The sequence below is a fragment of the Stenotrophomonas sp. TWI377 genome (genome assembly GCF_039674525.1).
Classification (GTDB): domain Bacteria; phylum Pseudomonadota; class Gammaproteobacteria; order Xanthomonadales; family Xanthomonadaceae; genus Stenotrophomonas.
The window spans coordinates 746,525-787,742 of the sequence record NZ_JBDJNT010000001.1; the positions used below are offsets into that span (position 1 = coordinate 746,525).

The following is a 41,218-nucleotide window of genomic DNA, read 5'->3' on the forward strand; positions in this document are numbered from 1 at the left end:
AGCGGGTAGCGGGTGAAGGTGCCTTCCACATAGGCCTGCGAGAACGGCACGCCGGTCTGCAGCAGGTACTTGCAGTAGCCACGCAGCATCGCCACCTGGCGCCAGTGCAGGCCGGCCGCGAGCACGAGGCGGTTGAAGCCGTCGTTCTCGGCATCGCCGTGCCACACGCGGGCGAAGGTTTCACCGAAGGCGGCATCGACGCTCGGCGCATCGATCGCACCAGCCACCGATTCCACTTCGAAGTCCTGCACATACACCGGGGCGTTATCGACCGTCAGACGGTACGGACGCTCGGCGATGACACGCAGGCCCATGTTTTCCATCATCGGCAACGCATCGGACAGCGGAATGTCGTCCAGCTGGCGGTACAGCTTCAGGCGCAGGCCATCGCCGCCTTCGCGCTGCACGGCCTGCAGGCTCAGGCGCAGGTCGTCCGGACCGGTCAGCGCGTCGAGCTGGCTGACGTCGTTGGCGGCGATCTCGGTGCTGGAGTCTTCGATGTAACCGGCCGGCAACGCCTTGCCGATACGCGCCGCGATGCGCAGGCCTTCGCCCTCACCGTGACGGGCCACCAGCGCTTCGCGCAGATCGTCCTGCCAGTTGCGCAGCACCTGGGCCAGTTTCTGCTCCAGTGCGCTGGTATCCACTTCCAGGGTCTGGCCAGCCTTCGGGCGCACGATCAGGTGCACCTGGGCCAGCGGCGACTCACCGAGCACGACCGAGCTGTCCACGTACTCGCCCTGCAGGGCATCCTTGAGCATGGCTTCGATGCGCAGGCGCACATCGGTGTTGAAGCGTTCGCGCGGCAGGTACACCAGCGCGGAGATGAAACGGCTGTACTTGTCACGGCGCAGGAACAGACGGCTGCGCACGCGCTCCTGCAGGCCCAGCACGCCCATGGCGGTGCGGAACAGCTCATCTTCGCTGGACTGGAACAGCTCTTCGCGCGGCAGGGTTTCCAGAATGTGGCGCAGGGCCTTGCCGCTGTGGCTGCTCGGTGCCAGGCCGGACTTGCTCATCACGTATTCGTGGCGCTGACGCACCAGCGGGATCTCCCACGGGCGGCGGTTGTACGCGCTGGAGGTGAACAGGCCCAGGAAGCGCTGCTCGCCGATGATCTTGCCCTTGGCGTCGAATTCGAGCACGCCGATGTAATCCATGTAACCGGCGCGATGCACGCGCGAGCGGGCATTGGTCTTGGTCAGGATCAGCGCGTCCTTCAACCCGGTGGTGGCATTGAGGCCCTGCGCAGCGAGCGTCTTGACCGGACGGGCAGCGGACTTGTCCTGCCCGCGCATCAGGCCCAGGCCGGTGTCGTTGAGCGGCGCCAGCACGTCTTCCTTGCCCTGCTTCTCCACGCGGTACTCGCGGTAGCCGAAGAAGGTGAAGTGGTTGTCGGCGGCCCAGCGCAGGAATTCCTGCGCTTCGGCGCGCGAGGCGGCATCCACCGGCAGCTGGCGGCTGCCCAGGTCGTCGGCCAGGCTCTGGGCCTTGGCACGCATCGCGTCCCAATCGCGGACGATGGCACGCACCTCGTCCAGCGCCTTGATGATGGCCTTCTCGACGTCGGCCATGGCCTCGGCCGGCTGGCGGTCGATCTCCAGCAGCATCACCGATTCGGCGGTGCCGTCGCTGACACCGGTCAGCTTGCCGGCCTTGTCACGGGCGAAGCGGATCACCGGGTGACCCAGTACATGCACGCCCACGCCATGCTCGGCCAGCGACATCGTCACCGTGTCGACCAGGAACGGCATATCGTCGTTGACGATCTGCAACACCGTATGCGGCGACTCCCACCCGTTGCTCTTCAGCGTCGGGTTGAACACGCGGACGTTGGCCTTGCCGGACTTGCGCACACGCGCGAATTCCAGCGTGTCCGCTGCCAGTGCGGCCCACTCCTCGGCGCTGTGGTGCGGGAACTCGTCCGCCTCCATGCGCTTGTAGAAGTCGGCGGCAAAAGCCACTGCCTCGGCCTGCCCGGCCGCCGGGTAGCGCTTGCGCAAGGCCGTGTACACCGGCTCCAGCGAGAAGCCCACTGGCGAAACAGTCTGCGTATCGGCTGGTTTGGATTTGTTTTTCACGGTCTTGGCTGCTGGTTTTTGCGGTTTCATGACGGAGCGGTGCGTGATGCTCAGTTGGGAAAATGAAATTGTAGGCCTACCGCACAGAAATACCTTGCTGCAGGACGGAATAAGGTCTTTCGGGTTGGGTCCCGTTTACATCGGCACGATCAATTCGGCCGAGTACGGATCAACGCATCGGGGTTTCCTCCGACGCAGCATCGGCCGCTTCCGTTGCCACTTGACGTTGGCTATCAAACGCCGCTGAAAAACAAGGCTTCTACAATTCTGAACTGGACGGTATAGTCCACCCCGTGACTCCCCCACCCCCCGCCGCCAGCACCCTGGACGCGCGCGATCACCGCGTGTTCGATGCCGTGCGCGAACTGCTTGCCAGCCAGGGCATGCAACTGAGCATGGACGCGGTGGCACAGCACGCTGGATGTTCCAAGCAGACCCTCTACAGCCGTTATGGCAATAAACAGGAACTGCTGAAGCGGGTGATGCAGCGGCACGTCTGCCGCGCCACCGCTGGGCTGCGCTCACTCGACGGTGACGACCTGCGCGGCAGTCTGCTGCGGTTCGCCAACGACTATCTGGATCACTTCAACCAGCCGCATGTGGTCCAGGCCCGCCGCCTGATCGCCGCCGAGTCCAGTCAGTTCCCGCAGGAAGCCCGTACGCTCTACCAGAACGGGGCCGGAGCCTTGGCACTTCATGTTTCTGAATGGCTGGCAACGCGTTCCGCCGAGGGTCAGCTGAGGCATGACGACCCGCACTTCATGGCTGAACTGCTATTGAGCATGATCGCCGGCTTGGATTTCGAGAAACAGCGTTTCCACATCCCCCACCGCGATGACGCCGCCGTGCGCCGCCGCTGGGCAGAATTCTCCGTCGACAGCTTCCTGCGCGCATTCGCTGCGCCCGATGCGGCCACGGCTTCGTATTCAAACCAACACCGGAGCTTCTCCTGATGATCGCCCCACTCCGCACCCTTGCCCTGACGTGCGCAGTCGCCCTTGCGTTGACCGCCTGCAAAAAGGAAGAGCAGCAGGCCCCGCCGCCGCCGGAGGTGGGCGTGATCGAGGCCAAGCCGCAGACCCTGCCGCTGCAGCGTGAGCTGGTCGGCCGTCTGTCGCCGTTCCGCAGCGCCGATGTGCGCGCCCGCGTCCCAGGCGTGCTGCTCAAGCGCGTCTATCAGGAAGGCTCGGATGTGAAGGAAGGCCAGGTGCTGTTCCTGATCGACCCGGCGCCGCTGCGTGCAGCACTCAATGCCTCCCAGGCCGAGCTGGCGTCGGCGCAGGCCACCGCCGCCAACGCCAAGGCCGCCGCCAACCGCGCCCGCTCGCTGGCCCCGCAGGCTTACGTCTCCAAGTCCGACCTGGATGCGGCCGAAGCCACCGAGCGCACTGCCGCTGCCGCCGTGCAGCAGGCCCAGGCCTCGCTGGCCAGCGCGCGGATCAACCTGGGCTATGCCGAAGTGCGCTCGCCGATCAGCGGCCGCGCCGGCAAGCAGCAGGTCACTGAAGGTGCGCTGGTTGGCCAGGGCGATGTGACCCTGCTGACCACCGTGGATCAGCTCGACCCGCTGTACGTGAACTTCTCGATGAGCGTGGACGAACTGACCCAGATGCGCGCGGCCCAGGCCAAGGGCGCCCTGGCGCTGAGCGGGGACGGCAAATCCACGGTGCAGGTGAAGCTGGCCGACGGCACGGTCTATGACCAGCCGGGCACGCTGGACTTCTCCTCGACCACGGTCGACCCGGCCACCGGCGCGGTCTCGCTGCGCGCGGTACTGCCCAACCCGCAGCAGATCCTGCTGCCGGGCGCCTTCGTCAGCTTCCAGGCGACCCTGGGTGAGCGCAACAACGCCTACCTGGTGCCCCTGCAGGCGCTGCAGCGCGACACCACCGGCGGCTACGTGCTGGTGGTGGGCAAGGACGGCAAGGTCGCCCGCAAGAATGTGAAGAGCGAAGGCCAGCAGGGCAGCAACTGGCTGCTCAGCGGCGGCCTGGATGCCGGTGATCAGGTCATCGTGGCCGGCGTACAGAAGGTCAAGGAAGGCGAACCGGCCAAGGCTGCCCCGTGGAACCCGGCCGCCGGCAACGGCAATGGCCAGGCCCCGGCGGGTGCTGCTCCGGCAGGGGCCGCTCCGGCGGCTGCCGCCAAGCCTGATGCCGCGGCCGCCCCGGCCGATGCCGCCGCCGCACAGTCCGACGCCGCTCCGGCTGCCGAACCGAACAAGCAATAACGGGAATCCTCCGTCATGCCTAAATTTTTCATTGAACACCCGGTATTCGCCTGGGTGGTCGCGATCCTGATCTCGCTTGCGGGCGTGATCTCGATCCTGGGTCTGGGCGTGGAGTCCTACCCGAGCATCGCGCCTCCCCAGGTGACGGTGAGCGCCACCTACCCCGGCGCCAGCGCCGACACCGCTGAAAAGTCGGTCACCCAGGTGATCGAGCAGCAGCTGACCGGTATCGATCACCTGCTGTACTTCAGCTCGTCCTCGGCCTCCAACGGCCGCGTCACCATCACCCTGACCTTCGAAACCGGCACCGATGCCGATATCGCCCAGGTCCAGGTGCAGAACAAGGTCTCGCTGGCAACGCCTCGCCTGCCCACTGAAGTGACCCAGCAGGGCGTGGTGGTGGCCAAGGCCAACGCCGGCTTCCTGATGGTGGTGGCCCTGCAGTCCGACAGCGCCTCGATCGACCGCGATGCGCTCAACGACATCGTCGGTTCGCGCGTGCTCGACCAGATCTCGCGTATCCCCGGCGTGGGCAGCACCCAGCAGTTCGGTTCCGAGTACGCCATGAACATCTGGCTCAACCCGGAAAAGATGCAGGGTTATGGCTTGTCGGCCACGCAGGTGCTGGCCGCGATCAAGGACCAGAACGTGCAGTTCGCGGCCGGTTCGCTGGGCTCGGATCCCTCGCCCGAGGGGCACTACTTCACCGCGACCGTGTCGGCCGAAGGCCGCTTCAGCTCGCCGGAAGAGTTCGAGAACATCATCCTGCGCGCCAATGCAGACGGCTCGCGCGTGCTGCTCAAGGACATCGCCCGGATCGCCTTCGGTGCGAACAACTACGGCTTTGACACCCAGTACAATGGCAAGCCGACCGGTGCATTCGCGATCCAGCTGCTGCCGGGCGCCAACGCGCTGAACGTGGCCAATGCGGTCACCTCGAAGATGGACGAGCTCAAGCCGAGCTTCCCGGCCGGTGTCAGCTGGTTCTCGCCGTACGACAGCACCACCTTCGTGAAGATCTCGATCGAGGAAGTGGTCAAGACCCTGATCGAAGCGGTCGTGCTGGTCTTCCTGGTGATGCTGATCTTCCTGCAGAACTTCCGCGCCACGCTGATCCCGACCCTGGTCATCCCGGTCGCACTGCTGGGCACGTTCCTGGGCATGAGCATCATCGGCTTCACCATCAACCAGCTGACGCTGTTTGCGATGGTGCTGGCGATCGGCATCGTGGTCGATGACGCCATCGTGGTCATCGAGAATGTCGAACGCATCATGACCGAGGAGAAGCTGCCGCCCAAGGCCGCCACCCAGAAGGCCATGACCCAGATCACCGGTGCGGTGGTGGCCATCACCGTCGTGCTGGCAGCGGTGTTCATTCCGTCGGCCCTGCAGGGCGGCGCCGCCGGTGAGATCTACAAGCAGTTCGCGCTGACGATCGCCATCGCGATGGCCTTCTCGGCTTTCCTGGCCCTGGGCTTCACCCCGGCGCTGTGCGCGACGTTCCTCAAGCCGACGCACAACGACAACCCGAACATCGTCTACCGCACCTTCAACAAGTACTACGACAAGGTCAGCAACACCTACGTGGGCCACATCACCTCGGCGGTGAAGCATGCCCCGCGCTGGATGATCCTGTTCGTGGTGCTGACCGCGCTGTGCGGCTTCCTGTTCACGCGCATGCCGGGCAGCTTCCTGCCGGAAGAAGACCAGGGCTATGCGCTGGCGATCGTGCAGCTGCCGCCGGGCTCGACCAAGTCGCAGACCAACCACGCCTTTGCCCAGATGCGCGGCATCCTGGAAAAGCAGGATGGCTTCGAAGGCATGCTGCAGGTGGCCGGTTTCAGCTTCGTCGGCTCCGGTGAAAACGTGGGCATGGGCTTCATCCGCCTCAAGCCCTGGGCGGACCGCGACATCACGGTGCCCGAGTTCATCAACAACATGAACGGCGCGTTCTTCGGCATCAAGGAAGCGCAGATCTTCGTGGTCAACCTGCCGACCGTGCAGGGCCTGGGTCAGTTCGGCGGCTTCGACATGTGGCTGCAGGACCGTGGCGGCGTGGGCTATGAGCAGCTGACGCAGGCCCGCAACATCCTGCTCGGCAAGGCAGCGCAGGAAAGCGACCTGCTGACCGGCGTGCGCCCGAACGGCCTGGAAAACGCCCCGCAGCTGCAGTTGCACGTGGATCGCGTGCAGGCGCAGACCATGGGTCTGTCGGTCTCGGACGTCTACAGCACCATCCAGCTGATGCTGGCCCCGGTGTACGTCAACGACTTCTTCTATGAAGGCCGCATCAAGCGCGTGACCCTGCAGGCCGATGGCCCGTACCGCACCGGTGCGGAGTCGTTGAACAGCTTCTACACGCCCAGCACGCTGCAGACCAACGCCGACGGTACGCAGGCGATGATTCCGCTGAGCACCGTGGTGAAGTCCGAGTGGGTGTCCGCCCCGCCGTCGCTGAGCCGCTACAACGGTTACTCGGCGGTCAACATCGTCGGTTCGCAGGCGGAAGGCCGCAGCTCGGGCGAGGCGATGCAGGCGATGGAACGGATCGTCAACGACGACCTGCCGGCCGGCTTCGGCTACGACTGGTCGGGCATGTCCTACCAGGAAATCCTGGCCGGCAACGCCGCGACCCTGCTGCTGGTGCTGTCCATCGTGGTGGTGTTCCTCTGCCTGGCCGCACTGTATGAAAGCTGGTCGATCCCGGTGGCGGTGCTGCTGGTGGTGCCGCTGGGTGTCCTCGGCGCCCTGGCCTTCTCGCTCGCCCGTGGTCTGCCGAACGATCTGTACTTCAAGATCGGCCTGATCACGGTGATCGGCCTGGCGGCGAAGAACGCGATCCTGATCGTGGAGTTCGCGGTGGAGCAACGGGCGGCGGGCAAGAACCTGCGCGAGGCGACCATCGAAGCCTCCCGCCTGCGTTTCCGCCCGATCCTGATGACCTCGTTCGCCTTCATCATGGGCGTGGTGCCGATGGCCATCTCCACCGGTGCCGGCGCCAACGCACGTCACGCGATCGGTACCGGCGTGATTGGCGGCATGGTGTTCGCCACCTTCCTGGGTCTGCTGATGATCCCGGTGTTCTTCGTGGTGGTCCGCCGCATGCTGGGTGACAAGCTGGACGAACCGTCCAAGGAGTTCCTGGAGCGCCAGGGCGAAGCCAACACGGCGCACCGTCCGGATCGTTGATCCGGCGGTGACGCCCTGAAACGGAAAAGCCCCGGCGCGAGCCGGGGCTTTTTTGTGGGCGGTGCATGACGGGTAGAGCCACACCATGTGTGGCTGACCGGAAGCGATGCCGGTAGTGCCGGCCGCTGGCCGGCTCCTCCGGTTGCCCGGGAAGGGCCGCCTGGTTGCCGGCCAGCGGCCGGCACTGCCCTGTCCTACATGCACCGCCTGGTTGCCGGCCAGCGGCCGGCACTACCATGTCCTACATGCACCGCCTGGTTGCCGGCCAGCGGCCGGCACTACCGCTCAGCGCAGCAGCGCCACCGCCGCGCAGGCGACCACGATCGCCAGCGACGGCCACTGCATCGGCAGGTAGAAGAAATGATGGCGGGCAGGCTCGCCCTTCGCGCGCGGGCCGCGGTTGAGCACCAGGCCGAGCACGACATTGATTGCTGCGCCAATGCCGAATCCGATCAGCAACTGGGTCAGTGAGGTATTGCCCTTGGCAACGGCAGGGTCGGGCCACAGCCACATCAGCAGCAGCAAGGTGGCGATGGGGGTGAGCAGGGTCAGGAAACCTGCGCCTCGGTAAATCAGCATGGGGATGTCCGGCAAAAAACGAGGGCACATTCTGCCTCACCCGCGTGCCGACCAACGGTCGGCACCTACCGGGCAGGCCACGACCGATGGCCGTGGCCCCGCACTCTCAGCGCAGACCGGTCTCGTTGCGCGCGATCACCAGACGCTGGATCTCCGAGGTGCCCTCGTAGATTTCGGTGATCTTCGCATCACGGAAGTAACGCTCCAGCGGCATTTCCTTGGAGTAGCCCATGCCGCCGTGGATCTGCACGGCCTGGTGGGTGATCCACATCGCCGCTTCCGAGGCGGTCAGCTTGGCGATCGCTGCTTCGTTGCTGAAGCGCTTGCCCTGCCCCTTCACCCACGCCGCGCGCAGCGTCAGCAGCAGCGCTGCATCCAGCTTGCACTTCATGTCGGCGATCTTGGCCTGGGTCATCTGGAAGGTGCCGATCGCCGCGCCGAAAGCCTTGCGGTCCTTCACGTATTCGATCGTCGCTTCGTACGCCGCACGGGCGATGCCGATCGCCTGCGAGGCGATGCCGATACGGCCGGCGTCGAGCACGCCCATGGCGATCTTGAAGCCCTCGCCTTCCTTGCCCAGCACGTCATCGGCGTCCGCCACGTAATCCTGGAACTCGATTTCGCAGGTGGCCGAGGCACGGATGCCCAGCTTCGGCTCGGTCTTGCCGCGATGGAAGCCGGCCTTGTCGGTGTCGATCATGAAGGCGGTGATGCCACGCGCGCCCTGTTCCGGATCGGTCATCGCAAACAGCACGATGTACTTGGCCACCGGGCCGGAGGTGATCCAGCTCTTCTTGCCGTTGATCACGTAGGTGCCGTCGGCCTGCTTGACCGCGCGGCAGCGCATGGCCGTCGCATCTGACCCGGACTGCGGCTCGGTCAGCGCGAACGCGCCGATGGCCTCGCCCTCGGCGATGGCGCGCACATACTTCTGCTTCTGCGCTTCGCTGCCGTGGGTCAGGATGCCGTTGCAGAACAGCGAGTTGTTGACCGACATGATCGTCGAATGCGCAGCGTCTCCGGCGGCGACCTCCACCATCGCCAGGACGTAGGCGATCGGGTCCATGCCCGCACCGCCGTAGGCTTCGGGCACTTCAATGCCCATCAGACCGTTCTCGCCCAGCAGGCGGATGTTCTCCAGCGGGAACTCGCCGGTGCGGTCGTGGTGTTCGGCGCTGGGCGCGATTTTTTCCTGCGCGATTCGGCGCGCAACGTCCTGCAGCATCAACTGCTCTTCGGTAAAGCTGAAATCCACAACACCCTCCCGGGTACAGAGTGATAAGGGCCACAGTGCGCGCGGCCCGGTCGGGCGATTGTACCGGGGGGCGGGGAAAGCACGCCTGACTTGACCGCACCGCCGCCAAAGGACGAAAATATCTCTATATCGCGATAGGTAGATATTTATGGATCTCGAGGACTGGTCCGTCCGGCTGAAAGTGTTTGCCGACGCCACCCGGGTGCGCCTGCTGGCGCTGCTGGAACAGGAAGAACTCACCGTGGCCGAGCTGTCGGCCATCACCACGCTGGCGCAGCCGCGGGTGTCCACCCACCTGGCCCGACTCAAGGAAGCCGGCCTGGTACGCGACCGTCGCTCCGGCGTCTCGGCGTATTACCGCTTCGATGACGCCGCGCTGGATCCGGCGCAGCGCGCATTGTGGCATGCCCTGAGCACCGGCAGCGACGACCCGCTGCTGCGCCAGGATGCTGAACGCGTTGCTGCCGTCATGGCCAGCCGTGCGGCGGACCAGAACTGGGCCGACAGCGTCGCCGGCGACATGGAACGCCATTATTCCCCGGGCCGCACCTGGGAGGCGCTGGCACGCACCGCCCTGCCGTTGCTGGAAACCGGTGACGTGCTCGATATCGCCTCCGGTGACGGCGTGCTGGCCGAGCTTGTGGCGCCGCACGCCAAGCGCTACATCTGTATCGACACCAGCGCGCGCGTGGTCGCCGCTGCCAGCGAGCGCCTGCGCCGGCTGGCCAACGTGGAAGTGCGCGAAGGCGATATGCATGCCCTGCCCTTCCCCGACCAGAGCTTCGACCTGGTGGTGCTGATGCACGCACTGACCTATGCGGCCAAGCCGGCCCAGGCCGTCGCCGAGGGTGCGCGCGTGCTGCGCCCGGGCGGTCGCCTGCTGCTGTGCAGCCTGGCCCGTCACGAGCACCGTGCGGCCGTGGATGCCTATGGCCACGTCAACCTCGGCTTCAGCGACAAGGAACTGCGCAAGTTCGTGGAGAAGGCCGGCCTGGTCGTCTCCAGCCTGGAAACCGTGACCCGCGAGAAGCGCCCGCCGCATTTCGAAGTCATTTCGCTGATCGCCAGCAAGCCCTGAGGTCTGCCCATGCCATCCCTGCCCTGGCTCCACCCCGACCGCGTGCACGCGCTGGAAACGGCGCTGGCCCAGCGCATCCTGATCATCGATGGCGCCATGGGCACGATGATCCAGCGGCATGGGCTGGAAGAGGACGATTACCGCGGCGCGCGCTTCGCCGGCGGTTACGACCACCAGCACGGGCCCGGCTGCGACCATGCCGCGCCCGGCGACACGCCGCAGGGACATGACCTCAAGGGCAACAACGACCTGCTGTTGTTGACCCGCCCGGAGGTGATCGGCGGCATCCATACCGCGTACCTGGAAGCCGGCGCCGATCTGGTCGAGACCAATACGTTCAACGCGACCTCGGTCAGCCAGGCCGACTATCACCTTGAACACCTGGTCTACGAGCTCAACAAAGCCGGTGCCGCAGTAGCGCGCGCCTGCTGCGATGCGGTCGCGGCGACCACGCCGGGCAAGCCGCGCTTCGTGATCGGGGTGCTCGGCCCGACCAGCCGCACCGCGTCGATCAGCCCGGACGTGAACGATCCGGGTTTCCGCAATACCAGCTTCGATGCGCTGCGCGAGACCTACCGCGAGGCCATCGATGGGCTGATCGACGGCGGTGCCGACACCCTGATGGTGGAAACCATCTTCGATACGCTCAACGCCAAGGCCGCGCTGTTCGCCATCGAAGAAGTGTTCGACGCCCGCGGTGGTCGGCTGCCGGTGATGATCTCCGGCACGATCACCGATGCCTCCGGGCGCACCCTGTCCGGGCAGACGGCCGAGGCGTTCTACGCCTCGGTCGCGCACGGCCGGCCGCTGTCGATCGGGCTGAACTGCGCGCTCGGTGCCAGCGACATGCGGCCCCACGTGGAAACCTTGTCCACGGTGGCCGAGTGTCTGGTCAGCGCGCATCCCAATGCCGGCCTGCCCAATGCGTTCGGTGAGTACGACGAAACCCCGGAAGAAATGGCCACCACGCTGCGCGAATTCGCCAGCGCCGGTCTGCTCAACCTGGTGGGCGGCTGCTGCGGCACCACCCCGGCACATATCCGTGCCATCGCCGAAGCGGTGGCGGATCTGCCGCCGCGCCGCCTGCCCGCGCCACCGCTGGAAGACGCGGCATGACCGCATCCGCCCCACGCTCCCGTTGTCGTTGACCTTCCTCCGCCAGCCCGTGCCCGCCTGCCCATGACGTCTTCCCGCCACACCCGCCTGTCCGGTCTCGAGCCGCTGGTCATCACCCCGGACCTGCTGTTCGTCAACATCGGTGAGCGCACCAACGTCACCGGCAGCGCGCAGTTCCGCAAGCTGGTGAAGGAAGAGCGCTACGAGGAGGCGGTGGAAGTGGCGCGCCAGCAGGTCGCCAACGGCGCGCAGATTCTCGACGTCAACATGGACGAGGGCCTGATCGATTCCGAAAAGGCGATGACGCGCTACCTCAACCTGATCATGTCCGAGCCGGACATCGCCCGGATTCCGGTGATGGTCGACTCCTCCAAGTGGAGCGTGATCGAAGCGGGGCTGAAGTGCCTGCAGGGCAAGAGCGTGGTCAACTCGATCTCGCTCAAGGAAGGCGAAGCGCAGTTCATCGAACAGGCGCGCAAGGTACTGCGTTACGGCGCGGCGGCCGTGGTGATGGCCTTCGATGAAGAAGGTCAGGCCGATACGTGCGCGCGCAAGGTCGAGATCTGCACCCGCGCCTACCGGGTCCTGACCGAGCAGGTCGGCTTCCCGCCACAGGACATCATCTTCGACCCGAACATCTTCGCCGTCGCCACCGGCATCGAAGAACACGACAACTACGCGGTCGACTTCATCGAAGCCACCCGCATCATCAAGCGGACGTTGCCGCACTGCCATGTCTCCGGCGGCGTCTCCAACGTGTCGTTCTCCTTCCGCGGCAATGAAACCGTGCGCCAGGCGATCCACTCGGTGTTCCTGTTCCATGCCATCGGCGCGGGCATGGACATGGGCATCGTCAACGCCGGCGCGATGCCGATCTACGATGATCTCGACGCCGAGCTGCGCGAGCGCGTGGAGGATGTGATCCTCAACCGCCGCAGCGATGGCACCGAGCGCCTGCTGGAGATCGCCGAGCGCTACAAGGGCAAGAAGGGCGAAGTGCGCGGCGAAGACCTGGCCTGGCGCGAGAAGCCGGTCAATGACCGCCTTGCCCATGCGCTGGTGCACGGCATGGATGCGTGGGTCGAGCAGGACACCGAAGAGGCGCGTGCGCGTTCGACCCGTCCGCTGGATGTGATCGAAGGGCCGCTGATGGACGGCATGAACATCGTGGGCGACCTGTTTGGCGCCGGCAAGATGTTCCTGCCGCAGGTGGTCAAATCCGCACGCGTGATGAAGAAGGCGGTGGCCTACCTGCTGCCGTACATCGAGGCGGAAAAGGCCCGCAGCGGCGACACCGCCAAGAGCAACGGCAAGATCATCATGGCCACGGTCAAGGGTGACGTGCACGACATCGGCAAGAACATCGTCGGTGTGGTCCTGGCCTGCAACAACTTCGACGTGGTCGATCTGGGCGTGATGGTCCCGGCGCAGAAGATCCTGGACGCCGCGCGCGCCGAGAACGCCGACATCATCGGCCTGTCCGGCCTGATCACGCCCTCGCTGGAAGAGATGAGCCACGTCGCCCGCGAGATGGAGCGCCAGGGCTTCACCATGCCGCTGATGATCGGCGGTGCGACCACCTCGCGCGCGCACACCGCGCTGAAGATCGACCCGCATTACAAGGCGCCCACGGTGTGGGTGAAGGATGCCTCGCGCGCGGTCGGCGTGGCGCAATCGCTGATCTCGCGTGAGCTGCGCGATGCCTTCGTGGCCGCCAACGAGGCCGACTACGCCGACATCCGCCAACGCCACCGCAACCGTGGCGACGCCAAGCGGTTGGTCACCCTCGCCAAGGCACGCGCCCAGCGATTCGTGGGCGACTGGGCCAACTACACACCGCCGGCGCCGCGCAAGCCGGGCCTGCATGTGCTCGACGATTACCCACTGGCCGACCTGGTCGAGGTGATCGACTGGACCCCGTTCTTCCAGGCCTGGGAACTGGCCGGCAAGTTCCCGGCGATCCTGACCGATGAGATCGTCGGCCCGCAGGCCACTGATCTGTACCAGGACGCCCGCGCGATGCTCACCCGCATCGTCGAGGAAAAGTGGCTGACCGCCAAGGCCGTGTTTGGCCTGTGGCCAGCCAACAGCGTCGGCGATGACGTGCACCTGCGCACGGACAACGGCCCGGCGGTGCTGCACTTCCTGCGCCAGCAGGTGGACAAGCCGGTCGAACGCCCGGATTTCTGCCTGGCCGATTTCATCGCCCCGGCCGACAGCGGCAAGCAGGATTGGATCGGTGCGTTCGCGGTGACCGCCGGCATCGGCATCGACCCGCACGTGGCCCGCTTCGAGGCCGATCACGACGATTACAACGCGATCCTGCTCAAGGCGCTGGCCGACCGCCTGGCCGAAGCGCTGGCCGAGCGCCTGCACCAGCACGTGCGCATGGATTACTGGGGCTACCAGCCCGATGAGCAGCTGGACAACGAATCGCTGATCGCCGAAAAGTACGCCGGCATCCGTCCTGCCCCGGGCTATCCGGCCTGCCCGGAACACAGCGAGAAGGCCACGCTGTTCCGCTTGCTGGATGCCGAGCGCAACGCGGACATGCAGCTGACCGAGAGCTTTGCGATGCTGCCAACCGCGGCGGTGTCGGGCTATTACTTCAGCCACCCGCAGAGCCAGTATTTCGTGGTCGGCCGGGTCACCCGTGAGCAGGTGGTCGACTATGCCAAGCGCAAAGGCGTGGACCGCGTGCAGGCCGAGCGCTGGCTGGCCTCGAACCTGGATTACGATCCGGAATGACCGCGTCACCCGACCAACGGTCGGGTGCTACCGGCGTGATGGATTGACGGTGTCGCTCGTTTGCCCGACCCACGGTCGGGTGCTACCGGCATAATGCACGGGTAGGCACCCACTGTTGGCGGGTGCGCGCCCTCCGAGACCCTGCATGACCGCCCTCCCCCGCGACGCCGTACCGGCCGTCCGCCTGTCGTCGTTCTACCTGTTCTATTACGCCGCCCTGGGCGCGTTCACGCCGTACTGGTCGTTGTTCCTGACCTCGCGTGGCATGAGCGTGACCGCGATCAGCGTGATGATGGGCATCTGGTACGCCACCCGCATCGTGGCCCCCACCACCTGGACCTCCCTCGCCGCCGCCTCGCCGCGCCCGATCTTCTGGCTGCGGCTGGGCTGCGTGCTCACCCTGCTGACCTTCTGCGCGTTCCTGCTGCCATTGCCGCAGCCGTGGCTGTACCCGGCGATGATCGCGTTCTGCTTCTTCTACAACGCGGTGATGCCGCAGTTCGAATCGATCACGTTGACGCACCTGGGCAGCGACAGCCATCGCTATGGGCTGATCCGGGTCTGGGGCTCGCTGGGCTTCATCGCCGTGGTGATGCTGTTCGGCTGGATCATCGAAGGCGACGGCGGTGCCGGCAACGCGCATCTGCTGCCGTGGTTGATGCTGCCGCTGTTCGGCCTGCTGACCGCCTCGGGCTTTGCCAACCACTACGCACGCAACCTGCAGCGCACTGACGGCGATGCCAGTGGCTTCTGGGCGATCGTGCGCAAGCCGCAGGTGCTGGCGTTCTTCCTGGCCGCGTTCATGGAGCAGCTGTCGTTCGGCCCGTACTACACGTTCTTTTCGGTCTACATGGATCACCACGGCTATGCGACCTCCACCCTGGGCGTGCTGTGGACGGTCGGGGTGGTGTTCGAAGTGGGCGTGTTCTTCACCATCGGGCGCTTCTTCCGGCGCTATGACGCCAGCTGGATGCTGCTGATCGCCCTGCTCAGTTCCACCGTGCGCTGGGCGGTCACCGCGCTGTTCCCGGAGAACCTGCCGGTGATGCTGGTCGCCCAGACCGCGCATGCACTGGGCTTCGCCGCCTTCTTCGCCGCCGCGATGCAGATGCTGGCCACCTACTTCCCCGGGCGCCTCAACGGCCATGGCCAGGGCTTGTTGTACGGCTTCTCCTCCGGGGTGGGCGGCGTGCTCGGCGCGCTGATCGCGGGCCAGTTGTGGCCGATCGATCAGGGCCGTACCGCGTTCCTCGCGGGCAGCGGGTTTGCGTTGGCCGGCGCCTTGCTGTGCTTCTTCGCGATCAGCCTGCCGCTGCTGCGCGCGCGCACGCGCTGATCATCCGCTGCCGGTAATGCCGGCCAGTGGCCGGCAACCCGATCCCCCGGATGGGGTAGGCTCAAGGCTCCCCCTGACTGGAGCCGCCGATGCGACCGACCCGCCTGTGGGCGCTGCTGCTTGCCGCCACCACCGCCCTGCCTGCCGCAGCCGAGCCGATCCTGTTCGACAATGCCCGTGTCTTCGATGGCACGCGCGACCTCGGCATCACACCGGTGCTGATCGACGGCGCGCGGATCGTGCATGTCGGCACGCCGCTGCCGGCGGCCGCCACGGGTGCGCGCCGCATCGATTACACCGGCAAGACCCTGTTGCCCGGCCTGGTCAGCGACCATGCCCATGTTGGCAACACGCAGGGGCTGGAGCACGGCGACCGTTTCTACACCCATGACAACGTGGTGCGTGACCTGCGCCAGTTCCAGCGCTACGGCATCACCACGGTGACGGCGCTGGGCATGAACGGCGCGGACTTTTTCGCCATCCGCCAAGCGGTGAACGCCGATCCCGGCCTGGGTGCGCAGCTGTATGGCGCCGGCGGCGGTATCGGCGCCCCGGATGGCGCACCCCCGGCAGATACCATGGGTCTGCGCCATGACCCGGTGGCACGGCCGCGCAACGCCGAGCAGGCGCGCGCGGCCGTGGCCATCCAGCACGCCGATGGCGTGGATCTGATCAAGCTGTGGGTCGATGATCTCGGCGGCAAGCGTCCGATGATGACCCCGGAGGTCTACCGCGCGGCCATCGCCGAAGCGCATGGGCGCGGGCTCAAGGTCGCCGCCCACATCCACGATCTCGAGCAGGCCCGCGACCTGGTCGATGCCAACGTCGACATCCTCGCCCACGGTATCCGCGACCGCGCGGTGGACCCGATGCTGGCGCGGAAGATGCGCGACCAGGGCACCTGGTACATCCCCACCATCGCCATCGACGAGGCCAACTACAGGTATGCAGAGCATCCGCTGCATTGCAGCAGCCCTTCCTGCGCCAGGCACTGCACGCCGATGTGCTGGCGCGCTGGTCGCAGCCGGAGTGGCAGCGCAGCCAGCTGGCCAGCGATGGCATACCGGCCGCACGCAAGGCGGTCGCAACCAATCTGGACAACGTGCGCCGCCTGCATGCGGCCGGGGTGAAGCTTGGCTTCGGCACCGATGCCGGCGCGATGCCGCAACGGGTGATCGGCGTGGCCGAACACCGGGAACTGCAGCTGTTGGTGGAGGCCGGGCTGACGCCCTCCGAAGCCTTGCAGGTCGCCACCACGCAAGCGGCGGCATTGCTGGGGCAGACCGACCGCGGCCGCATTGCCGCCGGCAAGCGCGCCGACCTGCTGGTGCTCGATGCCGATCCGCTGGTGGATATCGCCAACACGCAGCGCATTGGCGCGGTCTGGCAGGCGGGCCAGGAAGTCGCCGGGCCGATCGAAGCCGCTGCAGACACGGCTACCCGCGACTGATCGCGGGCGGTGTGATTCAGGGGGCGACGGCGGGCGCCGTCGTCTCCCACCGCTCCAAATGCGCCTGGAAATCCGGCAGCAGCAGACGATTGCCATAGCCGCTGAGATGGTCACCATCGAAGAACAGCGGCTTGCCCTCACGGGTCGGCAGGCATTGCTCGCCGGGGCACAGCAACGGCATCGGATCCCAGATCGACGCGCCGGGCAGACCTGCAGCCACCTGCTGCAGGCCGGCCAATACCGGGGCACGCAACTGCTCGATCTCGCTGCGCGGCACGGTCATGCCGTTGGCGCAGATCGGGTTGTGGCGGTTGAACACATCCGAGCACCGGTACGGGGGCGCTGGCAGCACGGGTTTGGGCGCTTCCAGCACGATGTGAACACCGCGATCGGCCAGCGGCCTGAGCTGCTCGATCCAGTGCGCGATTTCGGCGGTGCGGCCTGCATTGGCCGCCTCGCTCAGATGGTCGGCGCGAACCTGCGCGACATCGAACAGTGCGTACTGCTCAGACAGGCGCGGCAGCCGCAGCCCTGCCAACAGCACCACATCGCCCGGCTGCGCACGCGCCTGGATATCATCCAGCACATTGCGCGCATAGGCCTCGCAGGCCGGATTGGGCCCCTGCCAGGCGCGCAGCCCAACCAGCGCGCACCCTCCGCTGCCATACAGGCGGATCGGCGCTCCATCCCGCACAACCAGGCGCTGCAACATTTCGTGGTAGGCCAGCGCATGCGAATCACCGGCCACGAACAGTTGGCGGGTGGATGCGGTGCGTCCCGGGCACTCACCACGCTCATACAGACGCGCCTGCCCGCCCAGCACCGGCACGTTGCTGACCCGCACGCGGCAGTCCGGGATTTCCTTCTTCAGCCCCTTGGCATACGGGTACCAGTCCAGCGGGGCACGGCTGACCACACTGAGCGAGGTGTACTGCTGGGTCTTGACCAGCGCCGACTGCAGGCCGGCGCCGAGCACCAGTACGCCCAGCCCGACCACGACCCAGCGCGCGTTGCTGACGCGCCAGCGTGCCCCATGCCGCAGGGGCTGTTCCACCCAGCGCCACGACAGCCAGGACAACAGTGCCACGCACAGCAGCGCGGCGCCGCCGGTGGCCACCGTCTCCAGGCCCACCGTCCAGCGGAACAGCACGAAGACCGGCCAGTGCCACAGGTACAGCGAGTAGGACAGCCGACCGATCGTCACCATCGGCGTGGTCGCCAGCGCGCGCCCGATCCAGCCCCCGGGTGAGCGCTGCAGCAGGCCCAGCAACCCCAGCGTGCCCACCACCGGCCACAGCCCATCGATCCACGGCGAATGCCCCGGCCGTGCCGCCCACAACCCATAGCCCAGCGCCGCAAGGCTCAGCACCAGCAGCGGCGAGCGCCAGCTGATACCGCGCGGCGGAGCCGGTGGCGGCGTGAACCGGCCGCTCAGGGACAATAGCTGGAACAGCAGCACGCCAGCGCCCAGCTGCCAGAAGCGGGTGGTGGTCAGGTAGAACGCATCGATCTCATGACCGCCCTGCCGCGCGCGGAACACCGCGTACCCCAGCGATGCCACGGTTGCCACGCCGAACAGGCCCAGCGACAGCCAGCGCCCGCGCGGGCCTCTGGCCCACGCCAGGAACAACAGCGGGAACAGCAGGTAGAACTGCTCTTCCACACCCAGCGACCAGGTATGCGTGTACGGATTGAACTCGGTGCGCGGCGAGAAGTAGTCGTTGCCGGTGCTGGCCAGCACCCAGTTGCTCAGCCCGAAGAACGCCATCCGGCCGGTCTTGTCGCTGGTCTCGCTGAGCCAGGATTCGGGAATCAGCAACGCGCTGAGCATCGCCGTTACCAGCAGGCAGACCACCAGTGCCGGCGCGATGCGACGCATGCGGCGCGCATAGAAGCGTGCCAGCCCGGCCCAGCCGCCGACCGCCGGCAGGCGATCCACCGAGGCGCTGACCACGAAACCGGAGATGACGAAGAACACATCCACGCCAGTGAAGCCACCCGGCAACCAGCTCGCCTTGAGGTGATAGAGGATGACCGCCAGCACGGCGATCGCACGCAGGCCATCGATATGCGGGAAATACCCGGGACTGCGTTCCTGCATGGCCCTGCTCCTGACATGCAACGGGCGCCTGACGGCGCCCAGTGCGTTCAACAATGGTTGCGTTGGCTTACCAGACCAGGTCGTCGGGCACCTGGTACTGCGGATCGGCATACGGATCTTCACCGGCCGGCGCATCCGGATCGACCTTCAGCGCCACCGACGGTGCGAACACCGCTTCGGCGTCGGCCAGCACCGCGGCAGTCACCAGCACATAGCGGCCGTTCTGCTGCAGCACGCCGAGCTCGCCGGCATTGAGTGCCTTGAGCTGATCGGCGGTGACGTAGATGCGCTTGATCTTGCCGCCATAGGGGAAGTGGCGCGCGATGTCGGCCGCTTCAGCGTTGAGCGACTTGCCTTCCAGCAGGACCTCCAGCTTGGCCTTGGCTTCGCGACGCAGACGCGCTTCTTCCTGCTTCAGGCGCTCGGCCTCGATGCGGTCGTCTTTTTCCTTCTGCGCGCGGATCGCATACGCCTTGGCGAGGTCGATGTCCTCGCGCGAGCGCGGTTTGCCGGGTGCGCCCTGCGGCGGGCGGGCACCGGGGCGGCCCTTGCCCTGCGGGCGGCGGTCGCCGTCGCGGGCGGGGCGCTGGCCCTCGCCTGGCTTGCCGGCCGGGCGTGCGCCCTGCGGCTTGCCGGCCGGGCGGCCGTCACGGCGCGCGTCGGGTCGACGATCCGGCTTGCGGTCGTTGGTTCGTTCGGGTTTGGGCGCGGCTTTGAAGCCAAGGCCCAGCAGCTGGTCGCGGAGAGTATCGCTCATGACGTCAGATCAGTAATGCGGAGGCGGCGGCTCTTCGGCCGAATCGGAATACAACGCGGTGCGGACCTTGCCGAGGTCTTCGAGCAGGATACGGGTCAGGTCGGCATTGCGGTTGCCTTCCATGCGCGCATCGGCCAGGGCCTCGCTCAGTTCGGCCAACGCCTGCTCCTGGAAGGAGACGCGCATTTCCAGCTCGATCAGGCGTGCTTCCAGTGCCTGTTCGCGCTCGGAGGGTGTGGACTCATGCATTCAACGAACGTCCCCGGCCAATGCCGTAGTAAGCCAGGCCCGCGGCTTCGATGTCCTGCGGGTCGTACAGATTGCGGCCGTCAAACACGACCGCATCGTTGAGCATCTCGCGCAGGCGGACGAAATCCGGGCTGCGGAACTGCTTCCATTCGGTCACCACGACCAGCGCATCGGCGCCCTCGAGGGCGTCGTACGCGTTGTCGCAGAACACCAGATCATCGCGCTCGCCGAAAATGCGGCGCGCTTCTTCGGTCGCTTCCGGATCGTAGGCGCGCACCTGCGCCCCCGCCTCCCACAGCTGCGCCAGCAGGCGGCGACTGGAGGCTTCACGCATGTCATCGGTGTTGGGCTTGAACGCCAAGCCCCACACCGCGAAGGTCTTGCCGCGCACGCCTTCATCCTCGCCACGGTCGTAGTGGCGCTGGATCAGGGCGTACAGATGGCCCTTCTGGTGCTCGTTGACGGCTTCCACCGCGTTCAACAGCTTCGGCTCATGGCCATGCTGCTGGGCGGTCCGGGCCAGGGCCTGCACATCCTTGGGGAAGCACGAGCCGCCGTAGCCGGCGCCGGGATAGATGAAGTGCCAGCCGATGCGCGGATCCGAGCCGATGCCCTGACGGAGCTGTTCGATGTCGGCACCGACCTTCTCGGCGATATTGGCGATTTCGTTCATGAACGAAATCTTGGTCGCCAGCATCGCGTTGGCCGCGTACTTGGTCAGCTCCGCCGAGCGCACGTCCATCTCCACCACGCGGTCGTGATTGCGATTGAACGGCGCATACAGGCGGCGCATCAGCGCGACCGATTCGGGATTGGACGCGCCCACCACGATGCGGTCGGGCCGCATGCAGTCGGCGACCGCGTCACCTTCCTTGAGGAATTCGGGGTTGGAGACCACGTCGAACGCGATCTCCACGCCGCGCTCGGCCAGCGCCTGCGCGATGGCCTCACGGACTTTGTCGGCCGTGCCAACCGGCACGGTCGATTTGTTCACCACCACCACCGGCACGGTGATGTGCCGGCCGATGGTGCGGGCCACGGCCAGCACGTACTGCAGGTCGGCACTGCCGTCCTCGTCCGGTGGCGTGCCCACGGCAATGAAGATCACCTGGCCATGCGCGATCGCGGCGGCGGCGTCGGAGGTGAAGGTCAACCGCGACGCATCGTGGTTGGCCTTGACCATCGGTTCCAGGCCGGGCTCATAGATCGGGATGATCCCGTTGTTGAGGCCGTCGACCTTGGCCTGGTCGATATCGACACAGATCACCTGGTGGCCAACCTCGGCCAGGCAGGTACCCGTGACAAGACCGACGTAGCCGGTACCGAAAATCGCAACGCGCATGGGCGGTGGTGCTCCAGATCCGTTACGGCAGAACGTTCAGCAGCTCGACGTCGAACGTCAGCGTCGCGTTCGGACCGATCGGGCCGCCCGGGGTGCCCTGCTCGCCATAGGCCAGCTCGCCCGGAATCCAGAAGCGGTACTTCGAGCCGGTCGGCATCAGCGAAACGCCTTCGGACCAGCCCTTGATCACCTGGTCCAGACCGAACTCGATCGGCTGGCCACGCTGGTAGCTGCTGTCGAACACGGTGCCGTCGAGCAGCTTGCCTTCGTAGTTCACGCGCACCTTGCTGGTCGGCATCGGGCGCTCACCCGAACCCGGGCGCAGCACCTGGTACTGCAGACCCGAGGCGGTGGTCACCACGCCCGGCGCGGTCTTGTTCTTGGCCAGGAAGTTGTTGCCATCCACCCGGTTGGTACCGGCCTGGGCGGCGGACTTGGCGTCCATTTCAGCCTGCTTGCCCTTCATGAAGCCTTCCAGCGTGGCCTTGGCCTGCTCGGCCGTCATCTTCGGGGTGCCATTGTTGAAGGTGGTGCTGACCGCATCGAACAGCGCGTCCAGGTCCAGATCGTCCTTCAGCGGTGCCAGCGACGGGCCCACGGCGAAGCCGCCCAGCATCAGGCCGACCTTTTCACGGTCCACCTTCGGCGGCGCGGTGCCCGGCGCAACGCCCGGAACCGGCTGGCCGCTCTTGGCCATCACGGCCTGGCGCAGGGCGGCATCGGTCTTCTGCGCCTCTTCCTGGCTGATGAGCGGCTGCTTGCCTTCAAAGGCATTGGTCACACCGCGGCGCAGGGCGGCCAGGTCGATCTCGCTGGAAATCGGACCGAACGAATTGGCCACATCGATACCGATGGCGTAGCCGAGCTTTTCCCGTTGGGTGTTCAAAGTGGAAGTCTCCTTGACAGCCGCGCGGGCGGCTGGTTGTTGCGACATCGCGGTACCGGTGGCACCCATCGCCAGAATCAGAACCGACGCCGCGGCGCCGCGCATTCCCATCTTCATTCGCTGCATTCCTGGAAGTGACTGGACGCCGACGTCGGCGCGAAAGCAACCATTGTCGCACGCGCGTCCGAGATGTCGATATCGTCAGCGCTTGTTGGCGGTGACAGAGAGTTCACGTTCGATCGCCGCCACCAGCTTCGGATCGTCCGGCGTGACCTTGCTCGGGAACTGCGCCACCACCCGGCCGTCGCGGCCGATCAGATACTTGTGGAAGTTCCAGCCCGGGGACACGCCCGTGGCGTTGGCGAGACTGCGATACAGCGGCGTCGCGTCCGGCCCGGTCACCACCACCTTCTGGAACATCGGGAACTTCACGCCGTAGGTCAGCGTGCAGAACTCCTGGATCTGGGTCTCGTCGCCCGGCTCCTGCCCCTTGAAGTCGTTGGAAGGGAAGCCAAGCACCGAGAAACCACGCGCGGCGTACTTGCGCTGCAACGCCTCCAGACCTTCGTACTGCGGGGTGAAACCGCACTTGCTGGCGGTGTTGACCACCAGCAGCACCTTGCCGCCGTACTGCTTGGCCAGGTTGACTTCGCCCTTCCCGGCCAGCGGGCGGTAGCTCACATCCAGCAGATCGGCCGCCTGGGCCGACGCGCCCACCAGCAGGCCGGCCGCCAGCAACAGCAGGGACCAACGCGCCCGGCGCGGCGCGCGGTCGCGACGGACAGACGACAGCAGAGACACGTGGTGCATCGCGACACTCCAAAGTGGGGACAACGAGGGGGTGAACGGGCCTGGCAAGGGCTGCCAAGGCTGCGGTGGCACTATATCACCGGCGTTTTTGCCGCCGGACGCCGCCGGTCCGCCGGTTTCGGGCGCCCACCAGCAACGCGGTCGCGGCGCCACTTGCAGGGCGCGGCTCGATCCCATTCAGGGGCTGCTTTGTCGCATCTGGCGATGTCAGCCGCGGCGGCTGACATCCGCATATGATTGCCTGAATGCGCTGGTGGCTTGCCATACCATTGACATCAATGAATGTGCGCTGGCGCAGTTCGACGCCGCACACTGAGAACATATTGTTTATATTCAATGACTTGGGATATTTCGAACGCGGTCATGCCGCCCCTGCCATCAGTTGGGTATCGCCCCCTGTTGATCTTCGGCGTGCCGGTGTTATAGTTGCATACAACACCAGTCACCTAGACAGGGGAAGCCCATGAACCGCATGCGCCACCGCCACGCCGCCAAAGCCGTCACCGCCGCCTCGGCGTTGCTCCTGCTCGGCTGGTTCGGCATCCCCTCCGGTGACGCTGGCAGCCCTGCCAGCGCCGATGTGTTTGAAGGCCCGCAGGACGCAGGCGTCATCGAGGCAGGGACCGCCAACGGCGCCCCCACGCCCCCCCGCCGGCTGCACAGCTCCCTGTCCATGCCTTACTTCTCATTCGCGCAGTCGCTGAACCCACGGAGCTGACCATGAGCGATATTCAATGGAGCGATGGTGCTCCGATCTACCGCCAGCTGAAAGAGCGGGTGATCGCCATGATGCTTGACGGCATCATCAAGCCCGGCGATGCCCTGCCTTCGGTCCGGCAGGTTGCCGCCGAGTACCAGCTCAACCCCATCACCGTATCGCGCGCCTACCAGGAACTAGCTGATGAAGGCCTGGTCGAAAAGCGCCGCGGCCTGGGCATGTTCATGACCGAGGAAGCGGCCACGCAGCTGCGCAGCAGCGAGCGCGACCGGTTTCTCAATGAAGAATGGCCGCTGGTCCTGGAGCGCATCCAACGCCTCGGCCTGAACCTCGACGAATTGCTGCCCCAGGGGAAATCCTCATGAATGCCGTTGCAAGTGATGTCGTCATTTCCGCTCGAGGCCTGCGCAAGGCCTACAAACAGACCGTGGCGCTGGACAACACCAGTTTCACGATCGCACCCGGCCGCATCACCGGGCTGATCGGCCCCAACGGCGCCGGCAAGACCACCCTGCTCAAGGCGCTGCTCGGCCTGACCTCGGTGGAAGGCGAGCTGCGCGTGCTCGGGCTGGACCCGACCGAGCAGCGCAACGCCCTGATGAACGATGTGTGCTTCATCGCCGACGTGGCGGTGCTGCCGCGCTGGATGAAGGTGCGCGAGGCCATCGATTTCGTCGCCGGCACCCATCCGCGTTTCAACCGGGCGCGCTGCGAGCGCTTCCTGGCCTCCACCAAGCTGCATCCCAAGCAGCGCGTGCGCGAACTGTCCAAGGGCATGATCGTGCAGCTGCACCTGGCCCTGGTGATGGCCATCGATGCCAAGGTACTGGTGCTGGACGAGCCGACCCTGGGCCTGGACATCCTGTACCGCAAGGAGTTCTACCAGCGTCTGCTGGAGGACTACTTCGATGAGCAGAAGACGATCATCGTCACCACCCACCAGGTGGAAGAGATCGAGCACATCCTCACCGATGTGATGTTCATCCGCGATGGCCGCATCGTGCTCACCACCGATATGGAAGACATCGGCGAGCGCTATACCGAAGTGCTGGTGTCGGCCGATGCCGTCGAGGCCGCGCGCGCACTCAAGCCGATCGACGAACGCGCCCTGCCCTTCGGCAAGACCGTGCTGCTGTTCGACGGGGTGCCACGCGCCCAGCTCACGCCCTTGGGCGAAATCCGCAGCCCGGGGCTGGCGGATCTGTTCGTGGCCATCATGAAGGGAACCTACGCATGAACACCGTCAACCACCCCATCAGCAAGGCCAGCTCGTTCAAGTGGCTGCTCAAGCGTGAGTACTGGGAAAACCGCGGCGGGTTCCTGTATGCGCCGGTGATCGCCGGCGGCATCTCGCTGGTGATGAGCCTGCTCGGCATCGTGTTCGGCCTGGTGGCCATGCACCGTGCGGTCAAGAGCGGCGGCCTCCACCTCAACGACGAAAATGTCAGCATCAACGGCCTGGACCTGAGTCTGCTGACCAGCAAGCTCGATGCCAAGAACCTGCATGACCTGGCCAACGGCCTGGATCTGACCCTGATCCTGAGCTCGGGCTGGCCGCTGATCGTGCTCGCCTTCGTGGTGTTCTTCTACTGCCTGGGCGCCCTGTACGACGACCGTCGCGACCGCAGCATCCTGTTCTGGAAGTCATTGCCGCTGTCGGATACGTCCACCGTCCTGTCCAAGGCCGTGAGTGCGCTGCTGATCGCCCCGCTCATCGCGGTGATCGCCTCGGCCCTGACCATGTTCGGCTTCCTGGTGATGATCTCGATCGTGGTGATCGCCCACGGCGGCGATCCGATGCTGCTGATCTGGGGTCCGGCCAGCCCGCTGACCATTCTCGCCGGTCACCTGTCCTGGATCCCGGTCTACCTGCTCTGGGCCCTGCCGACCGTTGGCTGGCTGCTGCTGTGCTCGGCCTGGGCCAAGACCAAGCCGTTCCTGTGGGCGGTGATGCTGCCGCTGTTCGCCGGCATCATCGTCAGCACCACCAAGCTGATGACCCTGTTCGACCTGACCGGCGGCTGGTTCTGGAAGCACATCGTGGGCCGCCTGCTGCTCAGCGCGGTCCCGGCCAGCGACCAGTTCTACCGCGGCGAGTCGATGTTCAGCGGCAACGGCAACATGGACAACCTGGTCAACGAACTGGGCCCGAGCCACCAACTGGCTGCCTTCGCGATGCCGGAACTGTGGATCGGTGCCGCCGTCGGCGTGGTGTTCCTGTTCCTGGCCATCCGCCTGCGCCGCCGCGCCGGCGAAATCTGATCCCTGCCCTTCATCGAGGAACCGCCCATGATCCGCACGCTCGCTGTTGCTTCCCTGCTGTTGCTGCCGCTGACCGCGCTCGCCAATGAGCCGCAGTGCACGTTCAACGAAGCCCGTGACCTGAAGCTCGACCTGGCCGGCGCCAAGGCGGTGGTGTTCGAAGTGAACCAGCACGATCTGGTGCTGCAGGCTGGCCCGGGCGCGGCCCAGCTCGGGGGGCGCGCCTGCGCCTCCAACGCGGATTGGCTGCGCGAACTGACCGTGACCCAGCAGAAGGTCGGCGACAAGCTCGTCGTCCGCCTGCAGCGCGACGCCCGCAACACGCTCACCATCAGCGGCAGCAGCTATGCCTACCTGGACATGCGCGGCACCGTACCGGACTCGATCCTGGTCCAGCTCAAGGTCGGCTCGGGCGATGCCAGCGTCACCGGTGCGCACTCGCTGAGCGCGGACGTCGGCTCGGGTGACATCAAGCTTCAGGAGATCAAAGGCCTGGTGACCGCAGCGGTCGGCTCGGGCGATGTCATCCTCGACGGTGCCGGTGCGCTGAACCTGCTCTCGGTCGGTTCGGGCGATTTCAAGGCCCGCAACATCCGCGGGGACGCCAAGGTCGGCACGATCGGCTCGGGCGACTTCGAGCTGGATACGGTCGGTGGCAACGTCGAGATCGGCGTGGTCGGCTCCGGGGATACCGATGTGCGCAAAGCCAAGGGCAACGTGCGCGTCGGCACCGTCGGCTCCGGCGACACCGACCTGCGCGATATCGGCGGCAGCGTCACCGTGGACCGTCATGGGTCGGGCGATGTCACCGCGCGCGATGTCGGCGGCGACCTGCGCGTGGCCAACAGCGGCAGCGGCGATATCCGCCACAGCAACGTGCGCGGCCGGGTTGAACTGCCGCGCGGCAAGTAAGCCTCTCTTCTCCTCTGACGGATACGCATCATGACGACTCGACTGCTGCTGCCTGCCCTGCTGTTGTGCCTGCCGATCGCAGCCTGTACCGCCCCCGACAGTGGCAAGGGCAAGGCGCCCGCCGACCAGAGCGCCGCCGCCCCGGCGACCAGCGCGCTGGATACCGATGGCATCGGCAAGACCGTGCAGGAGGCCACCGAGAAGGCCCGCCGGGAGATCAGCCAGGGCAACATTTCCATCGCCAACGGGAAGACCCCGAAGGCGGAGATCAGCCCCCAGGGCGACCTGCTCATCGACGGCAAGGCGGTCACCGTGGACGCCCACCAGCGGGCGCTGCTGCTGGACTACCGCAAGCAGGTCGAGCAGCTCGCCAACGCCGGCATGGAAATCGGCGTGGCCGGTGCCAATCTGGGCGTGAAGGCGGCCGGCGAAGCGATCAAAGGCATGTTCTCCGGCGACACCCAGGGCATTGAGGCGCGCGTGAATGAAGAAGCCAGGAAGATCGAGGATCAGGCCCAGAGGCTGTGCGGGCTGCTGCCCGGCATGATGGCCAGGCAGCAGGCGCTGGCCGCCGCGCTGCCGGCCTTCCAGCCGTACGCGACGATGGACCAGAGCGACATCGACGACTGCGGCAAGTAACCCCGGCACTGCCTGCGACGATGCGTCGCAGGCAGGCCCTTCCCGGTGCGGGAGGACTACAATCTCCCCTCCCGTCGCATGCGTTGCCCTGCTCATGAAGAAGCTGAGTCTGTTGCTGTTCGCCCTGTTCTGCCTGGTCGCCACCGGTTGCGATCAGGAGTACCGCAATCACCGCGCCGAGCGCAGCAAGCCCAAGATCACCGTCAGCGACGGCATGGTCACCGTGCGCCGCGCACCTGCGCCGAACATCATCATCCTGCCCAACGGGCACATGAAGATCGATGAGATCGAAATTCCGCTCAATGAGGAGCAGCAGGCGATGCTGCAGGGCATGTTCGGCCAGCTGCAGGTGCTGCGCCAGAACACCCTGACCGACGCCCCGCCGGACCCGGCCAAGCGCTCGGTGAAAATCCAGGTGCCGGACGGCATGCAGCCGATCCCGCCGGATCTGATCACGAAGATCCCCGAGTTCAAGGATTACACCGAGACCTTCGGCAATCTGCAGGCCGCTCGCCACTGAGTTTGGGCGGGGACTCGCGCACAAAAAAACGGGCCGTTCGGCCCGTTTTTTATTTCCGGTCATACGCGCGCTCAACCGCCCCCGCCACCGCCGCCATGGATGCCACCGGCAGTGAGGGCCGCCGGATCCAGCAGCCTGCGCAGTTCGGCGTCGGACAGGCCACTGTCTTCCTTGGCCACGTCCAGCACCGGGCGTTGTTCCTTGTAGGCACGCTTGGCGATCGCCGCCGCCTTTTCGTAGCCGATGATCGGGTTCAAGGCGGTCACCAGGATCGGGTTGCGATCCAGTGCCTCGCGGACGCGATCCTCGCGCACTTTCAGCCCGGCGATCGCGGTATCGGCGAGCAGACGGGTGATGTTGGCCAGCAGGTTGATGCCATCGAGCAGGTTCGCCGCGATCAGCGGCAGCGTCACGTTCAACTGGAAGTTGCCGGTCTGGCCGGCCACGGTGATCGCGGTGTGGTGGCCGATCACCTGGGCGCACACCATCACGGTGGCTTCGGGGATCACCGGATTGACCTTGCCCGGCATGATCGAGCTGCCCGGCTGCAGCGCCGGCAGTTCGATCTCGCCCAGCCCGGCCAGCGGCCCGGCATTCATCCAGCGCAGGTCGTTGGCGATCTTGATCAGCGCCACGGCCAACGCATTGAGCTGGCCGGACAGTTCAACCGCATCGTCCTGCGCGGCCAGGCCTTCAAACTTGTTTTCCGCGCTGTCGAACTTGATGCCGGTCTGCTGCTTGAGCTGCTTGGCCACCAGCGTGCCGAACCGGGGGTCGGCATTGATGCCGGTGCCGATCGCCGTGCCGCCCAGCGGCAGGCGCCGCAGCCGCTTGAGGCTGTCCTCGATGCGATCCTGGGCCGAAGACAACTGCGCCGACCACGCACCGAATTCCTGCTCGAAGGTCAGCGGCATCGCGTCCATCAGATGGGTGCGACCGGTCTTGACCACCTTGCGCAGCGCACGGCCGCGCTTGTCGATGGTCTTGCGCAGGTGCACCAGTGAAGGCAGCAGCTGCTCATGCACGCCCAGCAACGCGGAGACACGCAGCGCGGTGGGAATCACATCGTTGGAGCTTTGCCCCTGGTTGACGTGATCGTTGGGATGCACCGCGGTCTTGCCGGCCTTGCCCGCGCGGTTGGCGAGCGTGGCAATGACCTCGTTGGCATTCATGTTCGAGGAGGTGCCCGAACCGGTCTGGTACACATCGATCGGGAAGTGCGCGTCGTGGCGGCCGTCGGCAACGTCCGCCGCAGCGGCTTCGATGGCCTTGCCGATGTTGCGCGGCAGATGGCCCAGCTCGACATTGACGTTCGCCGCAGCGCCCTTGACCAGGCCGAGCGCGCGGATGAAACCACGCGGCATGCGTTGGCCCGACACCGGGAAATTATCGACGGCGCGCTGGGTCTGCGCGCCCCACAACGCATCGGCGGGCACCTGCAGCTCGCCCATGCTGTCGTGTTCAATCCTGAAACCCTTGCTCATTGCTTCAACTCCGCACGTCTTTCGTGGATGAAAGGGAACCTGCGGCTGGCAACGGGCCTGATTCCCTGGCTGGCGGCTCTGATCACGATACTCTCAAGCACCGCTGAAACCCAAGACCGTGAGTGATCGGCTAGACTCGGGATCCGCTTCCATTCAGACAGCCTGCCGCCCCCATGGGTGACGATCCCGACAGTAGTACCGGGCGTGCCGCCGCGCACGCATCGATGACCGCCCTCGCCGCCCCGGCGACCGCGGGTACCCCTTCGCCCCTGGCAGCGCCGCTGCGGGGCCGCGAATGATCGGCAACCTCCTGCTGCTGGTACTGGCCCTGCTGCTGGTGGTGCTCAACGGCTTCTTCGTGGCCGCCGAGTTCGCCCTGGTCAAGCTGCGCCACACCCAGGCCGTCGGCCTGGCCGAGAACCACGGCTGGCGTGGGCGCCTGCTGCTCAACGTGCACGCGCACCTGGATGCGTACCTGTCCGCCTGCCAGCTGGGCATCACGCTGTCCTCGCTGGGCCTGGGCTGGGTCGGCGAACCGGCGTTCGCGCACCTGCTGCAACCGCTGTTCGATACGCTGGGGTTGACCCCGGAAGCCTCGCGCCTGACCGCTTTCATCATCGCCTTCAGCATCATCTCGTTCCTGCACATCGTGCTCGGCGAACTGGCCCCCAAATCGATGGCGATCCGCCGCCCGGAAGCAATGTCGCTGTGGACGGCCGCACCGCTGTACCTGTTCTACTGGGCGATGTATCCGGCCATCTGGCTGCTCAACAACAGCGCCAACGCGCTGCTGCGCCTGGCCGGCTGGGGTGATGTGGAGCACACCTCGCACCGTTATTCACGCGAGGAACTCAAGCTCATCGTGGGCCGCCAGCAGCCCACCGGCAGCGCGCCGGACCAGGACCTCACGCTGATGAGCCACGCGCTGGAACTGCCCGAACTGGTGGCCGGCGACCTGATGCGCTCGCGCGACCATATGCGTTCGTTCCGCGACGGGATGAGCCTGGCCGACGTGATGGCCGAGTTCGCCGAGAGCCGCTACAGCCGCTACCCGTGGTTCGACCGCGACGGCGAGGAAGTGCTCGGCATCCTGCACATGAAGGACCTGCTGGTGGAGATCGCCCGCGGCCATCCGACCGACGATCTGCGCCCGCTGCTGCGCCCGGCCAACCTGATCGCGCTGGAGACCCCGGTACCGCTGGTGCTGGAGCGTTTCCGCACCGGCACCACCCACCTGGCACTGTGCGTGGAAGAACACGGCCGCATCCTGGGCTACTTCACCCTGGAAGACCTGCTGGAAGTGGTGGTCGGCGATATCGAAGACGAGCACCCGCATATCGTCAAGGACGCCCCGACCCGCGGCGCGGACGGCACCCTGCTGGTGGCCGGCTCGACCTCCATCTTTCGGCTGGAGCGCCTGCTGGGCCATGACCTGAGCGCGCCCGACCATCTGAATTCGGTCGGCGGGCTGATCGTGCACCAGCTCCAGCGCCTGCCCGAGGAAGGCGAGCAGCTGGAGATCGACGGGCACCTGTTCACGATCAAGCGCATGGCCGGGCACCGGATCCAGGCGGTGACGGTGCGCATGGCACAGGCCGAGGACGCCGGGGCAGCGTAGAATGACGGCCCCCGCTGCCAACGACCTGCGCCCTGCCATGTCCGAATTCGCCCTCCTCGCCCTGTCCCCGCTCGATGGCCGCTACGCCGGCAAGGTCGACGCCCTGCGCCCGATCTTCTCCGAATACGGCCTGATCAAGGCCCGCGTGAAGGTGGAAGTGGAATGGCTGCTGGCACTGGCCAATGAGCCGGGTGTCGTCGAACTGGCCCCGTTCTCGGCTGCCGCCACCGCCCGCCTGCGCGCCCTGGCCGACGACTTCGCCCCGGCCCACGCCGCGCGGGTGAAGGAGATCGAGCGCACCACCAACCATGACGTCAAGGCCGTGGAGTACTTCATCAAGGAGCAGCTCGCCGCCGATGCCGAGCTGGGCCCGGCGCTGGAGTTCGTGCATTTCGCCTGCACCAGCGAAGACATCAACAACCTCAGCTATGGCCTGATGCTCGAGCAGGCCCGCCGCGAGGTGCTGCTGCCGTCGCTGGACAACATCGCCGGCGTGCTGCGCGCCCTGGCCCACGCCCAGGCGGCCCAGCCGATGCTGTCGCGTACCCACGGCCAGACCGCCTCGCCGACCACCCTGGGCAAGGAAGTGGCCAACGTGGTGGCCCGTCTGGAGCGCCAGCGCCGCCAGATCGCCGCGGTGGAGCTGACCGGCAAGATCAACGGCGCGGTGGGCAACTACAACGCCCACGTCATCGCCTACCCGGACGTGGACTGGCCGGCCTTCGCCCAGCGCTTCGTGGAAAGCCTCGGCCTGGTGTTCAACCCGTACACCACCCAGATCGAACCGCATGACAACGTCGCCGAAATCGGCGATGCCGCGCGCCGCGCCAACATCATCCTGATCGATCTGGCCCGCGACGTCTGGGGCTATATCTCGCTGGGCTACTTCAAGCAGAAGCTCAAGGAAGGCGAAGTCGGCTCGTCGACCATGCCACACAAGGTCAACCCGATCGATTTCGAAAACGCCGAAGGCAACTTCGGCATCGCCAACGCCCTGTTCGAGCATTTCAGCGCCAAGCTGCCGATCAGCCGCTGGCAGCGTGATCTGACCGACTCCACCGTGCTGCGTGCGGTCGGCACGGCCTTTGGCCACACCCAGGTCGCCCTGGACTCGCTGGCCAAGGGCCTGGGCAAGCTGACCGTGAACCCGGAACGCCTGGACGCCGATCTGGACGCCGCGTGGGAAGTACTGGCCGAAGCCGTGCAGACCGTCATGCGCCGCCACGGCCTGCCCAACCCCTACGAACAGCTCAAGGCCCTCACCCGTGGTCAGGGCATCACCACCGAGTCGATGCAGGCCTTCGTCGAATCCCTGGAGCTGCCGGCCGACGCCAAGCAGAGCCTGCGCGCCCTCACCCCGGGCGGCTACATCGGCCTGGCGGCGGACCTGGCAAAGGCGATCTGAAGGCATGGGCGCGGCACCGTCGCGCCCCCGAATACCCGTCTATACGCTGCAAGGATCTCCCCCATGGCCGCACGCAAGACCAAAACCCCCGTCATCGACATCCAGGCCCGCCCCGGCCTGCCGCTGGGCATGCCCGCAGCCACCTTCCTGCGCGACTACTGGCAGAAGCGCCCGCTGCTCATCCGCGGCGCCTTCCCCGATTTCGAAACGCCGGTCCAGCCCGAAGACCTCGCCGGCCTGGCCTGCGAGGAAGGCGCCCTGTCGCGCCTGATCACCCACGACCGCGCCACCGATGGCTGGAGCGTGCGTACCGGCCCGTTCCAGGAAGAAGAGTTCCCGGGCATGCCCGACCACGACTGGACCCTGCTGGTCCAGGACGTGGACAAGTGGGACGCCGACGTGCGCGCCCTGATCAGCCACTTCAACTTCCTGCCGCGCTGGCGCATGGATGACGTGATGATCAGCTTCGCCGCCACCGGCGGCTCGGTCGGGGCGCATGTCGACCAGTACGACGTCTTCCTGCTGCAGGCTTACGGCCACCGCCGCTGGCAGATCGATGCCAGCGAATCCATCAAGGGCAAGCGCCCGCCGCTGGACTTCCGCGACGACGTCGAACTCAAGCTGCTGCGCCGCTTCAAGCCGACCCACGACTGGGTGCTGGCCCCGGGCGACATGCTCTACCTGCCGCCGAACGTGCCGCACAACGGCGTCGCCGAAGACCCCTGCCTGACCTTCTCCTTCGGCATGCGTGCCCCGGCCTCGGCCGAGCTGATCAGCGACTACCTCGATACCCTGATTGACGGTGCCGACGAGTCCATCCGTTACCAGGATCCGGACCTGAAGGTGCCGCAGGACCCGAACGAGATCGACGTGGTCTCGATGAACCGCGTGGTCGAAGCGCTCAATGCGATCCGCATGAACGACCCGGACAAGCTCGGCGACTGGTTCGGCCGCTTCATCACCACCTACCGCGCCGCCGGGGAAGTGATGGCGCACGGCGAACCGCTGCCGCGCGAGGAGATAGAAGCCGCGCTGGGCGCGGGCGTGGAATTGCAGCGCCACCCGTGGGCGCGCCTGGCCTGGCGCCGTGCCAAGCGTGGCGCCAGCCTGTACTGCAGCGGCCTGGACTTCGCCCTGCCGGTCAAGGATGCCCAGGTACTGGCCGGCACCGAACAGATCGGCGCGGCGCTGTACCAGAAGCTCTCGGCCAAGGGCCGTGATGCCGTGCAGGCGCTGGTCGCCGGCGGCTTCTACCAGCTGGTGGACGATGCCGGGTTGGAGGATGAAGACGACTACGTCGCCGAGTACGACATCGTCGACGGCACCGACGCGGTCGAGGTCATCGATGACGAGGCCATCCAGGCCGACGTGCACGAGGTCACCATCCATGACGACGGCATCGAAGTGATCGTCGATTTCGATGACAGCGACGAGACCGACGGCAAGGACGAGCCCCCGCGCGGCTGATCCGCCCGCCCGCCATGGCCGCCTCCGGTTTCCAGGTTGACGTGGTCGATTACCCGGCGCAGCACGCCGCGCTGCACCGGGTGCGGTTCACCGTGTTCGTCGACGAACAGCAGGTACCGGCCGAGCTGGAGATCGACGCGCTCGATCCCCTCAGCGTGCACGTGCTGGCCCGGGAGACCGACGGCGCGCCGATCGGTGCCGGCCGGCTCACCCCGGATGGGCGGATCGGCCGTATGGCGGTGCTGGCCGCCTGGCGCGGCAAAGGCGTCGGCGACGCCCTGCTGCAGGCCCTGATCGATCAGGCCCGGGCCCGTGGCTGGCGCGAGGTCGGGCTGCATGCGCAGCTGCCGGCCCGCGTGTTCTACACCCGGCAGGGCTTCCTGCCGGAGGGCGAGGTGTTCGACGAGGCCGGTATCGCCCACCAGCACATGCGCCTGACCCTGTCCGGAGCGGTCGCGATCGACCGGGCCGAGGACGCCGTGGCGATCACCACCGCACTGGTCCACCGCGCCCGCCGCCAGCTCTGGATCCACAGCCGCCAGCTCGACCCCGGCCTGCTTGATGCACCGCCGGTGCTGGAGGCGCTGCGACGCTACGCCACCGCCCGCCACGACAAACAGGCCTGGCTGATCGTCCACGACAGCGCCGCCATCCGGCAGGCCGGCTCGCCCCTGTTGACCCTGCTGCAGAGCCTGCCGAGCGTCTTCCGGGTGCGCGAAGTGAGCGATCCGATCGACCGCGCGACGGCATCGGCCTGCCTGCTCAATGACGCGGGCGACTACTACTTTCGTCTGAGTGGCCACCGCTTCGACGGTGAGGCGGGTGTGTCCCAGCCGGCACGTTCGCGGCCGTTGCAGGACGGTTTGCAGCGCGTATGGGAACGTTCGCGTGATTGCAGCGAACTGCGCGCACTGGGCCTGTAGCTCACCCCACGCTCCCGAACCTGTCTGGGAATGACACCGCGGTCCCCGCACTGGCCCGTACGGTGCCCCTTCCTGTCTCGATGGGGGTACAATTTGGGGTGTTAGATACCGCCCGCGCAGGGCTATTCACTTTTCCCTGCCGGATCATCGAAGCCTTACCCCACAAGCGAATCCGACTCTCCATCGTGGACAATCAACTGAAGCAGTTTGCGCAATCTTCGCAGCTCGCCGGCGGCAACGCCTCCTATATCGAGGATCTGTACGAGCAGTACCTCGTTTCTCCGGACAGTGTCGATCCCAAATGGAAGACCTACTTCGACGGCTTCCAGGGCCGCGAAGCCGGTGATATTCCGCATTCGGCCGTCATCGCCCACATTGCCGACGCCGCCAAGAATGCCGTCAAGAGCGGCACTGCCGCCGGTGCCGGCGACGAGCGCGAGCGCAATGTCGGCCGCCTGATCACCGCCTACCGTTCGCGTGGCCACATGGCGGCCCGCCTGGACCCGCTGAGCCTGACCGCGCCGACCAATCCGCCGGATCTGGGCCTGCCGTTCCACAGCCTGTCGGAAAGCGACCTGGGCAGTGAGTTCAGCACCGGAGGCGTCGCCGGCCAGCCGCGCATGAAACTGCGCGACCTGCTGGAGCGCCTGAAGAAGACCTACACCGGCTCGATCGGTGCGGAATTCATGCACATCTCCGAGGTCGAGCAGCGTCAGTGGCTGTACCAGCGCCTGGAACTGGCCGGTGGCAACTACAACCTGGATGCCGATACCCAGCGCCGGACCCTGGAGCGCCTGACGGCTGCCGAGGGTCTGGAGCGCTACCTGCACACCAAGTACGTCGGCCAGAAGCGCTTCTCGCTGGAAGGCGGCGACTCGCTGATCCCGATGATGGACACCATCATCCGTGACGCCGGCAAGGATGGCGTCAAGGACGTGGTGATCGGCATGGCCCACCGCGGCCGCCTGAACGTGCTGGTCAACACCCTCGGCAAGAGCCCGCGCAAGCTGTTCGACGAGTTCGAAGGCAAGTTCGAGCACGACGACCACGCCTCCGCCGGCGACGTGAAGTACCACATGGGCTTCTCCGCCGACGTCTCCACCCCGGGTGGCGCCGTCCACCTGGCGCTGGCGTTCAACCCGTCGCACCTGGAAATCGCCGATCCGGTCGTGGCCGGCAGCGTGCGCTCGCGCCAGGAACGTCGTGGCGATACCGCCCGCAAGCAGGTGATGCCGATCCTGATCCACGGCGACGCGGCCTTCTCCGGCCAGGGCGTGGTGATGGAGCTGTTCCAGATGTCCCAGGCCCGCGGCTTCGCCGTCGGTGGCACGGTGCACATCGTGGTCAACAACCAGGTCGGTTTCACCACCTCCAATCCGCTGGATACGCGCTCCACGCGCTACGCCACCGACGTGGCCAAGATGATTGCCGCCCCGGTGCTGCACGTGAATGGCGACGATCCGGAAGCCGTGGTGTTTGCCGCCCAGCTGGCCTTCGAGTTCCGCCAGAAGTTCGCCAAGGACGTGGTCATCGATCTGATGTGCTACCGCCGTTGGGGCCATAACGAGGCCGACGAACCGGCGATCACCCAGCCGCTGATGTACCAGGTGATCCGCAAGCACCAGACCACCCGCGAGCTGTACGCCGCGGCGCTGGAAGCTGCCGGCGTGATCGAAGCCGGCGGCGGCAAGGCGCTGGTCGATGCCTACCGCAACAAGCTCGATGCCGGTGAAGTCACCACCGAGCTGGCCCAGGTCGAAAAGACCCCGGCCACCAGCAAGATGTACGTGGATTGGCCCAAGCTGCTCAACGGCAAGCTCTCCGACGCGGTCTCCACCGCCGTCGGCATGGAGAAGGTCAAGCAGCTGGCGCAGATGATCAACACCGTGCCCGAAGGCGTGGAACTGCACTCGCGCGTGGCCAAGGTCTATGACGACCGCCGCAAGATGGCCGCCGGCGAGATCCCGGGTGACTGGGGCTTTGCCGAGAACCTGGCCTACGCCACCATCCTCGACGAAGGCAACAACCTGCGTCTGGTCGGCCAGGACGTGGGCCGCGGTACGTTCACGCACCGCCACGCGATCCTGCACGACCAGAAGACCGACAACTACTACCTGCCGCTGCGCCAGCTGGTCGAGTCGCCGGAACAGGCCACCATCATCGATTCGCTGCTCAGCGAAGAAGCGGTGATGGCCTATGAGTACGGCTTCTCCACCACCGATCCGAACACCCTGTGCATCTGGGAAGGCCAGTTCGGCGATTTCGCCAACGGCGCCCAGGTCGTGATCGATCAGTTCATCGCCGCCGGCGAAGCCAAGTGGGGCCGTATCACCGGCCTGACCCTGCTGCTGCCGCACGGTTACGAAGGCCAGGGCCCGGAGCACAGCTCCGCGCGTCTGGAGCGTTTCCTGCAGCTGTGTGCGCTGGAGAACATGCTGGTGTGCGTGCCGTCGACCCCGGCCCAGGCGTACCACATGCTGCGTCGCCAGATGCGCATGACCACCCGCAAGCCGCTGATCGTGATGTCGCCCAAGTCGCTGCTGCGCCACAAGCTGGCCGTGTCGACCCTGGACGAACTGGCCAACGGCGAGTTCCAGCACCTGATCGGCGATGCCAACGCAGACGCCAAGAAGGTCAAGCGCGTGGTGCTGTGCTCGGGCAAGGTCTACTACGACCTGCTGGAAGACCAGACCAAGCGTGGCCAGGACGATGTCGCCATCATCCGCGTCGAACAGCTGTATCCGTTCCCGCGCGTGGCACTGGCAGCAGAGCTGAAGAAGTACGGCAAGGCGGCCGATGTGGTGTGGTGTCAGGAAGAACCGCAGAACCAGGGTGCCTGGTACCAGATCCGTCACCACCTGCAGGCATGCCTGGCCGATGGCCAGAGCATCCATTACGCAGGTCGCGCCCGTTCGGCATCGCCGGCCGCTGGACACATGGCTGACCACATCATCGAACAGCAGAAGCTGATCGCCGATGCCCTGGTCAACACGTTCAACGACTCGGTCGCTGAATAACTCTCCCCCTCATTCTAGAAAAGACAAACCAGGAAGCTCCCGCATGGCCACCGAAGTCAAAGCCCCGGTACTGCCCGAATCCGTCGCCGACGGCACCATCGCCACCTGGCACAAGAAGGTCGGCGATGCCGTCAAGCGCGATGAAAACCTGCTTGATCTGGAAACCGACAAGGTCGTCCTGGAAGTGCCGTCGCCGGTCGATGGCGTGCTGAAGGAGATCAAGTTCGAGGTGGGTGCCACCGTGACCTCCAGCCAGGTCGTGGCCATCATCGAAGAAGGCGCGACCGCTGCTGCTGCGCCGGCCGAAGAGAAGAAGGCCGATGCCCCGGCCGCTGCTCCGGCAGCGGCCGCTGCCGCAGCGCCGGCCCCGGCCACCAAGTCCGCTGCCGATTCGCTGCCCCCGGGCGCCCGCTTCACCGCCATCACCGAAGGCGTGAACCCGGCCGACGTGGACGGCACCGGCCGCCGCGGCGCGGTGACCAAGGAAGACATCGTCAACTTCGCCCGCAACGGTGGCGCCGGCAAGTCCGGTGGCGCACGTCCGGAAGAGCGCGTGCCGATGACCCGCATCCGCAAGCGCATCGCCGAGCGCCTGATGCAGTCCAAGAACGGCACCGCGATGCTGACCACCTTCAACGAGGTCGACCTGTCCAAGGTCTCGGCCGCGCGCAAGGATCTGCAGGACGAGTTCGTCAAGGCCCACGGCATCAAGCTGGGCTTCATGAGCTTCTTCGTGAAGGCCGCCGCCAACGCGCTGCAGCGCTTCCCGCTGGTCAATGCCTCGATCGATGGTGACGACATCATCTATCACGGCTACTCGGACATCTCGATCGCCGTGTCGACCGAGAAGGGTCTGGTGACCCCGGTCCTGCGCAACGTCGAGCGCATGTCGTTCGCCGATATCGAAAAGACCATCGCCGACTACGCCAAGAAGGCCCGTGACGGCAAGCTGAGCCTGGAAGAACTGCAGGGCGGCACCTTCACCGTCACCAACGGCGGCACCTTCGGCTCGCTGCTGTCGACCCCGATCATCAACCCGCCGCAGAGCGCCATCCTGGGCATGCACGCCATCAAGGAGCGTCCGATCGCGCAGAACGGCCAGGTCGTGATCGCGCCGATGATGTACCTGGCGCTGTCCTACGATCACCGCATCATCGACGGCAAGGACTCGGTCCAGTTCCTGGTGGACATCAAGAACCAGCTGGAAAACCCGGGCCGCATGCTGTTCGGCCTGTAAGACCTCCCACCCCTCCGCGCCCGCGCGGAGGGGTTCTGGTTTTACGGCACTGCACCGCACTGCCCTGCTCTCTCCCCCGGCGCCTGCGCGCCACCGGCTTCAAGCGAAGCTCGGGAATGCAACAAGGAACTATCAATGGCTGAACAATTCGACGTCGTCGTCATCGGTGCCGGTCCGGCCGGCTACCATGCCGCCATCCGCGCCGCGCAGCTGGGTCTGAAGACCGCCTGCATCGACGCTGCGCTGGGCAAGGACGGCAAGCCGGCCCTGGGCGGCACCTGCCTGCGCGTGGGCTGCATCCCGTCCAAGGCGCTGCTCGATTCCTCGCGCCAGTTCTGGAACATGGGCCACATCTTTGGCGACCACGGCATCAGCTTCAAGGATGCCAAGATGGACGTCGAGGCGATGGTTGGCCGCAAGGACAAGATCGTCAAGCAGTTCACCGGCGGCATCGCCATGCTGTTCAAGGCGAACAAGGTCACCGCGTACTACGGTTTCGGTGAGCTGCAGCCGGGCAACATCGTCAAGGTCAAGCAGCACGACGGTTCGGAAGTCGAGCTGAAGGGCACCAACGTCATCATCGCCGCCGGCTCGGATTCGATCGAACTGCCGTTCGCCAAGTTCGACGGCGAGACCATCGTCGACAACGTCGGCGGCCTGGACTTCACCGAAGTCCCCGCCCGCCTCGCCGTGATCGGCGCCGGCGTGATCGGCCTGGAACTGGGCAGCGTCTGGAAGCGCCTGGGTTCGGAAGTGACCATCCTGGAAGCGCTGCCGGACTTCCTGGCCGCTGCCGATGCCGAAGTGGCCAAGACCGCCTTGAAGGAATTCAAGAAGCAGGGTCTGGACATCCGCCTGGGCGCCAAGGTCTCCAAGGCCGAGGTGACCGGCAAGGGCAAGAAGAAGGAAGTCGCCCTTACCTACACCGATGGTGAAGGTGAGAAGAGCCTGATCGTGGACAAGCTGCTGGTGGCCGTTGGCCGTCGCGCCGCCACCAAGGGCCTGCTGGCCGAAGGCACCGGCGTCAAGATCAACGAGCGTGGCCAGATCGAAGTGGACGCGCACTGCCACACCGGCGTCAATGGCGTCTGGGCGGTCGGTGACTGCGTGCGCGGCCCGATGCTGGCGCACAAGGGCTTCGAAGAAGGCATCGCCGTGGCCGAGCTGATCGCGGGCCTGCCGGGCCACGTCAACTTCGACACCATCCCGTGGGTGATCTACACCGAGCCGGAGCTGGCCTGGGTCGGCAAGACCGAGCAGCAGCTCAAGGACGAAGGCATCCCGTACAAGGCGGGCAGCTTCCCGTTCGCCGCCAACGGCCGTGCCGTGGCGATGATCGAGCCGACCGGGTTCGTGAAGGTCCTGGCGCATGCCGAGACCGATCGCATCCTGGGTATGCACCTGGTTGGCGCGAATGTGTCCGAGCTGGTGCACGAAGGCGTGCTGACCATGGAGTTCAGCGGTTCGGCCGACGATCTGGCGCGCATCTGCCACGCCCACCCGTCGCTGTCGGAAGTGGTGCATGACGCCGCCATGGCCGTGAGCAAGCGCGCGATCCACAAAGCCAACTGAGCCTTGTTGGTGGCGTAACGAAAAACCCCGCTTCGGCGGGGTTTTTTGTGGGCGAGAGGTAGTGCCGGCCGCTGCACAGCCCCTCGCCATGGGTAGTGCCGGCCGCTGGCCGGCTCCTCGCCATTTGGTAGTGCCGGCCGCTGGCCGGCTCCTCGCCATTGGTAGTGCCGGCCGCTGGCCCGCTCCTCGCCATTTGGTAGTGCCGGCCGCTGGCCGGCTCCTCGCCAAGGTAGTGCC

At 66.2% G+C, this 41,218-nt stretch carries 31 protein-coding genes and 2 pseudogenes (1 of these 33 only partly in view); 23 read left to right on the forward strand and 10 right to left on the reverse strand.

Translation table 11 applies throughout. The annotated features are described in order from the left end of the window. A pseudogene (locus ABE546_RS03230) lies at positions 1-2,027 on the reverse strand (NAD-glutamate dehydrogenase domain-containing protein); its annotated part reaches 2,866 nt to the left of the window's first position; the annotation flags it as partial. A gap of 347 nt (positions 2,028-2,374) precedes the next feature. Here ABE546_RS03230 and ABE546_RS03235 point away from each other — a divergent pair. The 3 genes from ABE546_RS03235 to ABE546_RS03245 are packed head-to-tail and all read left to right on the forward strand — an operon-like array spanning position 2,375 to position 7,500. After that, positions 2,375-3,034 (forward strand): TetR/AcrR family transcriptional regulator, encoded by a 660-nt coding sequence (locus ABE546_RS03235; RefSeq protein ID WP_313210664.1) that lies wholly within the window; start codon positions 2,375-2,377, stop codon positions 3,032-3,034. Next, positions 3,034-4,311, forward strand: a complete 1,278-nt coding sequence (locus ABE546_RS03240; protein WP_346462678.1) for an efflux RND transporter periplasmic adaptor subunit — start codon at positions 3,034-3,036, stop codon at positions 4,309-4,311. The genes ABE546_RS03235 and ABE546_RS03240 overlap by 1 nt, the downstream gene beginning before the upstream one ends. A 15-nt stretch (positions 4,312-4,326) precedes the next feature. Then, on the forward strand, positions 4,327-7,500 hold the full coding sequence (locus ABE546_RS03245) for a multidrug efflux RND transporter permease subunit (protein WP_313210660.1): 3,174 nt from the start codon (positions 4,327-4,329) through the stop codon (positions 7,498-7,500). Between the two features lie 285 nt (positions 7,501-7,785). Here the strand turns inward: ABE546_RS03245 and ABE546_RS03250 are convergent, their stop codons facing one another. Both ABE546_RS03250 and ABE546_RS03255 read right to left on the reverse strand, forming a co-directional pair. Beyond that, positions 7,786-8,079, reverse strand: coding sequence for a hypothetical protein (locus tag ABE546_RS03250; RefSeq protein ID WP_346462679.1), 294 nt, complete (start codon positions 8,077-8,079; stop codon positions 7,786-7,788). A 106-nt stretch (positions 8,080-8,185) separates the two neighbouring features. Then, positions 8,186-9,334, reverse strand: coding sequence for an acyl-CoA dehydrogenase family protein (locus ABE546_RS03255; RefSeq protein WP_313210656.1), 1,149 nt, complete (start codon positions 9,332-9,334; stop codon positions 8,186-8,188). A gap of 148 nt (positions 9,335-9,482) precedes the next feature. Between ABE546_RS03255 and ABE546_RS03260 the strand changes: the two genes are divergently transcribed. The 6 genes and pseudogenes from ABE546_RS03260 to ABE546_RS03285 all read left to right on the forward strand — a co-directional run bounded on the left by ABE546_RS03260 (position 9,483) and on the right by ABE546_RS03285 (position 17,062). Then, the gene (locus tag ABE546_RS03260; RefSeq protein ID WP_121037902.1) at positions 9,483-10,412 is read left to right on the forward strand and encodes a metalloregulator ArsR/SmtB family transcription factor; all 930 of its coding nucleotides are present in this window, start codon (positions 9,483-9,485) and stop codon (positions 10,410-10,412) included. A 9-nt stretch (positions 10,413-10,421) separates the two neighbouring features. Further along, positions 10,422-11,528 carry a homocysteine S-methyltransferase family protein gene (locus ABE546_RS03265; RefSeq protein WP_313210653.1) on the forward strand — a complete coding sequence of 369 codons (1,107 nt, stop codon included), beginning with the start codon at positions 10,422-10,424 and terminating at the stop codon, positions 11,526-11,528. Positions 11,529-11,561: 33 nt separating this feature from the next. Next, a pseudogene (metH, locus tag ABE546_RS03270) lies at positions 11,562-14,276 on the forward strand (methionine synthase); the annotation flags it as partial. Between the two features lie 145 nt (positions 14,277-14,421). Next, entirely contained in the window at positions 14,422-15,612 is a 1,191-nt protein-coding gene (locus ABE546_RS03275) for an MFS transporter (RefSeq protein WP_346462680.1), read from the forward strand. 89 nt (positions 15,613-15,701) lie between these two features. Further along, positions 15,702-16,742 (forward strand): amidohydrolase family protein, encoded by a 1,041-nt coding sequence (locus tag ABE546_RS03280; RefSeq protein ID WP_346462681.1) that lies wholly within the window; start codon positions 15,702-15,704, stop codon positions 16,740-16,742. Continuing rightward, entirely contained in the window at positions 16,715-17,062 is a 348-nt protein-coding gene (locus ABE546_RS03285; RefSeq protein ID WP_346462682.1) for an amidohydrolase family protein, read from the forward strand. The genes ABE546_RS03280 and ABE546_RS03285 overlap by 28 nt, the downstream gene beginning before the upstream one ends. A gap of 16 nt (positions 17,063-17,078) precedes the next feature. Here the strand turns inward: ABE546_RS03285 and ABE546_RS03290 are convergent, their stop codons facing one another. The 6 genes from ABE546_RS03290 to ABE546_RS03315 form a co-directional block, all read right to left on the reverse strand. After that, positions 17,079-19,163, reverse strand: coding sequence for an acyltransferase family protein (locus ABE546_RS03290; RefSeq protein WP_346462683.1), 2,085 nt, complete (start codon positions 19,161-19,163; stop codon positions 17,079-17,081). A gap of 67 nt (positions 19,164-19,230) precedes the next feature. After that, on the reverse strand, positions 19,231-19,920 hold the full coding sequence (locus ABE546_RS03295; protein ID WP_313212773.1) for a DUF2058 family protein: 690 nt from the start codon (positions 19,918-19,920) through the stop codon (positions 19,231-19,233). A gap of 9 nt (positions 19,921-19,929) precedes the next feature. After that, the gene (locus ABE546_RS03300; protein WP_019185948.1) at positions 19,930-20,169 is read right to left on the reverse strand and encodes a SlyX family protein; all 240 of its coding nucleotides are present in this window, start codon (positions 20,167-20,169) and stop codon (positions 19,930-19,932) included. Continuing rightward, the gene (locus ABE546_RS03305; protein ID WP_346462684.1) at positions 20,162-21,511 is read right to left on the reverse strand and encodes a UDP-glucose/GDP-mannose dehydrogenase family protein; all 1,350 of its coding nucleotides are present in this window, start codon (positions 21,509-21,511) and stop codon (positions 20,162-20,164) included. The genes ABE546_RS03300 and ABE546_RS03305 overlap by 8 nt, the downstream gene beginning before the upstream one ends. A 22-nt stretch (positions 21,512-21,533) precedes the next feature. Beyond that, positions 21,534-22,514, reverse strand: coding sequence for an FKBP-type peptidyl-prolyl cis-trans isomerase (locus ABE546_RS03310; RefSeq protein WP_313212775.1), 981 nt, complete (start codon positions 22,512-22,514; stop codon positions 21,534-21,536). 84 nt (positions 22,515-22,598) lie between these two features. Continuing rightward, complete coding sequence (locus ABE546_RS03315; protein WP_346462685.1) at positions 22,599-23,207, reverse strand: glutathione peroxidase; 609 nt, start codon at positions 23,205-23,207, stop codon at positions 22,599-22,601. Between the two features lie 463 nt (positions 23,208-23,670). Between ABE546_RS03315 and ABE546_RS03320 the strand changes: the two genes are divergently transcribed. From ABE546_RS03320 to ABE546_RS03350, 7 genes are all read left to right on the forward strand, one after another. Continuing rightward, positions 23,671-23,925, forward strand: a complete 255-nt coding sequence (locus ABE546_RS03320; protein WP_282262813.1) for a hypothetical protein — start codon at positions 23,671-23,673, stop codon at positions 23,923-23,925. A gap of 2 nt (positions 23,926-23,927) precedes the next feature. Further along, complete coding sequence (locus ABE546_RS03325) at positions 23,928-24,290, forward strand: GntR family transcriptional regulator (RefSeq protein WP_019185943.1); 363 nt, start codon at positions 23,928-23,930, stop codon at positions 24,288-24,290. After that, positions 24,287-25,162 (forward strand): ABC transporter ATP-binding protein, encoded by an 876-nt coding sequence (locus ABE546_RS03330; protein ID WP_346462686.1) that lies wholly within the window; start codon positions 24,287-24,289, stop codon positions 25,160-25,162. Before ABE546_RS03325 ends, ABE546_RS03330 begins: the two co-directional genes overlap by 4 nt. Continuing rightward, positions 25,159-26,187: a hypothetical protein gene (locus tag ABE546_RS03335; protein ID WP_313218815.1), complete on the forward strand. Its 1,029-nt coding sequence runs from the start codon at positions 25,159-25,161 to the stop codon at positions 26,185-26,187. The genes ABE546_RS03330 and ABE546_RS03335 overlap by 4 nt, the downstream gene beginning before the upstream one ends. A 27-nt stretch (positions 26,188-26,214) precedes the next feature. Continuing rightward, entirely contained in the window at positions 26,215-27,099 is an 885-nt protein-coding gene (locus tag ABE546_RS03340; RefSeq protein ID WP_313212780.1) for a hypothetical protein, read from the forward strand. Between the two features lie 30 nt (positions 27,100-27,129). Further along, positions 27,130-27,738, forward strand: a complete 609-nt coding sequence (locus ABE546_RS03345) for a DUF2884 family protein (RefSeq protein ID WP_313212781.1) — start codon at positions 27,130-27,132, stop codon at positions 27,736-27,738. 94 nt (positions 27,739-27,832) lie between these two features. Then, positions 27,833-28,258 (forward strand): hypothetical protein, encoded by a 426-nt coding sequence (locus ABE546_RS03350; RefSeq protein ID WP_313212783.1) that lies wholly within the window; start codon positions 27,833-27,835, stop codon positions 28,256-28,258. A 71-nt stretch (positions 28,259-28,329) separates the two neighbouring features. Here ABE546_RS03350 and ABE546_RS03355 read toward each other — a convergent pair whose 3' ends face one another. Next, positions 28,330-29,742, reverse strand: coding sequence for a class II fumarate hydratase (locus ABE546_RS03355; protein WP_313212785.1), 1,413 nt, complete (start codon positions 29,740-29,742; stop codon positions 28,330-28,332). A gap of 295 nt (positions 29,743-30,037) precedes the next feature. Here ABE546_RS03355 and ABE546_RS03360 point away from each other — a divergent pair, with 295 nt between their 5' ends. From ABE546_RS03360 to lpdA, 7 genes are all read left to right on the forward strand, one after another. Next, complete coding sequence (locus tag ABE546_RS03360; protein ID WP_313218816.1) at positions 30,038-31,360, forward strand: hemolysin family protein; 1,323 nt, start codon at positions 30,038-30,040, stop codon at positions 31,358-31,360. Between the two features lie 37 nt (positions 31,361-31,397). Beyond that, positions 31,398-32,765 carry an adenylosuccinate lyase gene (purB, locus tag ABE546_RS03365; RefSeq protein ID WP_346462705.1) on the forward strand — a complete coding sequence of 456 codons (1,368 nt, stop codon included), beginning with the start codon at positions 31,398-31,400 and terminating at the stop codon, positions 32,763-32,765. Between the two features lie 63 nt (positions 32,766-32,828). Next, positions 32,829-34,232: a cupin domain-containing protein gene (locus tag ABE546_RS03370; protein ID WP_313210267.1), complete on the forward strand. Its 1,404-nt coding sequence runs from the start codon at positions 32,829-32,831 to the stop codon at positions 34,230-34,232. Between the two features lie 14 nt (positions 34,233-34,246). Beyond that, positions 34,247-35,155, forward strand: coding sequence for a GNAT family N-acetyltransferase (locus tag ABE546_RS03375; protein ID WP_346462687.1), 909 nt, complete (start codon positions 34,247-34,249; stop codon positions 35,153-35,155). A gap of 185 nt (positions 35,156-35,340) precedes the next feature. Beyond that, complete coding sequence (locus ABE546_RS03380; protein WP_313210271.1) at positions 35,341-38,172, forward strand: 2-oxoglutarate dehydrogenase E1 component; 2,832 nt, start codon at positions 35,341-35,343, stop codon at positions 38,170-38,172. Positions 38,173-38,215: 43 nt separating this feature from the next. Further along, a complete protein-coding gene (gene sucB / locus ABE546_RS03385; protein ID WP_346462688.1) occupies positions 38,216-39,409 on the forward strand; it encodes a dihydrolipoyllysine-residue succinyltransferase in 1,194 nt (397 codons plus the stop codon). A gap of 135 nt (positions 39,410-39,544) precedes the next feature. Beyond that, complete coding sequence (lpdA, locus tag ABE546_RS03390; RefSeq protein ID WP_121037968.1) at positions 39,545-40,981, forward strand: dihydrolipoyl dehydrogenase; 1,437 nt, start codon at positions 39,545-39,547, stop codon at positions 40,979-40,981. Positions 40,982-41,218 lie beyond the last annotated feature (237 nt).

What these genes read in the sequence shown, in the direction of transcription:
- ABE546_RS03325 (WP_019185943.1), top strand. Translation starts at nt 23,928, where the DNA reads ATGAGCGATATTCAATGGAGCGATGGTGCTCCGATCTACCGCCAGCTG.
- ABE546_RS03310 (WP_313212775.1), bottom strand. Translation starts at nt 22,514, where the DNA reads ATGAAGATGGGAATGCGCGGCGCCGCGGCGTCGGTTCTGATTCTGGCG.
- ABE546_RS03295 (WP_313212773.1), bottom strand. Translation starts at nt 19,920, where the DNA reads ATGAGCGATACTCTCCGCGACCAGCTGCTGGGCCTTGGCTTCAAAGCC.
- ABE546_RS03315 (WP_346462685.1), bottom strand. Translation starts at nt 23,207, where the DNA reads ATGCACCACGTGTCTCTGCTGTCGTCTGTCCGTCGCGACCGCGCGCCG.
- ABE546_RS03305 (WP_346462684.1), bottom strand. Translation starts at nt 21,511, where the DNA reads ATGCGCGTTGCGATTTTCGGTACCGGCTACGTCGGTCTTGTCACGGGT.
- ABE546_RS03300 (WP_019185948.1), bottom strand. Translation starts at nt 20,169, where the DNA reads ATGCATGAGTCCACACCCTCCGAGCGCGAACAGGCACTGGAAGCACGC.
- ABE546_RS03275 (WP_346462680.1), top strand. Translation starts at nt 14,422, where the DNA reads ATGACCGCCCTCCCCCGCGACGCCGTACCGGCCGTCCGCCTGTCGTCG.
- lpdA (WP_121037968.1), top strand. Translation starts at nt 39,545, where the DNA reads ATGGCTGAACAATTCGACGTCGTCGTCATCGGTGCCGGTCCGGCCGGC.
- ABE546_RS03290 (WP_346462683.1), bottom strand. Translation starts at nt 19,163, where the DNA reads ATGCAGGAACGCAGTCCCGGGTATTTCCCGCATATCGATGGCCTGCGT.
- ABE546_RS03340 (WP_313212780.1), top strand. Translation starts at nt 26,215, where the DNA reads ATGATCCGCACGCTCGCTGTTGCTTCCCTGCTGTTGCTGCCGCTGACC.
- ABE546_RS03320 (WP_282262813.1), top strand. Translation starts at nt 23,671, where the DNA reads ATGAACCGCATGCGCCACCGCCACGCCGCCAAAGCCGTCACCGCCGCC.
- ABE546_RS03350 (WP_313212783.1), top strand. Translation starts at nt 27,833, where the DNA reads ATGAAGAAGCTGAGTCTGTTGCTGTTCGCCCTGTTCTGCCTGGTCGCC.
- ABE546_RS03370 (WP_313210267.1), top strand. Translation starts at nt 32,829, where the DNA reads ATGGCCGCACGCAAGACCAAAACCCCCGTCATCGACATCCAGGCCCGC.
- ABE546_RS03250 (WP_346462679.1), bottom strand. Translation starts at nt 8,079, where the DNA reads ATGCTGATTTACCGAGGCGCAGGTTTCCTGACCCTGCTCACCCCCATC.
- ABE546_RS03335 (WP_313218815.1), top strand. Translation starts at nt 25,159, where the DNA reads ATGAACACCGTCAACCACCCCATCAGCAAGGCCAGCTCGTTCAAGTGG.
- ABE546_RS03345 (WP_313212781.1), top strand. Translation starts at nt 27,130, where the DNA reads ATGACGACTCGACTGCTGCTGCCTGCCCTGCTGTTGTGCCTGCCGATC.
- ABE546_RS03330 (WP_346462686.1), top strand. Translation starts at nt 24,287, where the DNA reads ATGAATGCCGTTGCAAGTGATGTCGTCATTTCCGCTCGAGGCCTGCGC.
- ABE546_RS03245 (WP_313210660.1), top strand. Translation starts at nt 4,327, where the DNA reads ATGCCTAAATTTTTCATTGAACACCCGGTATTCGCCTGGGTGGTCGCG.
- ABE546_RS03265 (WP_313210653.1), top strand. Translation starts at nt 10,422, where the DNA reads ATGCCATCCCTGCCCTGGCTCCACCCCGACCGCGTGCACGCGCTGGAA.
- sucB (WP_346462688.1), top strand. Translation starts at nt 38,216, where the DNA reads ATGGCCACCGAAGTCAAAGCCCCGGTACTGCCCGAATCCGTCGCCGAC.
- purB (WP_346462705.1), top strand. Translation starts at nt 31,398, where the DNA reads ATGTCCGAATTCGCCCTCCTCGCCCTGTCCCCGCTCGATGGCCGCTAC.
- ABE546_RS03280 (WP_346462681.1), top strand. Translation starts at nt 15,702, where the DNA reads ATGCGACCGACCCGCCTGTGGGCGCTGCTGCTTGCCGCCACCACCGCC.
- ABE546_RS03355 (WP_313212785.1), bottom strand. Translation starts at nt 29,742, where the DNA reads ATGAGCAAGGGTTTCAGGATTGAACACGACAGCATGGGCGAGCTGCAG.
- ABE546_RS03360 (WP_313218816.1), top strand. Translation starts at nt 30,038, where the DNA reads ATGATCGGCAACCTCCTGCTGCTGGTACTGGCCCTGCTGCTGGTGGTG.
- ABE546_RS03240 (WP_346462678.1), top strand. Translation starts at nt 3,034, where the DNA reads ATGATCGCCCCACTCCGCACCCTTGCCCTGACGTGCGCAGTCGCCCTT.
- ABE546_RS03260 (WP_121037902.1), top strand. Translation starts at nt 9,483, where the DNA reads ATGGATCTCGAGGACTGGTCCGTCCGGCTGAAAGTGTTTGCCGACGCC.
- ABE546_RS03375 (WP_346462687.1), top strand. Translation starts at nt 34,247, where the DNA reads ATGGCCGCCTCCGGTTTCCAGGTTGACGTGGTCGATTACCCGGCGCAG.